This window comes from Chitinivorax tropicus (assembly GCF_014202905.1).
Classification (GTDB): domain Bacteria; phylum Pseudomonadota; class Gammaproteobacteria; order Burkholderiales; family SCOH01; genus Chitinivorax; species Chitinivorax tropicus.
In genome coordinates, this window is sequence record NZ_JACHHY010000011.1 from 1 (window position 1) to 57,671 (window position 57,671).

The 57,671-nt window shown below is 57.3% G+C and carries 41 protein-coding genes and 1 CRISPR repeat array (1 of these 42 running past the window's edge); of the genes, 12 read left to right on the forward strand and 29 right to left on the reverse strand.

The features are described from left to right. Positions 1-218 precede the first annotated feature (218 nt). Together HNQ59_RS09760 and HNQ59_RS09765 are read right to left on the reverse strand one after the other, a co-directional pair. Positions 219-1,709 (reverse strand): helix-turn-helix domain-containing protein, encoded by a 1,491-nt coding sequence (locus HNQ59_RS09760; protein ID WP_221320216.1) that lies wholly within the window; start codon positions 1,707-1,709, stop codon positions 219-221. Between the two features lie 648 nt (positions 1,710-2,357). Beyond that, the gene (locus HNQ59_RS09765; protein ID WP_184038437.1) at positions 2,358-2,948 is read right to left on the reverse strand and encodes an H-NS histone family protein; all 591 of its coding nucleotides are present in this window, start codon (positions 2,946-2,948) and stop codon (positions 2,358-2,360) included. 1,387 nt (positions 2,949-4,335) lie between these two features. On the opposite strand from HNQ59_RS09765, the gene HNQ59_RS09770 reads away from it, so the two are divergent. The 3 genes from HNQ59_RS09770 to HNQ59_RS09780 all read left to right on the forward strand — a co-directional run bounded on the left by HNQ59_RS09770 (position 4,336) and on the right by HNQ59_RS09780 (position 8,536). Beyond that, positions 4,336-4,971 carry a hypothetical protein gene (locus HNQ59_RS09770; RefSeq protein ID WP_184038439.1) on the forward strand — a complete coding sequence of 212 codons (636 nt, stop codon included), beginning with the start codon at positions 4,336-4,338 and terminating at the stop codon, positions 4,969-4,971. 320 nt (positions 4,972-5,291) lie between these two features. Next, the gene (locus HNQ59_RS09775; RefSeq protein ID WP_184038441.1) at positions 5,292-5,603 is read left to right on the forward strand and encodes a rhodanese-like domain-containing protein; all 312 of its coding nucleotides are present in this window, start codon (positions 5,292-5,294) and stop codon (positions 5,601-5,603) included. A gap of 248 nt (positions 5,604-5,851) precedes the next feature. Further along, on the forward strand, positions 5,852-8,536 hold the full coding sequence (locus HNQ59_RS09780) for a TonB-dependent receptor plug domain-containing protein (protein ID WP_184038443.1): 2,685 nt from the start codon (positions 5,852-5,854) through the stop codon (positions 8,534-8,536). A 177-nt stretch (positions 8,537-8,713) separates the two neighbouring features. Here the strand turns inward: HNQ59_RS09780 and HNQ59_RS09785 are convergent, their stop codons facing one another. The 4 genes from HNQ59_RS09785 to HNQ59_RS09800 all read right to left on the reverse strand — a co-directional run bounded on the left by HNQ59_RS09785 (position 8,714) and on the right by HNQ59_RS09800 (position 14,067). After that, positions 8,714-9,799 (reverse strand): type VI immunity family protein, encoded by a 1,086-nt coding sequence (locus tag HNQ59_RS09785; RefSeq protein ID WP_184038446.1) that lies wholly within the window; start codon positions 9,797-9,799, stop codon positions 8,714-8,716. Positions 9,800-9,810: 11 nt separating this feature from the next. After that, complete coding sequence (locus tag HNQ59_RS09790) at positions 9,811-10,401, reverse strand: VRR-NUC domain-containing protein (protein ID WP_246490943.1); 591 nt, start codon at positions 10,399-10,401, stop codon at positions 9,811-9,813. A gap of 118 nt (positions 10,402-10,519) precedes the next feature. After that, on the reverse strand, positions 10,520-11,104 hold the full coding sequence (locus tag HNQ59_RS09795; protein WP_184038449.1) for a PAAR domain-containing protein: 585 nt from the start codon (positions 11,102-11,104) through the stop codon (positions 10,520-10,522). 108 nt (positions 11,105-11,212) lie between these two features. Next, positions 11,213-12,815: direct repeats of the CRISPR family, unit length 37 nt; unit sequence GTTTCAATCCGCGCCCAGCGGTTAGGCTGGGCGATGC. Positions 12,816-13,251: 436 nt separating this feature from the next. After that, positions 13,252-14,067, reverse strand: a complete 816-nt coding sequence (locus HNQ59_RS09800) for a DUF1835 domain-containing protein (protein WP_184038452.1) — start codon at positions 14,065-14,067, stop codon at positions 13,252-13,254. 460 nt (positions 14,068-14,527) lie between these two features. On the opposite strand from HNQ59_RS09800, the gene HNQ59_RS09805 reads away from it, so the two are divergent. The 5 genes from HNQ59_RS09805 to HNQ59_RS09825 all read left to right on the forward strand — a co-directional run bounded on the left by HNQ59_RS09805 (position 14,528) and on the right by HNQ59_RS09825 (position 20,509). After that, entirely contained in the window at positions 14,528-15,496 is a 969-nt protein-coding gene (locus tag HNQ59_RS09805) for an ABC transporter substrate-binding protein (RefSeq protein ID WP_184038455.1), read from the forward strand. A 13-nt stretch (positions 15,497-15,509) separates the two neighbouring features. Next, positions 15,510-16,331 (forward strand): ABC transporter permease, encoded by an 822-nt coding sequence (locus HNQ59_RS09810; RefSeq protein ID WP_184038458.1) that lies wholly within the window; start codon positions 15,510-15,512, stop codon positions 16,329-16,331. 10 nt (positions 16,332-16,341) lie between these two features. Continuing rightward, the gene (locus HNQ59_RS09815) at positions 16,342-17,136 is read left to right on the forward strand and encodes an ABC transporter ATP-binding protein (RefSeq protein ID WP_184038460.1); all 795 of its coding nucleotides are present in this window, start codon (positions 16,342-16,344) and stop codon (positions 17,134-17,136) included. Positions 17,137-17,325: 189 nt separating this feature from the next. Then, positions 17,326-19,179 (forward strand): sensor histidine kinase, encoded by a 1,854-nt coding sequence (locus HNQ59_RS09820; protein WP_184038463.1) that lies wholly within the window; start codon positions 17,326-17,328, stop codon positions 19,177-19,179. Further along, positions 19,169-20,509 (forward strand): sigma-54-dependent transcriptional regulator, encoded by a 1,341-nt coding sequence (locus HNQ59_RS09825; protein ID WP_184038465.1) that lies wholly within the window; start codon positions 19,169-19,171, stop codon positions 20,507-20,509. The genes HNQ59_RS09820 and HNQ59_RS09825 overlap by 11 nt, the downstream gene beginning before the upstream one ends. Positions 20,510-20,583: 74 nt before the next feature. Here HNQ59_RS09825 and purL read toward each other — a convergent pair whose 3' ends face one another. Continuing rightward, positions 20,584-24,558 (reverse strand): phosphoribosylformylglycinamidine synthase, encoded by a 3,975-nt coding sequence (purL, locus tag HNQ59_RS09830; RefSeq protein ID WP_184038468.1) that lies wholly within the window; start codon positions 24,556-24,558, stop codon positions 20,584-20,586. A 264-nt stretch (positions 24,559-24,822) separates the two neighbouring features. On the opposite strand from purL, the gene cysG reads away from it, so the two are divergent. Continuing rightward, positions 24,823-26,232, forward strand: coding sequence for a siroheme synthase CysG (cysG, locus tag HNQ59_RS09835; protein WP_184038471.1), 1,410 nt, complete (start codon positions 24,823-24,825; stop codon positions 26,230-26,232). A gap of 38 nt (positions 26,233-26,270) precedes the next feature. Here the strand turns inward: cysG and HNQ59_RS09840 are convergent, their stop codons facing one another. Beyond that, a complete protein-coding gene (locus HNQ59_RS09840) occupies positions 26,271-26,696 on the reverse strand; it encodes a YbaY family lipoprotein (RefSeq protein WP_184038474.1) in 426 nt (141 codons plus the stop codon). Between the two features lie 260 nt (positions 26,697-26,956). Here HNQ59_RS09840 and HNQ59_RS09845 point away from each other — a divergent pair, with 260 nt between their 5' ends. Then, positions 26,957-27,784 (forward strand): hypothetical protein, encoded by an 828-nt coding sequence (locus HNQ59_RS09845; protein ID WP_184038476.1) that lies wholly within the window; start codon positions 26,957-26,959, stop codon positions 27,782-27,784. Positions 27,785-27,857: 73 nt separating this feature from the next. Here HNQ59_RS09845 and HNQ59_RS09850 read toward each other — a convergent pair whose 3' ends face one another. The 18 genes from HNQ59_RS09850 to ppsA all read right to left on the reverse strand — a co-directional run bounded on the left by HNQ59_RS09850 (position 27,858) and on the right by ppsA (position 49,319). Then, positions 27,858-28,301: a universal stress protein gene (locus HNQ59_RS09850; protein ID WP_184038723.1), complete on the reverse strand. Its 444-nt coding sequence runs from the start codon at positions 28,299-28,301 to the stop codon at positions 27,858-27,860. A gap of 155 nt (positions 28,302-28,456) precedes the next feature. Next, positions 28,457-29,767 carry a flagellar hook-associated protein FlgL gene (gene flgL, locus HNQ59_RS09855; protein WP_184038479.1) on the reverse strand — a complete coding sequence of 437 codons (1,311 nt, stop codon included), beginning with the start codon at positions 29,765-29,767 and terminating at the stop codon, positions 28,457-28,459. 12 nt (positions 29,768-29,779) lie between these two features. Then, positions 29,780-32,035 carry a flagellar hook-associated protein FlgK gene (gene flgK / locus HNQ59_RS09860; protein WP_184038482.1) on the reverse strand — a complete coding sequence of 752 codons (2,256 nt, stop codon included), beginning with the start codon at positions 32,033-32,035 and terminating at the stop codon, positions 29,780-29,782. 70 nt (positions 32,036-32,105) lie between these two features. Continuing rightward, positions 32,106-33,050, reverse strand: coding sequence for a flagellar assembly peptidoglycan hydrolase FlgJ (gene flgJ, locus HNQ59_RS09865; RefSeq protein ID WP_184038485.1), 945 nt, complete (start codon positions 33,048-33,050; stop codon positions 32,106-32,108). Between the two features lie 171 nt (positions 33,051-33,221). Beyond that, positions 33,222-34,319 (reverse strand): flagellar basal body P-ring protein FlgI, encoded by a 1,098-nt coding sequence (locus HNQ59_RS09870; RefSeq protein WP_184038487.1) that lies wholly within the window; start codon positions 34,317-34,319, stop codon positions 33,222-33,224. 1 nt (position 34,320) lies between these two features. Next, the gene (locus HNQ59_RS09875) at positions 34,321-34,989 is read right to left on the reverse strand and encodes a flagellar basal body L-ring protein FlgH (protein ID WP_184038490.1); all 669 of its coding nucleotides are present in this window, start codon (positions 34,987-34,989) and stop codon (positions 34,321-34,323) included. Positions 34,990-35,002: 13 nt separating this feature from the next. Next, positions 35,003-35,785: a flagellar basal-body rod protein FlgG gene (gene flgG, locus HNQ59_RS09880; protein ID WP_184038493.1), complete on the reverse strand. Its 783-nt coding sequence runs from the start codon at positions 35,783-35,785 to the stop codon at positions 35,003-35,005. Between the two features lie 51 nt (positions 35,786-35,836). After that, positions 35,837-36,574 carry a flagellar basal-body rod protein FlgF gene (gene flgF / locus HNQ59_RS09885; RefSeq protein WP_184038495.1) on the reverse strand — a complete coding sequence of 246 codons (738 nt, stop codon included), beginning with the start codon at positions 36,572-36,574 and terminating at the stop codon, positions 35,837-35,839. Between the two features lie 28 nt (positions 36,575-36,602). Then, the gene (flgE, locus tag HNQ59_RS09890; RefSeq protein ID WP_184038498.1) at positions 36,603-38,117 is read right to left on the reverse strand and encodes a flagellar hook protein FlgE; all 1,515 of its coding nucleotides are present in this window, start codon (positions 38,115-38,117) and stop codon (positions 36,603-36,605) included. A gap of 17 nt (positions 38,118-38,134) precedes the next feature. After that, positions 38,135-38,806 (reverse strand): flagellar hook assembly protein FlgD, encoded by a 672-nt coding sequence (locus tag HNQ59_RS09895; protein WP_184038500.1) that lies wholly within the window; start codon positions 38,804-38,806, stop codon positions 38,135-38,137. Between the two features lie 11 nt (positions 38,807-38,817). Further along, positions 38,818-39,222: a flagellar basal body rod protein FlgC gene (gene flgC / locus HNQ59_RS09900; protein ID WP_184038505.1), complete on the reverse strand. Its 405-nt coding sequence runs from the start codon at positions 39,220-39,222 to the stop codon at positions 38,818-38,820. A gap of 19 nt (positions 39,223-39,241) precedes the next feature. Continuing rightward, a complete protein-coding gene (gene flgB, locus HNQ59_RS09905; protein WP_184038508.1) occupies positions 39,242-39,643 on the reverse strand; it encodes a flagellar basal body rod protein FlgB in 402 nt (133 codons plus the stop codon). Between the two features lie 137 nt (positions 39,644-39,780). Next, on the reverse strand, positions 39,781-41,598 hold the full coding sequence (locus tag HNQ59_RS09910; protein ID WP_184038510.1) for a sensor domain-containing diguanylate cyclase: 1,818 nt from the start codon (positions 41,596-41,598) through the stop codon (positions 39,781-39,783). Between the two features lie 407 nt (positions 41,599-42,005). Beyond that, positions 42,006-42,329 carry a cell division protein FtsB gene (ftsB, locus tag HNQ59_RS09915; RefSeq protein WP_184038512.1) on the reverse strand — a complete coding sequence of 108 codons (324 nt, stop codon included), beginning with the start codon at positions 42,327-42,329 and terminating at the stop codon, positions 42,006-42,008. Between the two features lie 155 nt (positions 42,330-42,484). After that, the gene (eno, locus tag HNQ59_RS09920; protein ID WP_184038515.1) at positions 42,485-43,771 is read right to left on the reverse strand and encodes a phosphopyruvate hydratase; all 1,287 of its coding nucleotides are present in this window, start codon (positions 43,769-43,771) and stop codon (positions 42,485-42,487) included. Positions 43,772-44,018: 247 nt separating this feature from the next. Next, entirely contained in the window at positions 44,019-44,879 is an 861-nt protein-coding gene (gene kdsA / locus HNQ59_RS09925; RefSeq protein ID WP_184038518.1) for a 3-deoxy-8-phosphooctulonate synthase, read from the reverse strand. A 93-nt stretch (positions 44,880-44,972) separates the two neighbouring features. Beyond that, positions 44,973-46,625 (reverse strand): CTP synthase, encoded by a 1,653-nt coding sequence (gene pyrG / locus HNQ59_RS09930; RefSeq protein WP_184038520.1) that lies wholly within the window; start codon positions 46,623-46,625, stop codon positions 44,973-44,975. A gap of 309 nt (positions 46,626-46,934) precedes the next feature. Beyond that, entirely contained in the window at positions 46,935-49,319 is a 2,385-nt protein-coding gene (gene ppsA, locus HNQ59_RS09935) for a phosphoenolpyruvate synthase (RefSeq protein ID WP_184038522.1), read from the reverse strand. Positions 49,320-49,807: 488 nt separating this feature from the next. Here ppsA and ppsR point away from each other — a divergent pair, with 488 nt between their 5' ends. Next, positions 49,808-50,632, forward strand: a complete 825-nt coding sequence (ppsR, locus tag HNQ59_RS09940; protein WP_184038525.1) for a posphoenolpyruvate synthetase regulatory kinase/phosphorylase PpsR — start codon at positions 49,808-49,810, stop codon at positions 50,630-50,632. Positions 50,633-50,680: 48 nt separating this feature from the next. On the opposite strand, the gene HNQ59_RS09945 is transcribed toward ppsR, so the two are convergent. Next, positions 50,681-53,422 (reverse strand): diguanylate cyclase, encoded by a 2,742-nt coding sequence (locus HNQ59_RS09945; protein ID WP_184038528.1) that lies wholly within the window; start codon positions 53,420-53,422, stop codon positions 50,681-50,683. Positions 53,423-53,991: 569 nt separating this feature from the next. On the opposite strand from HNQ59_RS09945, the gene HNQ59_RS09950 reads away from it, so the two are divergent. Beyond that, a complete protein-coding gene (locus HNQ59_RS09950; protein WP_184038531.1) occupies positions 53,992-54,822 on the forward strand; it encodes a PP2C family protein-serine/threonine phosphatase in 831 nt (276 codons plus the stop codon). 71 nt (positions 54,823-54,893) lie between these two features. Here HNQ59_RS09950 and tagF read toward each other — a convergent pair whose 3' ends face one another. Both tagF and tssM read right to left on the reverse strand, forming a co-directional pair. Beyond that, complete coding sequence (gene tagF, locus HNQ59_RS09955; protein WP_184038534.1) at positions 54,894-55,520, reverse strand: type VI secretion system-associated protein TagF; 627 nt, start codon at positions 55,518-55,520, stop codon at positions 54,894-54,896. Positions 55,521-55,563: 43 nt separating this feature from the next. After that, positions 55,564-57,671, reverse strand: the 3' portion of a protein-coding gene (gene tssM, locus HNQ59_RS09960) for a type VI secretion system membrane subunit TssM (RefSeq protein WP_184038537.1). 1,408 nt of this gene lie beyond the right edge of the window; the window shows 2,108 of its 3,516 coding nt (coding positions 1,409-3,516); the start codon falls outside the window, past its right edge — the gene reads right to left on this strand; its stop codon occupies positions 55,564-55,566.

The following is a 57,671-nucleotide window of genomic DNA, read 5'->3' on the forward strand; positions in this document are numbered from 1 at the left end:
GGATATTTAACGCCGGAAGAATTCCGGCAGAAGTACCACCAACAGAGGACCCAGGTTGCTAATTAAAGACTGGGATACCTAACGGGGAAAGGTCAGGGAAAGGTCAAATCGCCACAACTGCTTGTTGTTTTCTTCCTCGACATGTTTGTCGCACCAAAGTTGGTACAGCACGTCCCCTCCCTTCTTTGTTTGCTGAGTTGTGCCAGAGGCACGGGTACTCAGGCTGCGGGCTTACCGCTAGACGTGTTTCTAGGTTGTAGAGTTATGCTCTGAATCACTTGGGTCTCCTTGCTGGCACTGTAATCCTGTTGACGCCACGAGGGCACAAATCCGTAATGACGGAATGTTTGCTTAAAGTCTTCTTCCTCGAAAAAACCAATCAAGTTGCTTTCATCATTCTCGGAAAATGGGAGAGCATAGACATACATGTAGCATCCCAATCGGAACTCGCATACCACATGCGGTAGTGTCGGATGGGGGGCCTTCCTAAGATATAAAGTAATTTGAGCTGATGGTTCCGGTGGGAGCATAACCACGGCAGTAGCAATGTTCGGTAAGGGCTTGTCACCGGCTTCTCCGTAGCGCACCCAATGCGCGGTTTTCGCTAGGGCAGGAAGTTCCTCTTCCGGGATTACAGACAGTGCGATTTTGCTTAGCGCTCGGTAGAAATTTTGCGGAATGATTGGCTTTCCTCTACCTAGTTGAGCAGTCAGTGCGCCGGAAGCGTCCTGGGAAATTTTCTCGGAGACGACGACCATCATTTCGTCGCCTTCTTGATTGCGGAACATCGAGCCACTGGGAAACTTAACGGTAGGTGATCCACTGCGAGCCTCAATGCCTAAGAACACTCGCTGGATGTTTAACAACTCGACAAGGGTCGGTTCGATTTCCTCTCCAAAATATTGATTGCATGTATCGCATTCGTCTGCGAGTTTTAGGTACTTGCTGCCCAAGGCGGCGGGTATCGCATGCGCTTCTTTATCAAATCTGGCTTTCGTTTTGGTCGTTCCACCGCAGAAGCGACAGATTCGGTCCGCCTTTCTAGAATTTCCGATGTCAAGGCGTTTGTCTGTTCGGGGGGTAAAAATGTCATACAACTCAAGTAACTGACCAAATACTTGGTTGTGCTCGTCTAATAGTTGGTCTTGAGGATGATTGAGTCGACGGAGAACTTCTCCGTAGCGGAACTCTTCTGCGCTTGAAGTGGGAGGGGCTTGTAGCAGCAGAAAAAACTCGCCATCAGACATGTCCGTGACTAGCTTGCGTAACCGAAACAGATGGGGTGCATTTTTCTGGTAGCGATCAACGAAGTCAGTCACTTTGTGTCTCAGCTCTGGCGTCACGCATTGAATAAACTTGAACGAAATCTTCGCAGGATCAACTTCGCCAAATATTGATGTCAATTCAAGAATGGACGCACTGGCTTCGGCCGTAAAGGTGATAGCCAAGGTGCTGATCCCACGCTCGGTCATGAAAGTCAATTCAAAGCCGTGGCTTACAGCCGTCTCAGTAAATCGGATGCCGACAGACTCCAAAACTTGCCGTATTGCCAGGGCATTGTTCGGAACGGGAATACGTTGCCCTCGCTCAAAGTCAGCTATTGTCGAGATCGCTACACCGGCCTTTGTCGCTAGGTCGGTCTGCGACCAGCCAAGCAGGCTGCGAGCTGCGCGGACTTGTTCCGGTCGAGGGGTAGTATAATGTGACACAAAAAGCACCTAGTCATATGAAAAATATGACTTCGATGATCACATCGGCTTCTGTGCTTGTCAAGGTCGAGCAGGCTAGGAAGTTGACTTGCCTGTGCAGCAGTCACCTTCAGGCCATCGAACCCAGAATGATTGGGGAGACTGGCTTGTATCCGCCATTGACATGATGCTTGGCCGATTGCAACCGTTTGAGCGGTCACAATGCCACTGAGGACGCCAGATTGATAGAGTCACATGGGCATGGTATTTTTCATGGCATTGAGTGGCCAGCAAATCGTAATATCATGTTTTTAAACATTTTTTGTTATTATTGATAACTGAGCGGGAGTGATGCCAACACCCACACCAATAAAAAGCCCGCAGCAATGCGGGCTTTTTATTGGGCGAATCGTAGGAAAAGTCTGGGGAGGCAGTAAACGACACCATGTTGCCATATGTTTAAGCGGGTGGTGACATCCGCCAGCAACAACCTCTTACGCTTGCAAATATAGATTGCATGGATTATCAGCAGAACAAACATTCACACCTATCATTTCAGATCTACAAATACCCACACAAGCAATCAAGCAATCTATTTCGAAGTCTGCAACGCCCTGGCGATTCAAAAAAAGGGAGCATTCGCTCCCTTTTTTACTAAGCCCGAAGCAATTATTTCATTGCCATCAAGCGAGCAACTGTTTTCGCTGCATCGTCTGCATATTCAGGGCTGGTAGGCTGAATCACCACCTTTTCTTTACGGGCAACACGATCCAACGCCCACAGCGGGGGGCGACCACGGCCAGTCCACACTTCTGAAGGGTTGGCGGGGTTACAGAATTTTACTGCCGCCTTGGCTTTGGTGCCTTTGTTACCACCACGCACCAATGCCTGTACGTCTTCAACAGTCAAGCCGAACTCATGGACGACTTCGCCCAGGAAGGTTTTCACTGTGCGCTGCAGGTTCTTTTGATGCTCGGCGATGCTCTTCTGAATCTCAACAGAACGCTGTTTCAATTCAGCCAGTGCAGCAGCATTGTCCTGCGTCAAAGTCTTCAGATTTGCGCGCAGACTATCGAGTGTATTACCTACCTCGCTGTCTTTGGAAGCAGGTACTGCCTTCTGGGTAGCCACAGCAGCTTTTGCCGCTGTCTTCTCTGCCTTGGCTGCTGGTTTAGCAGCAGGTGCCTTGGCGCTTTTGGCTGCTGCCTTTTTGGGGGTGGCAGCTTGATTTGCAGTATTGTTTTGGGCCTGTTCTGCCATTGCGTTCATCCTTTTCATTGATGAATTAATGCACTAATACATTCGACGAAGGGAAATCAGCGCCAGTTATTTAATTGAAATCACGGGAAGATTTCCACCAAACCAGACCTGGTTACCACCATCACTATGGGCTGATTCTAGCATCGTTTTCGAAATTTGCTGCTTTTTTTAATAGGAAACTTGTAAAAATTCTATTCACAGCTTCTTATCTCAATCGTCTGAGAAGTGTGTCGGCTTCTTTATCATACGAAGAAACCCCCAAAGAATCACAGTACCGCTCTGCGGTTTCAACGCATTATAGCGGCCAAGGCCAGCCTATGACATCTATAACTCTTACTATTTATCAGTCGCCATTTTACTGGAAAACCACCAAGAACAACGTTCCCACCAATCATGAAAATCTTTGATTTGTATCTGTTTCCTTCTGCTCACTCATGCCTGCCTCTTAGTTGAAAATTGATTATCAAAAACATGACCAGGCAGTAGATTTGTTAGATTGAAACCAATTGCAATCAGGGAAATCCAGATGATGCCATACATCACGGTAGCCAGGTCATTCAAGCACCATAGGGCACCGATTCAATTCCATAACCCCCACCAAATAACCTGAATTTTTTTACAGCCAACCTATCGATTCAGCCATTCTCACGAGCAGCGCAATCAATTCATCACCATGCGATTTGATGGAAAAATTATCATTAATTTATCAATAAGTTGTTTTTCTGCTCAATTGAACTCACAAAAATTGTCCCTTGTCTAACATATCAATCAAACAACCTTGAATGGCCTGACTATATATGCATGTGTTGGCTGGCATGCACTGACAATAACAACCGCGCACACCCATGATGCAATGAGCATGTTTTGATCGCTCTATTTTTTTGCAATACTTTTCAGACTTACCGAATTTAGATGATTGATATTCCAATGAATGGACGGACAAACTGAGCCGATCCCCAGCCAATCGGGCGCTCAATTGACCCCATTTTGATCGGCCCAACTTCGACAGACGGCATACATGACATGTATGCCATATATCATTACGCAGTACACTGAGCCCCGCCGGCGAGGTTTTGCGGTCATTTCATTTCACATGATCAAGACGTGCTGCGCCTACCGGCCCTGGCGTTGTTGTAAATATGTCAAGTAGGCCAACCAGCCCTGCTCGATCATTGGAAAAGACTTGCCAGCAACCCGCCTGACGCGGTTCAATGATGCCCTTTACTGACCAACGGATTTGCCTGCTTACTGGCGTGAATTGACTTCTTTTGGTTTTGTGGCGCTGTCGTACCGGTTTTCACCTTGATCCACCATCAGACAGGGCGCCCGCCCGATTTTGACCCACTCCAGCAGGCAGGCATGATTTGAACAACGAAGGAATGCAGTCATGATTCAACGTCTATCCGTCACGACTGCGGTGTTGTTGACCATCACCGCCTGCACCACGACTCAGCCACCCACTGCCAATGCGCCGACAACGAGCAACGCCGTGCCGACCAAGCAATCCGAGCCGCTTGCCGCGCCCGTCACGACACGGCCAGAGCCTACCCCCGCAGTGGCTGAGAAGCGCTCGATCTCTGAGGAGCTGAAAGCCATTACCTATACAAGGGGGAATCACTTGCCCACCCTGATTGGCGACGGGTGGCGGCCATTTTTCTCGATTACGCCGGCTACGCCAGTCAAGTTGGATTTCTGGGTGCTGGATAAGAAGGGCAGCAACTACCTGATCAGTGCACAGCAGGAAAACCGCCTGAGCAACGGGCAATACCGCTATAACGTGAAGGATGTATTGGCGGTGCCTGCCTTGACCGATACCATGCTATTCGGTCGCTGTGCCAGCCCGATCACGGCCCCGCAGACTGAGTTTGCATTGATCGACATGATGGGCGCGAAAAATATTCACTGGCTGGCCAGCATGGGTAAAGATGGCAGCCTGTCTGTTGTGCCCAAAAAACCTGGCCAACAGCATAAATGCACCTTCCTGATTGGTGAGAAACCCTGGACCAAGATCCTTAACTGGTAAGTCTGGGCGGCCTGGTCGCCCACCCAGACCAGGCTCTCTTTGCCCCACCCCAACCGCACCAATGACATGCATGCTTGCGCAACGGATCACATTGATGACCGTTCAGCGCAATCGGCGTATCGTGCTCACTCAGCTGCGGTATGCATGAGCACTCTGGCAGAAGATGTCACAACCAGCGCCCTACCCCGGCAGGCTGGTACCCAACAGGGGTATCGGGTCAGCCGGAAAAGGCACACCAAGCCTTGCTTGCCATATCGCCAGCCCGCTCATCAGCAAAGACGGACACATCTCAATCGATATTGCTTTTGCAAGGATCTGACATGGGTGATACCTCTGGTTTTGCAGGTCTAACTGGCTGTCCACTCCTCCCCGCCAACACTGTCTTGATCGATGTACGTGCCAGCTGTGAATATGAAGCAGGGCACCTGCCTAATGCAATCTCCCTACCCATTGACGATTTACGTGACCTGATCCGTGAACACTACCCGGATCGGAATACTCCGCTAGTGGTGTATTGCAGGTCCGGGCTGCGTGCCGCACGCGCAGAGCACATCTTGTTGTCCCTGGGCTATCACCAGGTGCGTAACGCTGGCGGCATCCTCGACCCAGCTTCATTGCCGGCTCAGGAGTAATAGACAGCTACAGGCCTGCCCCCCTGCTGCAACCTACGTATCAGATATTACCCCACAGCATAATAACAAATAAATATATAGAAATATAAATTTATAGTTTTTAGTAATAATAAATCACTGCTATTCTCCGCTGCATCCGCCCTGCCCTCGCCACCACTCGCGGCCTGGGCAGCGGGATGTGGCCGGGTTTGCCAACCCTGATACCCGGCTGTTCGTTCAATCGATGCATTGACCCCAAAGGCCATTCAATGAAAACTGAACAAGTCTGGAAACTGGGCATCCTGAGTCTTACCCTGACCACCCCGCCCCTATTGGCTGCGGATGAAACGCCCAAACCTGTGGAGCGCATCTCGGTGACTGGCTCGCGTATCCCCCGTGCGACCCAGGAGGGCCCAACCAGTGTGACGGTCATCACTGGCAAGGATCTGGAGGATCAAGGCTATAAGAATGTCTTCGACGCACTGAACCAACAAACCCAGAACACAGGCTTTACACAAGGCGCGGACTTCGGCAATACCTTCACCCCAGCGGCCAACACCATCAGCCTGCGCGGCCTTGGGCCCAATCACACACTGGTCTTGATCAATGGCCGGCGCGTGGCGGAATACCCGATTGCCTACGAGGGCAATGTCAACTTTGTGAACCTGGCCAACATTCCATCAGCCCTGATTGATCGTGTCGAAATCCTGAATGGCTCAGGCGCTGCCATCTATGGCTCGGATGCCATTGCCGGCGTGGTCAATATCATTCTGAAAAAACGTGCCAGCGGAGTCGATGTCAATCTGAAAGTCGGCGGCACCCAACGTGGTGGTGGCAGCAACGGGCGTGTGCAAGTCACTGGTGGCGCCAATGTTGGCGCGCTACGTGCCTTGTTTGGCATGGAGCTGTCGAAGACCAATGCCATCTGGTCGAAAGATCGCCCATTCATGGCCGCCAATAATATGAATGGTGAAAAACTGACACCGATCTGGTCGCGACAGAACCTCGCCAACAAGCGCTTCATCGGGCCCAGTGATGGCTGTGGTGCGCTGGCAGGCCTGTTCAACAACACCGTCGAGGCAGTTTCATCCCGCACCGGCACCACATGTGGCACCGGCCTGGCCCGCCCGACCTACTGGACTACCCAGACCCGCAACCAAAGCCAGAACTTCTACGCAGGCTTGAATTATGACCTGTCCGACGACACCACCTTGTTTGCCGATGCCTATTTCGGGCTGAACAATACCCAGAACAACACGCGTGGGCCGAGCTGGTCATCGGCGGCGGACAAGGGCGGTTACTTCTTGAACCAGCTCACCAATCGCTACGAGGTCTGGAAGCGCAGCTTTGCCCCCGAGGAAATAGGCGGCGTACAGCGCTACAACCGGGAATGGGATGATCAGGCGGCCAATCTGGCGTTTGGCGTCAAAGGCCGGCTAGGAAAAAGCAGCTGGCAATACGAAGCCGCATACAACGCCTCGGCCTATACCAGCTATGCCAGCTCGCCGTCCATCAAAAATCGCATCGATGAATTTTTCCTGGGCCCCCAGCTGGGCACCGACGTGGACGGCATCGCCATCTACGCTCCGGATGCCAGTCGCTTCGAGCAGCCCTTGACACCGCAGGCATTTGCCAGCCTTTATGCGCACACTGTCTCAAAAAATAACGCCTGGACGCAGAACCTGAGTTTCAGTGCCTATGGCGAGATCATCGAGCTGCCCGCAGGCCCCCTGTCTGCCGCCAGCGTCGTCGAATGGGGCAATCAAGGCTATAGCAACCGACCAGACAAACGCATCAATGAGCAACAGTTCTACAATCGCAGCACCGTGGTGGATGTCGGCGGCACCCGCTCCCGCTATGCATTGGCCAGTGAATTGAGCATACCGATCATCAAATCACTGAAAACCACCCTGGCTGGCCGTTACGATCACTACGACTTTGCCGACCATGCCGACAACAAATTCACCTACAGCGCTGGGCTGGAATTCAGACCGCTCGATACCCTGCTGTTCCGCAGCAACTATGCCACCAGCTTCCGCGCACCTGATATGAATTACATCTATCAGTCTGAGACCAAAGGCTACTACTCCTCCTCAACCGATTACTATCGCTGCCGCCTGGCAGGCCAGCCCCTGGCCACCTGTGATTACGCCCAGACCTCGCCCGGTGCAAATTACACCCAGTCTGGCAACAAAAACCTGAAATCGGAAAATGGCAAATCATTTGGCTTCGGCTTGGTCTGGTCACCTGTCAGCAGTTTTGACATCACGGCAGACTACTGGCAGATCCGCATCGACGACCTCGTCACCAGCCTGGATGGTGACCGCATCCTACGTGATGAAGCAGACTGCCGCACGGGCGTGCTGCCCATCGATTCCGCACTCTGCACCGACGCCATCAACCGCGTCCGGCGTAACCCATCCACCGCCATACAAGGGCCGGACGAAATCATTGCTGTGCTGATCAACCCAATCAACGCCGCCTCCGAGAAAACCAGCGGTTACGATCTGAGCGCCACCGTGCGTTGGAAGCTCGACCAATTGGGTCGTTGGAGCTGGAAAACCCAATACAGCAAGGTGCTGAGCCATAAATACAAACAGTTCGCCAATGATGAGGAGCAAGACCGCCTGAAATCACTCGACAATTCCGACTGGCCAGACAAACTGATCACCAACCTGAGCTGGTCGTTGAAAGACTGGAGCGCCACGCTGCAATTCACCCGTTATGGGCGCATCCCCAATGGCGACCAGACCACCCGGCTCACCCCCACTACGCTGACCAACCTCAGCACCCGCTACCAATTCAGCAAGCAAGGCAGCTTGTCGCTGATCGTCAACAACCTGTTCAATCAGATCAAAATCGACAACACCGGTGGCTGGCCCTACTACCCGGTGGGCAGCTACAGCTCACACGGAAGGACCGCCTGGCTGGAATTGGGTTACCACTTCAACTAAGCCCTTTCAGCCCAGACAAGGATATGGCCAATAGCACGGCCATATCCCACCATCGCCAAACAACTGCGCAAAGCCGCATCCCACCTGCGACTCAGCGGATGACTGGCCGCAGACACCGCATCGCACAGACCTCAGACAGCATGAAGGGCCATGGCCACCATGGCCCCGCGCGTCAGCTTACAGCCGCTCTGGCAGGGTCGTGGCAGGGGTCAGCTTAGGGGTATACAACAAGGCGGTCTTGTACTGCATCAGCGCCTCGTCAGGAACGTCGAAGCGGCGCAGCCACTCCTGCGTGGCGATACAGTCGAAGGCCATGTCATCGCCCCCAGCGTGAAAGGACTTGGCCAGTGGTGCGCGATAGGGTTGCAAGCAATGATTGACCAGCACATAGGCGGGGGGCTTGGGGTCAGTGGCCACAGGGGCAACCTCCGGGCGCGGCCCGGCCTGGATCACCATGCCCGCACCGTAGTCGTAGAAGGCATACCATAGCGGCGGCAACTCGCTACGCCAATTCATCAAGGTGCCGAATTCATCACGGATGGTTTGATTGACCACCGTCAGCCAGGAGACGGTTTTGATGCCATCGGGCAACTCACCCCACACACAGCCGACATCCAGCCCATTCATTTGTTGGGATAAGTAATATTCCATCCGCTGGTTTTCGTACCCCTTTGTTACTGAAACATTCAGCCCGAATCCCGCGTAGCCCGAAAACGGCTTGAGCTTGCGGCAGAAGCTCAGGAACAGTTGGATCATCAGCGTCGGCTGCTCATCCAGCGAGGTGATCGGCAGGCTGAATTCAAGAATATTGCTGCCCCAGCGGGGGTGTTGGGCGACTTGCCAAGCCCGCATGCCAATCACATTGAATGTATAAAATCCAGTGCTATCAGGCTCTTCCCCTGACCAGCAGTAATAGCCTAATTCATCATTCTTTCCCATCTTCTCCAATTTAGCCCTGAATGACTTCATTCGACGAAAATTTCGAGGAACATCTCCCTCATTTGCCCCCCATTTCAGGTGCTCACCAGCCACCGCCACATACTCTTCAAAACAATCCGCAATCGCCGCCCGCACCTCCGGCAGGTGCGCCCCGTGGAAATTGAGGGTAGCCTTCACGCAGACAGCCAGGCCAATGTAATCCTGCGGCCCATTGGGATATAGCAGCCGCCCTGGCAACAGCATCAGCTGGGCGTTTTCTTTCCAGTAGGCCGCCCAGTCCGCTGGTGGCTCATCTGGTATCACCGGCAGTTTCAGATCAACCATATCAAACCTCGTCAATAAGCAGGAACCGATGGGCAGGGGCCTCGGCCCCGGCTCATCACCCACATCAGCGCCGAGGCCAGCGCAGCCGTGCTGGACAGCGCCCCTTGCGGCAGGCCAGAGCCCTCTTCCCTGGGCTGGCTGCAATCACAGTCCTGTGGGCCGATGACCAATGCCCTGCTTGGATCGCCGGCGATTCGTTCATCTTTCCGCTTTTGATCTCTATCAGTTTCCTGCGGCGGAAACTTCATCTCCACCACCTGCTGGATATTATCCTGCGTCGGCGGCTTGGTCGGGTCTTTCACAATCACCACATCCGGTCGTCGGATATAGCCCTGCCCCGCCTCCCAAGCGGGCCGTTGCGCCTCCGGCTCATCCCAATACTTGGCCAGCCAGCCTGGCAACCAGCCATGTGGCTTGGTGGGCTGGCGTCGATCCATGATCGGCCTGGGCGGGTCTTGCGTCATGTCATAGCTGACCTCGGCCTTGTAGGGGCTGCGTCGCTGCAGGACCTGATCCAGCTCACTCAACCGCCCCGACACGCAAGCCTGCTTCAAATCCCGCCCGTCCCGGCCCTTGACCGGCTCGCCCTGGCACTTGCACATCGCACCACACAACACCCCTTGTCACGCTTGCTCAGCCGCTCCGCATCCCGCAGTGCAAGCGTGCGGGTATGGCCCTGCGGGCTGGGGTGGACCGAGCCACGCCCCATGGGCAGATCACTCATGCCCCCCTCGTCGTGAAATGCAGCGCCACCAGCTGAGCCGTCTCGACCCACGGGGTATAGCCATCATCATCAGTCTGCCCTTGGATCGGCTCACCCCCCGCATATGATACCGTGAACGGATGCCCCCCAATCGGCTCGCCCGTCGCGGCCTGCACCAGCCGGAACCGGCCACGGAACGGGCCGGATGCATTGGCAGGCTGGGCAGTGCTTGACTGCGCCGTATCATCCACCAGCGCAGCCCCCGCCCAGGGTTGATAGCTCACCATCGTCCCCCGGCCCGCACCACCCAGCACCCCCGCCGCCGCCCTGCTTGGCCCACTGGCACGGCGCCCGATCAAGGTCTGCGAGCTGATCAGCGATGCCCCACAAGTGGTCTTGCAGCCGTGGTAAGCCACCGGCTGGCCTTCATCCAACCAAGTCGTATCCCCCTCGGCAATGGCATACACCCCCATACAGGTCGGGCAGCCGACCAGATCCCCCACCCGGGCCATCGGCCTGCCTTCAGTCTCACTACCAGGCGAGGCAGACAGCACCACCCCACCGTGGTCAGTGGCATCACCCAAGACAATAACTGGCAGCATGAACGTCCTCCGCATCAAGATGAAATCACGATGGGCGGCAAGAATATGACATCCGGAAATACATCTGCAAATCTGCAAGCAGATAAAGGAAAAGCCGCAGAAGCGGCTTATTCAATAAGCGCCCAGCGGTTAGGCTGGGCGATGCCCTTGTCGAGCGATACCCCGACACGGCTCAACTTGTTTCAATCCGCGCCCAGCGGTTAGGCTGGGCGATGCTCATCGTGTTGTCGATCGACCATACTGGCGAGCAGTTTCAATCCGCGCCCAGCGGTTAGGCTGGGCGATGCCGCCAACGTAGTAGTGCAGTGCAGATAGCACGGCGTTTCAATCCGCGCCCAGCGGTTAGGCTGGGCGATGCACACCAACACCAAGACCAACACCAACCGAACCAAGTTTCAATCCGCGCCCAGCGGTTAGGCTGGGCGATGCAGAGGCAAAATCGCAAGCGGAGGCCGAACTGTTGGTTTCAATCCGCGCCCAGCGGTTAGGCTGGGCGATGCCCGGTACGCGGCACTTAACAAATTGGCGCGAAATGTTTCAATCCGCGCCCAGCGGTTAGGCTGGGCGATGCAAACCCCGCCCCGAGGCTCCAAGGTAGCTTGCCTGTTTCAATCCGCGCCCAGCGGTTAGGCTGGGCGATGCGCAGAGGCCGTTACCGCACCTGCCGTCTTCAAGTTGTTTCAATCCGCGCCCAGCGGTTAGGCTGGGCGATGCAGTCGTACCGCTCATGCTTTATAGACAAATAACGGTTTCAATCCGCGCCCAGCGGTTAGGCTGGGCGATGCGCTCGACGGTCGCACATGGGACGGAGTGCCAACATGTTTCAATCCGCGCCCAGCGGTTAGGCTGGGCGATGCTGATTGAGGCCAGCAAGGCCAAGAGTGACGATAAGTTTCAATCCGCGCCCAGCGGTTAGGCTGGGCGATGCTGCATACCTCTGGTTGATCCTCGGGATCGGCATAGTTTCAATCCGCGCCCAGCGGTTAGGCTGGGCGATGCAAAGCCGACATCACCATCCGACGAAGGATACAAGTTTCAATCCGCGCCCAGCGGTTAGGCTGGGCGATGCGTTGCCATCTCGCTATGCACCGTGACATCAGATGTTTCAATCCGCGCCCAGCGGTTAGGCTGGGCGATGCGGGTTGTTATCAGCTAATGTGGGCTCATTCTCACTGTTTCAATCCGCGCCCAGCGGTTAGGCTGGGCGATGCTCTGACGCCGCGCTGCTTGGGACATCATGAACTTGTTTCAATCCGCGCCCAGCGGTTAGGCTGGGCGATGCGCGAGCAAGCCCGCCAAGTGTTTTTGCCCGCGTTTGTTTCAATCCGCGCCCAGCGGTTAGGCTGGGCGATGCGCGCTCTGCGCGACTGTTGTTGCGAAGTAGATTGTTTCAATCCGCGCCCAGCGGTTAGGCTGGGCGATGCGGTAAATTCAAACATGGGAGAAAGCCAAGGGCTAGGTTTCAATCCGCGCCCAGCGGTTAGGCTGGGCGATGCGGACGCGAGGCTTGGCATGTTCAAAGAAACCAAAATGTTTCAATCCGCGCCCAGCGGTTAGGCTGGGCGATGCCCACCACTATTAGGGATGGTTTCCAGCAAGCGTGTTTCAATCCGCGCCCAGCGGTTAGGCTGGGCGATGCAGCCTGATACATCAATCGTTGTGATGAGCAACGAGGTTTCAATCCGCGCCCAGCGGTTAGGCTGGGCGATGCCCCGTTTTTCCATCTTTTTGATGAAACAGGCTTTTTCTGACCGCCTGCGCGAACCTGTTGCCATGTGGCAGCAGCGGGTGGGCACCTGGGGTAGTGGCCATGATTTTTCCCATTTCAATCAATTGGTTGGAAAAACGCGAACAGGGCTGGGTTTTGTCGGTTGCTGGGGGTTCGCGCTACACCACCAGCAGGCCGTCGAAATCCAGTGCTTTGAATTGTCCCTATTCTTTGATAGTCGGGTCAATAGGTTCGTGCAGGCAGTGACACCGCAGCCGGTTTGGGGTCTGGTCGATTTCGCGGTGCAGTTTGTTGTGTGGTTCTACGCCGGGTATTCGTGTGGCGGGCGCACCTGGCCAGGTGGCGCCGCCAGCGGGGGCCAGGGCTCGCTCTGCAATGCATGTCAGTCTGGCTGTTTTTTTTGCGGGCGGGGTCAGTTTCACCCATCCGGGTGCTCCGCCGTCAGCTGTACATCCGGGCCGAGCCAGGGGTCTCTCTCGACTGGGAGGTAGGCCACTTTGCCTGCATCCTGTAATAGGTGCAATCGCCAGATCAGGAAGCTGTCGGACAGTAGCCCTCGCTGCTCGTTCAGGACGATGCCGATCACCTCGCCAGCCGGGCAGCGGCCCATTTCAGCGATGGTGGCCAGTAGTTTGGTGTCGAGGTGATCCATGGGCAGATCGACCAGCTGGCCTGTTGCATCGATTTGCCGCCAGCCTTGGGCCGCTGTTTTCCAGTATGCCCATTGTTGCTGCAAGGTCTGTCGCTGCGCGGGGGGGATGGTGGCGGGTGTCAGGTGTTTCAGCGATTCCGGTGGGCACATGGCCACGGCGAATTGCCCCATATGGCTGTCATCCACTCGCCCGGTGATGTCCACCACGGATAAGGGTGTCTGTGGCAATGCCAGGCTGGCGATCATGGCCAGCATCAATTGATCGATCGCGGTGTTGCCGACCCAGACTACAATCGGGTCGGGGGTTGCCAGCGCTTGTAGCAGGTGATGATGCGTTTCCAGTGCGTGGTTGGTCAGGCTGGCCAGGTGTTGGTCGATATCGGGCCACCATTGGGCCTGGCAGATGGTCCGCAGCCATTGCAGGCGCACTGCGGGGTGGGGCTGATCGGCATCGATCAGCGGCCCGATGCGCAAGTCATCGTACATTTTGATGATCTGGCAGGGTTGCCCGCTTTGGCGGGCCATTTCCTTCAGACAGCCGGTGGCGCTGTCTCCGTGGACGACATAACGTGTCTGGCTCATGATGACTCTATACCCTGTTGTTCGACAGCTTGATCAGACCAGGCTCGGGTGACATGGTTTCACGACGGGGCGCCGAGCCTGGGCCGCCAGCGCTTGTAGCGATTTGATCACGCGCCGACGCCCGACCTCTCGTCGGCAGCCTTGCTCCCCATATCCCTTTCATTATCAGCACGATTTCAATATATGCCGCTCCCAGACTGATTCTGCGGCTTTCATCCTTTACACAAAGTGCGGCACTCGCCTTACAATGGCCAAGGTCGGTGGTTTGTCACATATCCCAGAATGCATTGCTTGTCGATTCTGGTTTTTCGCCACTCTGTGGATCTTTAGCCGAAATGAAGCCATTTTTTTCATATGGTTAGCCATCGCCTTTACTTGGCATTGCAATTGCAACCGTGATGTCATGATGTCCATTTGACATTCGGTTCATCAAATATTTCGTTCATAAGGGGTCTTTGAAATGAAACCTTGGTTTGCCAGCTTCGCCATTGCCGCTTTGTTTGCCGCCCTGCCCGCCCACGCGGAGGAAGTCATTCGCCTGGGCAATCTCAAGTTCGCTCATTATGGTGCAGTCTCCTACATCAAGGAGATCGCGCCCAAATGCGGGATCAAGGTGGAAGAGCGTATTTTTGCCAAGGGTCTGGATATCATGCCAGCCATCATTGCGGGTGAAATCGATGTGGCAGCCAGTGCTGCCGATGCTGCCGTGGCGGGTCGGGCCGGCGGGGCGCCTATCTATGCTGTGGCGGGCTTCGCCAAAGGCGGCATCCGGATTCTGGTGCGCCCGGATCTGCCTGCCAAGTCGATGGTGGATCTGAAGGGCAAGAAGGTGGGGGTCGCCCGAGGTGGCGCGCAGGAGCTGATTCTGGTGGCGGAATTGGCTAAGGCCGGGCTGACCTGGTCTGAGCAACCGGGTAAGGATGTGCAGATCGTCTATATGGCTTTTGCGGATCTGAATCAGGCTCTGATGTCGAAAAACATCGACGCCATGGCCCAATCCGAGCCCCAGTCATCCCAGGCGCTCAATAAGGGCTTTGGCAGAGAGCTGATCAACCCTTATGAAACCCCATTGGGCGAGCCGATCCGAACCTTGGTGATGAGTGAGAAATTCTATGGCACCCGCAAGGCTGAGGCGCAGAAGTTCATGAACTGCTTCATGCAGGCGACCAGGCTGTTTATCGACCACCCTGCTGTCGCTGAAAAGTATGTCCGCGAGAACATGTTCAAGAATCAGATCAGTAAGGAGGATTTCGATGATGCAATCGGCAATTCGCCGTATACCTATGATTTGAGCGTGGAGCACATCCAGACCACCACCGATATGATGATGCAGTACAAGGTGGGTAAGATGGTGAAGCCGCCCGTCGCCAAGGATTGGGTCAAACTCGACCTGCTGGAGCAGGCCAAAAAGGTCACGGAAGCCAAATAGGCAGGAGGTGATGATGTCTACCGGGTCTATCAAACGCAGGCTGACCGGGTTCATTGTCCCGGCTTGCCTGCTGGTCATCTGGCAGACCGCTGCGGGGCTGGGCTGGGTCAATCCTCAGATCCTGCCCTCGCCGCTGGCAGTGCTGGGTAAATGGTGGGCCTATTTGCTGCCCACCGAGGCGCATTCCCCTGAGACAGGCAGTTATCTGAAATGGCTGTTTTCCGGTGAATTGATCCATGATGCGATCAGCAGTCTGTACCGGGTACTACTGGGGTTTTTCATCGGCGGGGGGCTGGCCTTGCCATTGGGCTTGGCGATGGGGGCCAGCAATCGGGTATACAGCCTGATGAACCCGTTGGTCCAAGTGCTACGGCCCATTCCCCCGATTGCCTACATTCCGCTGTCGATCCTGTGGTTTGGCCTGGGAAACCCGCCTGCGGTGTTCCTGATTGCAATCGGTGCCTTCTTCCCGGTGCTGATGAATACCATCGCCGGGGTTCGACACGTTGATTCGATCTATATCCGTGCTGCCCGCAATTTGGGCGTGCGCAACCGTGACCTGTTTCTACGGGTGATGCTGCCAGCAGCCACGCCTTACATTCTGGCGGGGGCGCGCATCGGCATGGGTACCGCCTTCATCGTGGTGATCGTGTCGGAGATGATTGCAGTCAACAACGGGCTGGGTTTCCGCATTCTGGAGGCCCGCGAGTACTTCTGGTCTGACAAGATCATTGCAGGCATGCTCACCATTGGCCTGCTGGGTCTGCTGATCGACACAGGCATGAGCAAGCTGAATCATCACCTGCTGCGCTGGCACCGTGGCCTGGAAAGCTGAGGAGCACCCCATGAGCACCCATATCCAAATCCAAAATGTGCAAAAGGTATTCCAGACCACCGATCATCCTGTCGTCGCACTGAAAGACATCCAGCTCGATATTCCCCGTGGCCAGTTTGTCTGCCTGCTGGGGCCGTCTGGGTGTGGTAAATCCACCTTGCTGAATGCGGTGGCGGGTTTCAGCCTGCCCACCAGTGGCCGGATCAGGGTGGATGGGCAAGTGGTGAGCGAACCCGGCCCGGATCGGGGCATGGTGTTTCAGGAATACGCGCTCTTCCCGTGGATGACCGTGTCGCAGAACGTTGGATTCGGCTTGGAAATCAAAGGCATGAGCAAACCTGACATCCGCAGCCGTGTGGATGACTTGCTGGCCAAGCTGCATCTGAGCGACTTCCGGGATCGCTATCCCAAGGATTTGTCAGGTGGTATGCGGCAACGGGTGGCAATTGCCCGGGTGCTGGCGCTGGATTCTCCGATCATGCTGATGGACGAGCCATTTGGCGCGCTGGATGCCTTGACGCGGCGAACCTTGCAGGACGAGCTGTTGAAGATCTGGGGCGAGTTCGGTAAAACCATTCTGTTCGTGACCCACTCTATCGAGGAGTCGATCTATCTGGCTGATCGGATCGTGGTGATGACCTATCGCCCCGGTACCATCAAACGCGATGTCATGGTGTCATTGCCACGCCCACGCGACCCTAGCGGGGCGGCCTTCAACGACCTGAAGAAAGAGTTGTCCTGGCTGGTGATGGAAGAACAACAACGCCATCAGGCGGATGAATTGAAGGTGTTGACCACTGACTGAGGCCCGTCTGTCGCTCCACGCTGCATCGATCGACCCGGCGCAGGCCGGGCGATGACGCCCTGCTGGCGGATTCAGCCCCAGGAGATCAAGCCCGCCCGTTTGCTTGACGCGGGCGATGGCAGCCTGGGTCAAACCCAGGTCAAATCATGCTCTTCAAGAACACGCCTCATTGGCCCAATCAACAACATCATGCTCAACCTGATGATTCCGCCCCGCCACCGTCCGCTGGCTGGGTTGCTGATCTTGCTGTCATTGGCGGTACTGACCCTCACCATGCACTGGGCCGAGCAGGCTGAGCTATCGCGCTTGCGCGAGGCGGGTAACCATCGCCTGGAGATCTACGCGGGCAGTCTTCGCAGCACCATATCGCGCTACAGCTACCTGCCCCGCGTACTCGCGCTGAATCAGGACGTGCGTGACCTGCTGCTGCACCCGGCGGACACCCACTTGCAGCGGCGGGCCAACCGATATCTGGAGACAATCAACCAAGAGGCCGGATCGGCCACCCTGTTCGTGCTGGATTTGAATGGCACTGCGATCGCATCCAGCAATTGGTCTGCAGCTGGCTCCTACATTGGCAACAACTATGGGTTCCGTCCATACTTCCAGCAGGCCAGACAAAGCCGCCCTGGTCACTTCTATGCGATTGGCACCACCACCGGGCAGGCGGGGTATTTCCTGAGCTTGCCCATCTACCAGCAACGTAGCCTGTTGGGCATCGCTGTCGTCAAAATCAACCTGGAAACGCTGGAGAGCAGCTGGCGATCGAGCACCGAACAGGTGTTGGTGGCCGATGCCAACCATATCGTCTTCCTATCGAGCGCCCCACATCTGAAGATGCATGCGCTGCATCCGGTAACCGACCTGGCCGCCCAAAGCATTCTGCGCAGCCGCCAATACACCACGACACATTTTCCGCCTTTGCCAGTACAGCCCTCGCCGCAACGCGACAGCATCAGTCAACAATGGCGGCTGGTCGATGATCATGGGCGGACCCGACACTATCTGGCCCAGCGCCAGGCGCTGACAGACTTGGATTGGCAGATGTGGTTGCTGACTGATGCTGCATCCGCCCGACACGCACGCCAGCTGGCGCTGCTGGCCGGGGTGCCCAGCCTCGCCGCCCTGTATTTCGGGCTGTTTGCCTATCTGCAACGTCGATGCCGCATTCGCGACAATCTGGCGGCCAAGGCATTGCTGGAGCAAGCCAACAACGCCTTGGAGCAGAAAGTCATCGCCCGTACCCATGATCTGCAGCAGATGAATCACGCTCTATCCGCTGAGATCCGTGAACGGCAACACGCCGAGTCTGAATTGCGCGCCGCCCAACACGAGCTGGTGCAAGCAGCCAAGCTGGCAGCACTGGGACAGATGGCGGCGGGCATCACCCACGAGCTGAACCAGCCCTTGGCCGCTATGCGCACCCTGACTGACAATGCCCAGACCTTGCTGAGCCGCAATCAGATCGAGGCAGCACGAGGCAATCTGGGGCTGATTGCCAATCTGATCGATCGCATGGGGCGGATCACCAGTCAGCTGCGGTCTTTTGCCCGCCGGGGTGATGCACCGCAGCAGGTGTCGCTCTATGCAGCGCTATCTGGCGCGCTGTCATTGCTGGATCAGCGAATTCGCCAACAGCAGGTGACCATCGACATGGCACTGCCCGCTGATCGGTATGAGGTCTGGTTCGAGCCTATCAAACTCGAACAGATCCTGATCAATATCCTGCGCAATGCGCTGGATGCGCTGTACAACCAACTGGAATCCCACATCATCATTCGCGCCCAGCTGCAACATGACCAAATCACACTAACGATTCTGGATGATGGGCCGGGTATCCACCCCGACCACCTGCCCAGGCTGTTCGATCCTTTTTTCAGCACCAAGCGAGACCCCGACAGCATGGGGCTTGGCCTGGCGATCTCGCTAGCCACCGCCCGTGAATTCGGCGCAGACCTGTCCGCCCATAATCACCCAGCGGGTGGCGCCTGCTTTGTGTTGACCCTGAAAGCCGTGACCGAAAGCGTGACCCATGAAGCCTGATGCCCTGGAAGTGTGCTTTATCGATGACGAAGAATTGATCCGCCTGGCAACCGCACAGACGCTCGATCTGGCCGGGATCAGCAGCCGCACGTTCGAAACCGCCGAATCCGCATTGCGCGTGCTTCACGCCGACTTTGCCGGGGTCATCGTCACCGATGTCCGGCTGCCAGGAATGGATGGGCTGGCCTTGCTCAAAGAGGTCCAGTCGATCGACCCCACCCTGCCGGTGATTCTGATCACCGGTCACGGCGACATCAGCATGGCCGTCAACGCCATCCGTGATGGCGCCTATGACTTCATTGCCAAGCCCTACCCTGCCGATACCTTGCTGGACGCCATCCGCCGGGCGCAGGAAAAACGTGCATTGACGCTGGAAAATCGCCAGCTGCGGCAGGCACTGACCCAACAGTTGGGCATCGACAGCCTGTTGCTGGGAAACAGCATTCAGATGATCCAGATCCGACAGATGATCGAGGCCCTGGCGGATACCGATGCAGATATCCTGGTGCTTGGCGAAACCGGTACCGGCAAGGAAGTCGTCGCCCGTAGCCTGCATACGCATTCACAGCGCCGACACCGCCCATTCGTTGCACTCAATTGTGGTGCGCTACCGGAAAGTGTGTTCGAAAGCGAGATCTTTGGCCATGAGCCTGGAGCCTACACCGGCGCCCAAAAACGTCGGATCGGTAAGATCGAGCACGCCAGCGGAGGCACCTTGTTTCTGGACGAATTGGAAACCATGCCCCTGACGCTGCAGGTCAAGCTGTTGCGAGTCCTGCAGGAACGCACGCTGGAGCGGCTTGGCAGCAATGAGGCAATCACCGTGGACTGTCGTGTGGTTGCCGCCACCAAGGCTGATTTGCAGCAATTGGCCGAACAAGGCCGGTTCCGAGACGATTTGTATTACCGCCTGAATGTCATCACTCTGACGCTCCCGCCATTGCGTGAACGGCGCGAGGACATCCTGCTGTTATTCGAGCACTTCATCCGCCAGGCCGAGCTGCGTTACCGGCGGGAAGGCAAACCCCTGGATAGTGCTACCCGCGCCAGATTGCAGGCACACCACTGGCCGGGCAATGTGCGCGAATTGAAAAATGCCGCTGATCGACATGTGCTGGGGGTGCCACTGCATACCGACCAGCCATTGCCACTCAGGGCATTGCCGGATCTGGTGGATGAATACGAAAAAGCGTTGATCAACGACGCCATGAAACAAGCTCGTCAGCAGGTCAGCCTGGCAGCCGAGCATTTGGGCATTCCACGAAAAACGCTCTATGACAAACTGAAACGCCACGGCCTGAGCACAGACCCCGCCCTGCCCGGCAAATGACTGGCCACGGCCAAGGCGTGGCTCAATGAAAAACGCCAGCATCGCTGCTGGCGCTTTTCGTCATAGGGCTTGACTTAGCCCAGCCACCGCCGGGCATTACGGAACATGCGCATCCAACCGGAGTCTTCCTGCCACTCGGATGGATACCATGAACATTGCACCGCGCGATGTGCACGCTCAGGGTGCGGCATCATGATCGTGAACCGGCCATCTGCCGTGGTCACCCCGGTCACGCCTTTGGGCGAGCCGTTCGGGTTCAGCGGATAGGCCTCGGTTGGCTTGCCTTTGTGGTCAATGAACCGCAACGCCACCTGTGCCTGCTTCAGCGCACTGGCGCTGGCGAACTCGGCATAGCCCTCGCCATGGGACACCACGATCGGCAGCTTGCTGCCTGCCATGTCCTTGAAGAACAACGACGGGCTGTCTTGCACCTCCACCATCACGAAGCGGGCTTCGAACTGTTCGGACTGGTTGCGACCAAAATGCGGCCAATACTCAGCGCCAGGGATGATCTCCTTGAGGTTGCTCATCATCTGGCAGCCGTTGCATACCCCCAGCGCAAAGGTGTCCTGGCGCTGGAAGAAGGCTTCGAACTGCTCACGCGCACGCGCATTGAACAGAATCGACTTGGCCCAGCCCTCGCCCGCGCCGAGCACGTCACCATAGGAGAAGCCGCCACAAGCCGCCAGACCGGCGAATTCAGCCAAGGCGACCCGGCCAGCAATGATATCGCTCATGTGGACATCGAAAGCATCGAACCCTGCCTTGGTGAAGGCTGCGGCCATTTCGGCCTGGCTATTGACCCCTTGCTCCCGCAATACAGCGATACGTGGTCTGGCGCCCGTCGCAATCATCGGCGCGGCGATGTCTTCGTTCTGGTCGAAGGTCAGCTCGGCAAACAAGCCACGATCATGCTTGTCCAGAATCCGATCATATTCACTCTCGGCACAGCTCGGGTTGTCCCGCAGCAATTGCATGTGGTAGCTGGTCTCTGACCAAGCACGTTGCAGGCTGGTGCGTGTCTCGTGGAATACCGTCTTGTTGTTGCGCTTGATCTTGAGCTTGTCGTCAGATGACAGCGAACCGATCACATACAGCTCGCTACGGATGCCCGCGCTGAAGAATGCAGCCATGACCGCAGAGGTATCGGAACGGCGACATTGGATCACCGCACCCAGCTCTTCATTGAACAGCACCCCCATGATGCGACCATTTTCCGCCCGCAACACGTCTTCCGGGGTCAATTCGCCGTACTCACGCTCACTGCGGCGGCGCTCGAAGCACAGCTCGTCGATTTCTATGCTCAGGCCAACATGGCTGGCGAACATCATCTCGCACAAGGTGACGAACAAACCGCCGTCACCACGATCATGATAGGCCAGCAGCTTGTCTTCACGGTTGAGCTTCTGAATCACATTGAAGAATGCAACCAAGCGCTGAGCACTCACCACATCAGGGTTGAAATTGCCGATCTGCTTGTAGACCTGGGCCAGCGCCGATCCCCCCAGGCGGCATTTGCCCGCCCCCAGGTCGATCAGGATCAGGTCTGTATCACCCACATCGGTACGCAAGACAGGCGTCAAGGTACGGCGCACATCCTGCACCGGCGAGAAGGCCGACACGATCAGGCTGAGCGGTGCGGTGACCGCTTTCTGCTGGCCACCTTCCTGCCAGACGGTCTTCATCGACAGCGAATCCTTGCCCACCGGGATGCTGATGCCCAACGCCTTGGACAGATTCATGACCGCTTCGACTGTCTCGTACAGATTGGCATCCTCACCCGGATGTCCAGCTGGTGCCATCCAGTTGGCAGAAAGCTTGATATCGGTGATCTGATCGATGCTGGCGGCAGCGATATTGGTGATGGCTTCGCCAATCGACATACGCCCCGCAGCAGGGCCAGAAATCAAAGCCAGCGGCGTCCGCTCGCCCATCGCCATGGCTTCACCCCGATAAGTGTCGAAACCCATGGTGGTGACAGCGACGTTCGACACTGGTGTCTGCCATGGCCCGACCATCTGGTCGCGAGCAGTCATGCCACCGACAGTCCGGTCACCGATGGTGATCAGGAAGGTCTTGTCGGCAACGGCAGGTAGGCGCAACACGCGATAGGCCGCCTCATCCAGACTCAAGGTCGAGGAATCGAAACGAGGCAGATCCAGCACGCGGCGCGTCACATCGCGGGTCATCTTGGGGGGCTTGCCCAGCAGGACCTGCATGTCCATATCGACAGGTTTCGTATCGTCTTTGGCATCATGCACCACCAGCTGCCGCCGGGTTGTCGCATGGCCCAACACGGCGAATGGGCAACGCTCACGCTCACAGATCGCCTTGAATAACGGCAGATCGGCTTCGTTGATCGCCAACATGTAACGCTCTTGTGATTCGTTACACCAGATCTCCTTGGGCGACATGCCTTTTTCTTCGACCGGAATATCGCGCAGATTGACCCAGGCACCGCGATCCGAGCCATCCACCAGCTCTGGCAACGCGTTAGACAAACCACCCGCTCCGACATCATGAATCGACAGGATCGGGTTTTTCTCACCCAATTGCCAGCAGCGATCGATGACCTCTTGCGCACGGCGTTCAATCTCCGGGTTACCACGCTGCACCGAATCGAAATCCAGATCTGCAGCATTGGCGCCGGTATCCATCGATGAAGCCGCGCCCCCGCCCAGGCCGATCAACAAGCCGGGGCCACCCAATTGGATGATCAGTGCCCCTTCGGGCAGCTCATGTTTGCCAATGTGGTCGGCATCGATATTGCCAACCCCCCCGGCGATCATGATGGGCTTGTGATAGCCCCGCATCTCACCGGCGATCTGTTCTTCATAGGTCCGGAAATAGCCTGTCAGATTCGGGCGGCCAAACTCATTGTTGAACGCCGCGCCGCCGATCGGGCCATCCAGCATGATCTGCAATGGGCTGGCAATACGGTCTGGGCGGCCATACTGGCCATGCACGCCATCTTTGCCGGTGTACTCTTCCCAGGGCTGCACAAAGCTGGGAATATTGAGGTTGGAAACCGTAAAACCCGTCAAGCCAGCCTTGGGTTTCGAGCCACGACCAGTTGCCCCTTCATCGCGGATCTCTCCACCAGCACCAGTCGATGCACCGGGGAACGGCGAAATGGCCGTCGGATGATTGTGAGTCTCCACTTTCATCAGGATATGGGTGGGCCGATGTTGCCATGTCCATTTGCCGGTATCGGAATCCGGCTGCAGGCGATTGATCGCGGCACCTTCGATCACGGACGCATTGTCCGAATAGGCGACCACGGTGCCCTGCGGATGCGCCTTGTGCGTTTCGCGGATCATGCCGAACAACGACAACGGCTTGGCTTCGCCGTCAATCATGAAATCAGCATTAAATATCTTGTGGCGGCAGTGTTCAGAATTGGCCTGCGCAAACATCATCAATTCGACATCGGTCGGATTGCGCTGGATGCGCTGGAAATTCTCGACCAGGTACTCGACCTCGTCCGCACTCAGTGCCAAGCCCCAGCTCTTGTTTGCCGCATCCAGTGCTGCCTTGCCACCGGCCAGCAGATCGACCTTTTCCAATGGTTTGCTGTCGACATGGCGGAACAGCTGTCCAGCCGCATCGACCGACTCAAAGACCATTTCAGTCATGCGATCATGGATCAACGGCAGCAAAGCGCGTTTGTCGTTATCCGACAACTTGCCGCCCGATTTGGTGATATAGATCGCCATACCGCGCTCAACACGGCGGACAGCGCCGATCCCGGCGTTGTGGACGATATCCGTTGCCTTGGAGGACCACGGGGAGATCGTACCCAGGCGCGGGGTCACCAGGATCATTTCGCCAACAGTGGCGGCATTGATCGCCGGTGAGCCGTACTCCAACAGTTTTCCGAGGGTTGCCGCCTCATCCGGTGTCAGGTCGCGATCTACTTCCGCAAAGTGCCAGAATTCGGCATACACATGTTCAGCATTGATGCCGACCTGTGTCAGCCCCAGGCGTAATTTATTCAGTCGAAATGCAGACAGCGCAGCGCCGCCGCGCAGTTTGAGGATGTCAGACATGCGATTCTCGAAAAAACGGGGTGTGTTCGAAAAGACTTCGCATAATACCGCAAAAGGACGCTGCTTTCGAGGCTGAAATCGGCGAGCGTCCATGTTTTCACATAGAACTCAATCCTTTGATTGCCCATATCAAACCTCAAACCGGGCAACAAACATGACAACAACGCGGGATTGATCAACATCAACCACCCATTCACAAACGGATGCGGCCATGGGCATAGCTGCTAAACTGTGTTCCACACCGCAACAGAGCACAGCTTATCCATGGACCACTTCCCGATTTTCATGAATCTCAAAGGTCGCCCCTGCGTTGTTGTCGGCGGTGGCGATGTAGCCGCCCGCAAAGCCGGCCTGCTGGCCAAAGCCGGTGCCAACCTCACTCTTGTCTCCCCTACCCTGACAGCGGGTCTGGCAGAGGAAGCCCAAGCAGGGCGTCTGGCACACATTGCAGAGCCGTTTCATCCAAGCCATCTGGACGAAGCCATTCTGGCCATTGCCGCCACCGATGATATGCAGGTCAACAAAGCGGTGGCCGATGCCGCACAATCGCGCCGCATCCCTGTCAATGTAGTGGATCAGCCAGCCTTGTGCAGTTTTATTATGCCAGCCATCATCGACCGATCACCGGTGGTGATTGCCGTCTCCACCGGCGGTGGCGTGCCGGTGCTGGCCCGCTTGCTGCGCGCCAAGCTCGAAACCATGATTCCCGCCACCTATGGCGACCTGGCCAGGCTTGCCACCGAGTTTCGTGAGCGCGTCAAAAAACGGTTCACCAGCGTTTCGGCGCGACGGATATTCTGGGAAGACGTGCTGCAAGGCCATGTGGCCGAAAAGGTATTTGCCGGGAACCTCGATGCCGGTCGGCATCTGCTGGAGCAAGCCTTGACCAACATGGATCAGCCCGAGCAGCCAACGGGTACGGTGTACCTGATCGGTGGCGGGCCCGGCAACCCAGATCTACTGACCTTCCGCGCCCTGCGGTTGATGCAGCAAGCGGATGTCGTGCTCCATGATGCCCTGGTCGCGCCAGAGATCGTCGATCTTTGCCGGCGTGACGCTGAGCGGATCTATGTCGGCAAGCAGAGCAGCAATCATGCCCTGCCCCAGCACGAGATCAATCAACTACTGGTCCACCTCGCCCAGCAAGGCAAGCGGGTAGCGCGTCTGAAAGGCGGTGACCCGTTCATCTTTGGACGAGGCGGCGAGGAGATCGAAACCCTGGTCGAGCACAACATTCCTTTTGAAGTCGTGCCAGGCATCACCTCTGCGCAAGGCGCATCCAGCTACGCGGGCATTCCCCTGACCCACCGCGATCACGCTCAGTCCTGTACCTTTGTCACCGGGCACCGGCGCGATGGAACCGGCGCGGTCGATCTGGACTGGCCTTCACTGACGCGCCCCGAGCAGACCGTGGTGGTGTACATGGGGGTGGGACAGCTGCCGGACATCTGCCAGCAGATGATCACCCACGGCAGAGCGGCAGACACGCCTGCTGCCATCATCGAGCGGGCCACCACAGACAAGCAGCGGGTGATCATCGGCACGCTGGCCAACCTGCCCGACCACGCTGTGCAACAACGAGTCAAGGCACCAGCACTCATCGTGATCGGTGGTGTCGTCACGCTGCATGACAAGCTGAAGTGGTTCAAGACGGCCAGCCTGCAGGCTGAATGATGATCTGGCCCGTTTCGGGCCAGACCGCCGCAGCGGGCCTACTGTACTTTCTCAACCTCGATCGGGCTGGATGCAGGCGGCGACAACGGGTCCACCGGATGGCTGGTAGTGTTGATGAACAGCAGCTTGCCATCCACCTCGATACGCGCGGTCAACGCATATTGATTTCTGGCCTGCAGCTTTTTCTTGGCGTATTTCAGCGCAAAAGGGGTTGGCAACGACTTACCTTTGGTGTCGATGGTTTGTTGCGCAATGGTCACTGCAGGTGCATCCATCAGCGAAACATCATCCAGCCGGACCAAAATCTTCGCATTGGGTGGCAAGACCACTTGCTCCGGCGAAACAACCTCACCCTTCAGCTCAATCATCTTTCCCACCGGCTTGGCCTCCGCCGCCATGACGCCACCCGTCACACTGCTTGCCAGCATCGTCATTACCGCCCAACGCACCACTTGCTTCAACATATCACCTCCGTGAAAAACCAACCGACTATCTTTGGGATGGTAACGAATTTCCACTTGATATGACAACGGACTTATTGAGTCTACCTCCTCACGTGGCGGCTCCTTATACCTCATGTCGATCAACCATACCCCACCATCCACCGAACACCCTGATTCAACATGAGATAGGCTGCACGCAATGCCAGATAGTCGGTGATGGCGAACGCAAATGATTCTGTTATTGTGGCAACCAAGATCAAGCATTCTAGATGGAGCATTCCATGTCTGATGACATCACCTCGAAACGTGTCAAAACCATCGCCTTGTCGGCGGCCATCGTGGCATTGCTGGTGGGCGGGGGCAGCGCCCTGTTCGGTTCGTCCGGCAAGAAAGCTGATGGCAAGCACAATGGTGCCCATCAAGCTGCCGCAGACGCCCACCAAAGCGGCCAGGCCAGCGGCGGAGCAACCGAGGCAGCCCGTAAGAAGCTGGCTGCGGAAACCCTGAACAATCGCACCCCTGACAACCAAAACAATTTGACTGGCGCTGCGCTGGGCGGGGGCGCAATCCAGCTGGCGCAAGCCGGGCCCAACAGCAGCTCTGGTGACAGCACCAGCTATGGCGGCGGCGGGGGGGGCTCATCCAGTGCACTGCCGTTCAAAGATGGCGACCTGATTTCACTGCAATGCCAAGACAATGTCCCCGGGCCAAAGTGGCTGAATGGCTCGACCAAGGCACAGTATGTCGGGCTCTCGATGCAACAGGAAAATGCACCCGCCTCGACATGGTGGAAAGTCAATCTGGTCAAGCAAGGCATGCTGCTGGAAAGCCAGGATGGCAGCGCCGGGCAGTATCTCAGCGCGGATGGTGATAAGGGCCTGCTTTTGCAAGCCAATGCTGGCAGCCCGAATGCAGCTTGGCTGATCGAGAAGACCGAGCGTGGCTGGTCGCTCAAACATGAAACACCACAGGGTGGTCGCTTTGTGGACTGTGTCGCTGCGGACAAGCGAGTCTGGCTTGCTCCGACGCGGGATGGTCACCTGAATGGCACCAGCTGGAAGATCGTCAAGAAAGGCTCGGGTAGCGACACCTCTGCGCAACAAAGCTAACCCCAGCCATAGGTGGATAGCAAAAAGCCCCAGTAAACGCACTGGGGCTTTTTCATGCCTTGCTGACACGGTATCAGCGATAGACCAATACCGGTATTCTACTGTGCGTCAGCACCTTATTGGTTTCACTCCCCAGCAACAAGCCTTGCAGTCCACGACGACCATGAGAGGCCATCAGGATCAGATCGCAGCCATGGTGCTCTGCTGCGGCAATGATACATTGATACACAGAATCACCCGTGACCGCATCCGTGACGCATGGCACCTCACCCTCTTTGGCCAGGGCTTCCACTTTGCTGAGATACCGATCTGCCATGCCGCGTTGCTGACGCTGGAAATCCGCCACGGCAGGTGTGCTGACAGGTGCATATTCCAGCAAAGGGGTGACAGGGAACAGATCCATCACATAGATGGAGGTGATCTTGGCGCCAGTCTCTCCAGCCATCTGAACAGCCGCCTTCACGGCCATCTCTGACAAGGGGGAACCATCGGTAGGAACCAGGATATGCTTGAACATGGCGGGGTGCTCCTTCAGGAAATGGCCGCCGATCATCGAATTGACCGACATGACATACCCCTTACCTTAACCCCCACCTCCCCTTTGTCTCTTGACGGAGGTCAAGCTTTGATGCCGAGCCCACGGTGCAATCCAGTCAGATCACGCCATCAGGGTCAGATCTGCTCGAACAACGAAAGCTTTTGCGTCTGCAAAAAGGTCTTCTGCGCGGCCTCCAGAAAGGTCTGCGTCAGCGCAAAATCACTGATGGCTTGCGCGTAGTCGAGATCGCCCAGGTCGCGTTTCTGCGTAGCATATTGCAATTGCAGATCATCCAACGTGTCCCGAACGGATTCGACTTCCTTCTGCCGGGTACCGATATCGGCCTGTACGGACGTGATGTTGGTGATGGCATTCTCAACACTCTGCATGACCTGCCCAAGCTCGTTCTGGTAGAACGCCGCATTGGCGGGCGTATCTTTCTGTAACTTCAGCAGATTGGCAAACTGGGTCATGGTGTCGAAAATCTGCTTATCCTGCGACGCTTTGATGGTGAATTTGTCACCGGTTGCCGGTGCGCCATCGATGCTGGTCTGGATGCCCACATCGAATGCCACGGCACCAGGGTCACCAGGTAGCCGCTTGAAGTCGATAGCGGCATTGGGTTGGAATACCCGCGCAAACGCCCCGGCCACAGGGGGGGCGCCGGTGAACACCGAATTGCCGGTTGCTGTCTCAGTGATGTCATAACGTGTGACATTTGGTGTCACAGCGGTGTTGACTTCGAAAACGATGGTGTAATCCTTGACGGCTGCAGCCTGCCACTTGGCTAGGTCTTTGACCGTGCCCGGTGCAATGATGCCGTTACCGGTGTTGGTGTTCGGGGATGGTGCTTTGCCGACGAAAGTGCCATTACCCTCTTTGATGCGCTGATAGACATCACGTCCCGACTCACTGACGGGCAAGGCGCGCGATGGGCTAATCTGGATCTGCCGCTGTCCCTGATCCCCCAAATACACCACCTGCCCAGGGGCCACCTCGTCGAATGGCTTGGTATTGCCCTGATAGCCGGAATACAGATACTGCCCATTGCCATCTTGTGCATTGGCAAGGCCGAGCAGCTCCTTGTATCGCTCATCCAGCTCAGACAACAAGGCCGCACGATCAGACTGGGTCAGCGTCGGGTTGCCGGCATAGACAGCTTGGGTTTTGACATTTTGCAGCAAGGTCACCACGGATTGCAGATAGCCTTCGCTCAGCGACACTGCGGAGCGCGCATTCTGGCCGTTGATTTTGAATTGCTCATTGAGCGCCGACGCCTGATCCACCTGCAGGATCTGCGCCGATGCGACCGGGTCATCAGCGGGCGTCAACACCCGTCGCCCAGATGAGATCTGCTGCTGCAGTTTCACCAAGTCGGCTTGATTCTGCCGGACGCTATTGATGCCGAGATTGTAGATATTCAGCGTGCTGACGCGCATTGCCATGATACGACTTCCTTAAATATTCAGAATGCTCTTGAATGTTTCCTGAGCAATACTGATCACCTTGCTGGCGGCCAGATAGGCTTGCTGATATTTCAATAGATTGGCGGCCTCTTCATCCAGATTGACACCGGAAAACTCGCTTTTTTGTGAGTTGGCCTCCTTGACCAAGGTATCCTGCGCCTTGACCCCGATCTTGACCTCGCTCGCCTGATTCCCCACCGTGCTGACCATCTGACTGTACGCAGACTGGTAGGTGGCCGACCCATCACCCAACACATTGGCGGTCTGCAGCCCCGCCAGCGCAAGTGCATTGCGGCTGTCCGCCGATGCATTGGTATTGGGCCCGACTTTGAACACATCCCCTGCCACCGGCGCACCAGAGAGCTTGATGCTCCAGCCGTTGAAGCTGACGGCATTGGCAATGGCCGGGTTGTAATTGAGACCAGAGGCCAATGTCGTACCCGTGGTGTTGTCAACCACATTGAATTGCGTGGGGGAGGTGAATGTCACCGTCACATTGTTCCGCACCTTATCCAATTGTGGCAGAAATACTGATTGTGGTGGGTTCGGCACCGGTGCGCCAACGGGTCGGGCCGCTGGGTCGGGCACGACTTCACCGATGGTGCCGGTGCCAGTATTGACCGTGCCCTTGCTGGCCACAGTCTTGTCCACTACAAATTGATCGCCACTGGCTGGCACACCACTGATGGTGGTCTGCCAACCATTCACGGTCACTGTGGCATTGGCTGGATAGGCCCAGACATAGCTGGCATTCGTCAAGGGCACAGCCGCACCCGGACGGGCGATCGGCGCACCGGTCGTGGTGTCGGTCACTGTAAAGGTACCCGCACCGGTGAAATTGATCGTCACCTTATCATAAGGCGAATTACTGACCCCGCCATCTACCTTACCGGTGCCGACGTTGGTCAATGGCGCGTCGGTACGGAAGGGTGCCGCGGTGGCGATGCGGTTGGTGTCGGTAACCAGCATCTGGAAATCACGCGCCCCGCCTCGTGTGGGCTGGACCAGGAACGAGTCCCCCGCCAGCGGTGCGCCGGCGGTGAGCGTGAATGTCACGCCATCCATGGTGTAACCTGCAGCGATCTGGGCGGCAGTGGCATTCTGCTTGTAATTGTCAGACAAGCGGATGACATCATAGGTGCCAGCCTGCGTGAATACCACCCGATAGTCGCTATTGGTCAGCTCGCCCACTGACGACAGCTTGGCCTGGATATTGGCATTGCCGCCGTTGTTGGCATAATTGACCACGCGAGGCGTGGAGACCTGGAACAGATCCCCGCCCATGTTCCCGTCCAGGTCTTGCCCCAGACGGTGCTGTTCGTTCATGGTTCGACCAAGGCCGATAGCGACGCGACCCAACGCGTTCTGGGCCAGATTCAGGGTATTGGTACGGAAATTCAACAATGCGCCCAGTTTGCCACCCTGCAACAGGTTGTCGGGGATCGGCACATCGCTGAAGCCTTGCTTGAACGACACCGAAATCGATTCAGGATCGGTTGCCGACGGAATGGCTGAGAATTGGTTGGCGGTGCCACCCAACACCAGCATCTGCCCACTGCCGACTGCGACGTTGAGCGAGCCATCCGTCTGCTGCAAAGTGGTCACCTTGACCAGTTTGTTCAACTCTTGGATCACCGCATCCCGTTGATCCAACAGATCATTTGGATCACGCCCTGCGCCCGAGGTGCGGGCGGCGATTCCATTGTTGAGATCAGCAATCTTGGTCGCCAACGCATTGATCTGGCTGACTGTCGAGGTGATCTGCTCATTGACGCCAACTCGTACCTCCTGCAACCGGGAATCGATCTGCCGGAACCGGCTGGCCAGTGTGTTGGCCAAGCTGATCATCTGCTGGCGGGCCGGTGCCGAGGCGGGATTGGAAGCGGCGCTTTGCAGGCCTTTGAAGAAATCCTGAATCGATGGCGACAAACCAACTGTCGGGTCGGCCACGATGCCATCGATGATGTTGACCTGCTGCTCATACCCCTTCAGATAGCCCTGCGCCGACTCTGCCGACAAAACCGACTGCTGCAGGAAATCGCTATAGGCGCGGACCACATTGGTGACCTCAACCCCTCGCCCGAAGAAGCCTGCGCCGGTGAACAAGGGCTTGGAGGCCTCCTGGCGGATCTCCTGGCGGTTATACCCCGCCGTCCCTGCATTGGCGACGTTATGCGAAGTCGTCAGCAGCCCCGATTGAGCCGCATTCAACCCTGTCAACGCAACACCGAAAATCCCGCTAGCCATTGTTCAACCCCTGTCGTCGAATCGACGCATCATGCTTATTAACGGCGTCATCCGCCTAAAATTGAGTATTTCAAGCCCACTGCTGATAGGCGGCCAATGCTGCGCGCCGCATGATCTGGTGGCCCGCCACCTTGGTCAGCTTGTTGGCATATTGCGGATCAGTCGCATACCCGCCTTGCTGGAGCGCTTGCGCAAACCCGGCTGCATCCTGGCCTTGATTCAATACATCTTTGTACCGATCATTTTTCTGCAGCAACTGGGCATAGTCCTCAAATGCCGCCTGATAGGATGAGTACACGCGAAAACGCTCGACCCGTTTCTCCGGCTGGCCATTCACATATTCGGTAGTGGTAACCTCGGCCACCGGCCCCTGCCAGCTCTTACCAGCCTTGATACCGAACAGATTGTGGCTGTCCTGGCCATTTGCATCGCGAATCATGCGCTTGCCCCAGCCCGTTTCCAGTGCGGCATGCGAGGCGAGCAGATGTGGCGCCACCCCAAGCTGCTCGGCGGCGGGTTTAGCATGGCTCACCAGCTTGTCCACAAATTGTTGCATGGCGGTCTTGGTCAACGGAGCGGCCATTGGGTCTGGCCGGGTGGTGCCAGGCAAGGGTGCCACCTTGGGCTGGCGTGCCTCAAGCGGCAGCTGGGCAGGGCTGTAGACGTGGTCACGCGACAACTGCTTCATGATCATGTCCGCCAGGCCGATCCCGCCTTTGCCCGACATCTGCGTGGCGTACTGATCATCCAGCAAACCGGTGAACATCTTGGTTTCGCGGCTGCCGAACGGATCACCCTCATCCCCCATGCTGGCCGAGCGCATGGTTTTCAGCATCATCTGCAGGAACATCGACTCGAATTGCTGCGCCACGCCTTTCATGGCGCCCTTTTCATCGCGCTTGGCCTGAAGCTTTAACGCATCCAGGCTGTTGACATCCACACTCAGTCGATTGCTGAGATCGGGGCTTTGCGCCCTGCTGAGCAGAAGGGAAGGTGTCGAGTTCAAGGTCTGCATGATTCATCCGCCTGTAGGGTGGCCTGTCTTGAGGGCTACCCTCGGTGGCAGCCCCATTCATCTGATATCAAGCAAGATCTGGGCCAGTAGTATTGAGGCAGGTCAGATGAATGCGGCAGGTCGGTCGCTCAGCCGAGGCCATTCCCCCGGCACCGCTATCAACACGCGAAATCAGATGATTTCGAGATCGGCCTTCAGCGCGCCTGCCGCCTTCATGGCCTGCAAGATGGACAGCAGATCCTGCGGCGTGGCACCGATCGAGTTGAGCGCCTTGACCACATCAGACAACTTGGCGCTCTTTGCAAGTTGCATCACCCTACCCTGATCGGATTTGATGGCGATGTCGGCATTCTGGACCGGCGTGGTCTGGCCCCCCGATAAAGCGCCGGGCTGGCTCACGTCGTTCCTGGCACCGATGGAAACGGACAGATTGCCGTGCGACACGGCACATGGCTCGATGGTGACAGCTTGATTCATCACCACGGAACCGGTACGGGCATTGATCACGACACGGGCGGCATTCTCTGCCGGGTCAACGGCAAGATTTTCCAGCTGCGCCAGAAACTGCACCCGCTCATTGGAATCCACCGGCGCACGCACCTGGATCTGTCGGCCATCGATGGCCCGGGCGGTATCCAACCCGAATCGTCGATTGATCTCGTTGACCACACGGTTGGCCGTGGTGAAATCACTCTGCTGCAACTCGACATTGACAAAATCACCCTGACCCAGATTGGTGGGCACCGCCCGCTCGACTGTGGCGCCAGCAGGAATCCGCCCGGCATTGAGTTGATTGACCTGCGCACTGGAGCCCGCTGCCGAAGCCCCCGCCCCGCCCAGCAGGATATTGCCCTGGGCGATAGCGTAGATCTGCCCATCTGCCCCTCGCAGCGGGGTCATCAGCAGCGTACCGCCGCGTAGACTCTTGCTGCTGCCGATCGACGACACCGTCACATCGATCGGCTGGCCTGGGCGAGCAAATGCCGGCAAGGTTGCCGTCACCGATACCGGGGAAGTGTTTTTGGCCGACAGTGTTGTGCCGGGTGGAATCTGCACGCCCAGTTGAGTCAGCATGGCAGTCAGGCTTTGCGAGGTCAGCGGGGAGCTGTCACCGGAGCCATCCAGGCCCACCACCACGCCGTAGCCGACCAGCTGGTTGGTGCGCACGCCTTGGATGGAAGCCAGCTCTTTCAGCCGCTGTTGTGCCTGCGCTGGCATCACAGCCAGCCACGATGCGGCGCATAACAGGAGGATTGACAGGCGCCTCATGTCAGAACGGCAGCACGGTCAGAAAGAAGCGCTGCAGCCAACCTGGTTCCTGCACCGCACTGAGCGCCCCATTGGCGCGTTGTTCGATGCGGGCATCCGCCACCTTGGTGGAGGAAACGGTGTTGCCGACTTTGATATCAGCTGGGTTGACCACGCCGGAAAAGCGCAGGAATTCGTGCTCATTATGGATGGCGATCTGCTTTTCACCCGCCACGGCCAGATTGCCATTGGGCAACACTTCCGTCACGGTCACGGTGATGGTGCCGGTGAAGGTATTGGTGGCAGTCGCCTCGCCCTTGCCCTCATGGTTGTTGCCAGAGCTGGTCTTGATGCTCAGCTGCCCCAGTTTATCCACCACACCTGGCGCATAGGGGATGGAAAACGGGTTGGCGCTGGCGCTCATGCTGCCGGTGCGGTTGGCTTTGGTATCGGATTTGGTGCTGGCGGACAGCTTCTCCTGAATGGAGATCGTCAGGATATCGCCCACCCGCCGCGCCACACGATCTTCGAACAAACCTGTGCTGCCAGCCTGGAAAATCGCGCCGCTGCCGCCGGCCATGGGCGCTGTGGCGACGGGGCGGGCCGTGGTGGGGCCTTGCACAATGGTCTTGGGGGTGCTGGTGCACCCAACTAACGCAAGCATTGCAAAGATCAGCCAGACCTGTTTCATGACGCCTTCTCCATTACAACTGGGTAAGTTTCTGCAGCATCTGATCAGATGCCTGGATGGCTCGGGAGTTGATCTCGAATGCCCGTTGGGCCTGAATCATGTTGATCAGTTCCTCAGTCACGTTGACATTGGAATTTTCAACATAGGTATGCAATAGAATCCCCGTGCCATTCAGCCCGGGCGTGTTGACCTGCGGCGCGCCGGACGAGCCGGTTTCCAGATACAGATTCTCGCCCCGCGACTGAAGCCCTGCTGGGTTGATGAAATCTGCCAACTGGATCTGACCGATCTGGACTGGTGTGACATTGCCGGGCTGCACCACGGTCACGATACCATCCAGCCCTACCGTCACGCTCTGGGCATTGGCTGGCAAGGTAATGTTCGGCTGTAGCAGATACCCGCTGGAGGTCACCATCTGGCCTTGGCTGTTCAGCTCAAACGAGCCATCACGGGTATAGGCGGTGGTGCCATCCGGCAGCTGGATCTGGAAGAAGCCACGTCCATTGATGGCGATATCGAACGGATTGTCGGTCTTTTGCAACGTGCCTTCTGTATGAGTACGGGCTGTGGCCACCACGCGGGCACCCACGCCCAGCTGCAAGCCGGTCGGGATTTCATTGGTCTGCGTCGCCAGCGCACCTGGCTGGCGCAGGGTTTGATAGATCAAGTCCTCGAACACGGCCCGTTGCCGCTTGTAACCAGTGGTGTTGACGTTGGCCAGGTTGTGCGAGATCACATCGATATGTGTCTGCTGCGCATCCATGCCAGTTTTGGCTACCCAGAGTGCTCTGATCATATATGTTCCAATTCAATGTGTTGCACTGATTGCATCAGGACAGTTACGGCCTCAGCTCATATTGAGGATCTGGGCCGCCTGTCGTGCGTTCTGATCAGCGGTCTGCAACAGCTTGATCTGTGTTTCGTATTGTCGAGAGTGGCTGATCATGTTCACCAGCGATTCAACCGCATTGACATTGCTGGCCTCGACTGCCCCTGCATACAGGCGCACAGCGGGGTCTGCCTCAGCCTGTGCACCATCACGCGTGCGGAACAGGCCATCCGGCCCCTTGGCCAGATTGCGCTCAGGCGGGTTGACCAGCTTCAGGCGCCCCACTTCAGCCCGGTTTTGTGGATTGTTGATCGGGATGGCCACTACCACCCCATCGTCACCGATTTCAACCCGATTACTGGGTGGAATGGTGATTTCACCACCGTCCCCCACCACGGTCAGGCCATTGCGGGTACGCAGGATACCCTCGGCATCCACCTCGAAACTGCCATGGCGGGTATAAGCCTCACCCTGGGGCGTTTGCACAGCCAGCCAACCTTTATCGCGCACGGCCACATCCAGCTCACGACCTGTGTATTGGATTGGCCCTGGGGTCAGGTCAGCGCCTGCTGTCTGATCCACCACGAAGGTGCGTGTCGGCAGGGCCGGGCTGCCCACGACGCGCAGCGCCCGGAAAGCGTTCTCTTCAGCCTTGTAGCCCGGCGTATTGGCATTGGCGAGATTGTGGGCGGTTGACGCCTGCTGCAACAGCAGGTGCTTCGCGCCGTTCATCGCCACATAGATCAGTCGATCCAAGCTATCTCCTCACCCGTTGACCATCTCATCAACGCAGGCTGACCAGTGTCTGCAGTACTGAGTCCTGCGTCTTGATGGTCTGCGCATTGGCCTGGTAGCTGCGCTGGGCGGTGATCATATTCACCAGCTCAGCGGTCAAGTCCACGTTGGAGTCTTCCATCGCGCCGGATTGCAAGGTGCCGAACCCGGCATCGCCCGGCAGACCGACCTGCTCCTGTCCCGCCTGGAAGGTCTGCACCCATTGGTTGTTACCTGCCGGCTGCAAGCCTTGCACATTGGGGAAGCTCGCCATACGCACAAACCCCTCTGTACGGCTTTGACCATTGGTATAACGCACGGTGATCGCGCCGGTAGGCGAGATCGAGAAGCCTGCCAACTGGCCGGGCGCGAAACCATCTTGTTGTGATTTCACCGAAAACCCTGAGGCAAACTGGGTCGATCCTCTGAAATTCAATGGAAAATCCAGTGGCTTGAAAGGCGCGGCATTGCCAGCCGCACCGTAGGTCACCACGGTATTGATACCCTTGGTTTTGTTGATATTGGTCAGCTCGTCCGCAATCCCTTTCAGGTTGAGGCTGATATCGGGTGGCGTGGTGACCGGGTAGGCGTTGCCGGCGACTTTGTAACCCGTCAATTGGCCATTGGTATCAAACGTCAGGCGCAGGTCTGCCAAGCCAGCCAGCGGCAAGCCGGTGACCGGGTCATAAGCGGTGCCACCGGCATTCACCTGCGGCAGATAAGCCCCACCGCCCGGTGCGCGCACCCCCACATTGGCTGCACTGGCGCCATCCGCCACCATCATCACCGCCCATTCATTGGGCACCTCGGTCTTGATGTAGAACGTCGTCAGCGAATGGCCCAGGCCCTCGCTGTCATATACCGTCAACGAAGTCGCCGTGGTGTAGCTGGTGGCGTCGGGAATCGGGCTGCCCAACGGCCCGCCGACTGGGGTGGTCGAAGACTTGAAATTGTTCTTGTTGGTCGGCGTCGTATCCTTGGCATTGAGATTGACCTGGAACAACGCGCCCCGTTCCGCGCCCAGACTGGCACCAGTGGCTTGCGGCGCAGATTGGCCATTGGGGTCGATCCGCAGGTTGATCTCTTTACCCCGATCAGCCACATCGCGTGATACACCGGTCAATGGGTCTACCGCCTGTGTCACACCAAAGCCAGTCAGATAGCTGCCACGGTTGTCCACCAGGAACCCGAATTTATCCTGCTTGAACTGGCCATTGCGGGTGTAGCTGATGGCGCCCGCCGGGGATGCCATACGGAAGAAGCCGTTGTCGTTGATGGCCAGATCCAGCGGGTTGGACGATGAGGTGATATTACCCTGGGTGAACTGCTGCGCCACGCGGCTGACATAGGCACCAATCCCTGCTTGCGTGCCAGACAGGCCTACCAGGGTGGTGGCAAAGATATCGGCAAATTCGGTTCTGGAGTATTTGAAGCCCACGGTATTGGCGTTGGCCACGTTGTTGCCGATCACATCCAGATTCTTGGCTGATACATTCAGACCGGACAACCCTTGTTGGAAACCCATTTTCTTACTCCTGCCGATTACACGATTTGTTTCACGTCAGCAAAGGCAACACTGCCCAGCCTGCCGACATCCAGCTTCACCCCGTCATCCGCCAACAGCACGCTGTTGACACGGGCAAAGGCGTAGGGGGTTGCCTGGATCGCCTTGCCTTTATAGGCTGCGCTGACTTCAAAGCGATACGGCCCATCCGGCAGCTGCGTTCCTTTGTCATCCTTGCCATCCCACGCCAGACGCAGAACGCCCGCCGGTTGCTTGCCCAATTCCTGGCTGCTGACCAGCTTGCCTTCCTTGTTGAGAATGTTGACGGTGACACTATCGACATCATCAGCAAAATTCACGCCAGCTGCACCTTTACTGCCCGCCAGATCGATCAGATCCCCCGGCACCAACGCCTGGCGCCCGATCACGCTGGCTGCCTGCATGGCCTGCCCTGCCATCATGCTCTTGGACAAGGCGGCAATCGATTCATTGAGCTTGGTGATCCCCGCGACGGTATTGATCTGCGCCATCTGTGACGTGACTTGTGCGTTGTCCAATGGGTTCAAAGGGTCTTGATTACGCATCTGTGTGGTCAACAACTTGAGGAAGCGATCCTGCGCCTCCTCCATGCCGTTGGTCTTCTTGGCCGTTGTTGTCGCGCCATTGTTCTGGGCCGCACCCGCACCACTTACTTTATTCACATCAGCCATGACGGCTCTCCTTATTGACCCAGCTGCAGTGTTTTCAGCAGCATGGTCTTGGCGGTGTTCATCATGTCAGCATTGGTCTGATAGGAACGAGATGCCGAAATCATGTTGACCATCTCCTCCACCGCATTCACATTGGGGAAGGTCACATAGCCATTGCCGTCGGCAAAAGGGCTGGTGGGGTCGTACACCAATCGAGGGGGCGCCGTGTCCTCAACCACCTCGCGGACGCGCACCCCTGCCACATTACGTTGCGCCTTGCTCAGCGGTGTGGTCTCGAACACCACCTGTTTGGCCTTGTAGACCTGGCCATCGCTGGACGTGGCGCTGTCGATATTGGCCAGATTGCTGGCCACCACATTCAGACGCTGCGACTGGGCAGTCATGGCCGAGCCTGCGATATCGAATACCTTGAACATAGTCTGGATCTGCCTGTTATCAACGTGTCTGCATCGCGCTGGTCAGGCTGCGGATGCGGCTGTTCATGAAAGTCAGCTCGGCTTGGTAGCGGACGGCATTGTCGGTGAAGTTTGCCAGCTCAGTATCAGTATCGACAGTGTTGCCATCGATACTGGCCTGCTTTTCCAGCCGATAAAGCACCTGCGCGCCCATGGCGCTGCCCTCTGCCGGGCCGAGATGGCGGCGATGGGTGGTGGACAAGGCCAGATCGCCACGATTGCCGACGGCCCCACTGAGCGCATTGGCAAAGTCGATGTCTTTGGCTTTGTAGCCTGGGGTGTCGGCGTTGGCGATATTGGAGGCGATCAGCTCCTGACGGAATGTGCGAAGCTTGATGGCCTTTTCGAGAAAGGCGAATTCACGATCAATCTTGCCGAGCATGGCGTCCTCCAAAACAGAATCTAGCCATTCAGCAGCAAGATATGTGCCAGGAATACATTTCAGCAAAGAGATGCGGCATCCTGCCAGCAGCGCTGCCGGGGGCGGCAAGAATTGCCGCCGGAACCGGCAAGGCGGATCTATTCGGCGGCAAACACCTTGTTCTTGCCGGCCTTCTTGGCACGATACATGGCGTCATCAGCCCGGCCCACGACCGAGTCCTGATCCTCGCCCGGACGATAGCGCGCCACCCCCGCGCTGAAGGTGATCAGCAAGCGCTCGTTGTTGAACAGGAAGAAGCGCTTGGTCAACTCGCGCTGTAACCGCTCCATCACCCGCAATCCTTCGTCGATATCCGTGTTGACCAGCAACACCACGAACTCTTCGCCGCCATAACGCGCCACCACGTCGGTAGGCCGCAAGGTATCCCTCACCACCCCCGCCAGGTGCACCAACGCACCGTCGCCCGCACTATGCCCCAGGCGATCATTCAGCTGCTTGAAGTTATCGACATCCAGCAAGGCGACACACAGTGGCATGGCTTCACGCTCGACCCTGGAGACCTCGGCACTGAAGGCATCGTCCAGCCCCCGCCGGTTCAGAGCGCCGGTCAGGTGATCCTGCTTGACCTTTTCGCTGATGGCACGCAGCTCGTTTTCCAGGTTACGGATGCGCTCCTCCGCCTCATTCGCCTGTTGCCTGGCCAGCAGCATCTCATCACGAGAGCGGGCCATGTCGGACTGCACGCTACGGGTGTCATTCATCAGATCAGCCAGCAGCTGGTTGAGCTGTGCCATATCATCCGCTTGCTGAATCCGCTCTGCGTAACCCCTCACCTTATCGTGATAGCCGCCGGTACTGGTTGACATCACCCCCAGCCGATCGATGAAGGTAGCCACCATGTGCTTGAAGGTTTCCTTGGCCTCTTGCAAGCTATGCTTCAACGCCCCTTGTTTGAGCACCAGCTCTTTGAAGCTGGCCTCCGCAGCATAGATCTGGCGGGCGTTGAGCGGGTTGTCGATCATATCCCGCAACACCACCACCTGCCCTTCGATCCATTGATCGTCCACCACCAGCTCACCGATGTTGTCCACCAGCAGCTCCAACAAACGCAGCAAGCCGGTGAACAAACGCTCATCGTGATCGTTGTGCAATTCCAGTTTGACGCAGAATTTCTTCACCTGAATGGCGAACCGCTGCAAAGTGGCGTCATCACGCACCTCTCGCAATGCCACCAGCAACGCCTCCGCCTCTCCCTGCAAGTCCGGAAACGGCTTGAGACGCGCAACCAAGCCACTGTTGACAATCAGCGCGACCAGTTCCGACCAGGCCGACAAGCCGGACATACCCCCACCCTCTGCCGACACCGATGGCGCGGACTCCGCTGGGCGCTTGGGTGCAGCAACGGCAACAGAGGTGTCTTCGTCTGCGGTCTCCACGCCTGCTTCCGGGTCCCCGCCTTCAGACCAGCTCTTGAGCATGCCGGACAATTTTTCATTGAGCTGGGTCAGATCATTCCCGAAATTGATCAACACCCGCTCCAACGCCTCTTTTTTCTTGCTCGACGAGAAGCCGGGTCGATGCAGATCCCATTCCTTCAGCAATTCACGGATCAGCTCGGGCCAGGAGCGCTTGAAATGGCGGCTCGCCAAGCTATGCAGGATCTCGTCCTCATAACGCTCCAGAAACGACGACCATTCTGCTTTCTCTGCCAGCTGCTCCAGCTCCTTGATGGCTCGCATGCGGGCTGGGCTGCCCTTGGCCGCCTGCTGCACCGGCTTGAACAGCGCCTCCAGCAGCGCATCCACGCCAGCACCGCCACCAGGCTGGGTGTCGCTGATCCCCGCGATTTCGTTGTAGATTTTCCGGTAGTTTTCCGGATCAGGCATGACTTTTCGTTGCGCCATCAGCTTGAGCGTTTCGCGCGCAACGAGTGAAGGATTGACATTTTTTTCCATGGGGATTCCGAGCACCACAGCAACTTCAACCTGCCGCGGAGCAGGTCAACATATCCAAACGGCCCGGGCAGCCCGGGCCTCAGCACCACCCACCACACCATGAGGGTCGGCGGCAGTGTAGGCGCTGTTGACACGGATTCGACTCAGACAACGAAACCCTACCGACAGGCACCAAGTATCATTGTAGGCGCTTGCAGACGCGCTTTCACCTGTCCAGACATTGTTGGTGCGATTTCCTGTTCAGCACGGGTGTGGCTTCAGACATGAGCAAGGCATCAAGCAAGCCACATGACGATCCATACCTGCGTTGACGATGACCCCGTAGGCCACCCAAATGCGTCGTCCACAATCCGGCACCAGCAGAGAAGGTGTGTAGACCAAGCGCGGTCGACTGGGCAAATTTGAATTTACAAAGGCTGGTCAGGAATGTTGCTTGGCGGCGCGGCACGCGCTGGGACGTGGGACTCCAACACCTGAAAGAACACCTCATCGTGACGGATCATGCCCAGCTCATTGCGTGCACGCTCCTCGATGGCGTCGTAACCTTGTTTCAGGTCGTTGACTTCAGCCTCCAATGAGGCGTTGCGGGCCTGCAACTGCTCATTGATGCCTTTTTGCTTGACCAGCTCAGCGTCATTCTTCCAGACACTCAGCCAGCTGCCCTTGCCGACCCAGAGCGGGTACTGTAGCAAAGCAATCAATGCAACCAGAATCAGTGTCAGAAAACGCATAGTGAACCAGCAATTGCCAAGATTAATGCGAATGTTACAGTGGATTGGAATAGTTTCAAGCAAAATGACGGAGTGAGGCATCGCCCCGCCCACCCCGGCACGGTGGCGCAATACAGGCGGCGCCCTGAGATGGCGCCGCCAACCTGCGCGTCAGCTTACTTCAAATGATAGAACGCCTGGCGGCCTGGGTAATAGGCAGCGTCACCCAATTCTTCCTCGATGCGCAGCAACTGGTTGTATTTCGCCATGCGATCAGAGCGGCTGAGCGAGCCGGTCTTGATCTGCATGCAATTGGTAGCCACCGCGAGATCGGCAATCGTGCTGTCCTCAGTCTCACCCGAGCGATGTGACATGACCGAGGTATACAGATTGCGTTTAGCCAGATCAACGGCCTGCAGCGTCTCGCTGAGTGTGCCGATCTGGTTGATCTTGACCAGCAGCGAATTGCAGATGCCGGTTTCAATCCCCTTGGCCAGGATCTTCGGATTGGTCACGAATACGTCATCGCCCACCAGCTGCACCTTCTTACCCAGCTTCTCGGTCAGCAGTTTCCAACCATTCCAGTCATGTTCACTCATGCCGTCTTCGATGGAGATGATCGGATATTTGTCAGCCAGCGTTGCCAGGTAATCTGCAAATTGCTCGGATGTCAGCTTGAGGCCACCCTCGCCTTCCAATACATAATGACCATCTTTGTAGAATTCGGAGCTTGCGCAATCCAATGCAAACAGCACATCTTCACCTGGGGTGTAGCCAGCTGCCGTTACGGCCTCGCTGATCAGGGCCAGGGCTTCTTCGTTCGATTTCAGGTTTGGCGCAAAGCCCCCTTCGTCACCGACGGTGGTAGGCATGCCTTTGGCATCGATGATCTTCTTCAGGTGATGGAAGATCTCTGCACCACAACGCAATGCATCGCGGAAGGTCTTGGCGCCGACCGGCATGATCATGAATTCCTGGATGTCCAGGCTGTTATTGGCATGTGCGCCGCCATTGATGACATTCATCATCGGCACCGGTAGCGCCATCGGGCCAGCACCACCCAGGTAACGGTACAGGGGCAGGCCCGCCTCTTCGGCGGCTGCCTTGGCCACGGCCACCGACACCGCCAGGATCGCATTGGCGCCCAGCCGGCTCTTGTTGTCGGTTCCATCCAGCTCGATCAAGGTCTTGTCGATGAATGCCTGATCAGCTGCGTCCAGGCCGATGATGGCTTCGCAGATCTCTGTATTGACAGCCTCGACAGCCTTCAACACCCCCTTGCCCAGATAACGGGACTTGTCGCCATCACGAAGCTCGACGGCCTCCTTCTCACCCGTGGAGGCACCAGAAGGCACTGCTGCACGGCCCATGACGCCGGATTCCAGCAGCACATCGGCCTCAACAGTAGGATTTCCACGAGAGTCCAGAATCTCACGTGCAACGACTTCAACGATAGAGCTCATGTCTCAACCTTTGTTCAATCAGTGGATGAATGGATTCAGCACCGTCAACGTTCGCTTTACTGGCCCAATTGGCTGGCCATCTCAAGTAGATGTCGACGGTTGTTTGAGCCCGCTCAATCTGCCAGTGCAGTATTTGAACGGACAATCAACTGGCTGCCCGGCCCAGCAGGCCGGCGCCATGGACAGTGTGGGGGACTGCACACGCTAAAGCGCATCAGCCCTGCTGTCCATCAGGAAACACCCGGAATCATTGATCAAGCAATGCCTGCTCTGCAAAGCCTGTTTCCTTGACCAGCCTGTCAATGGCTTGCAGGGTCTTCAACAACGATTTGAGCTGACCCAGGGGCCAGGCATTGGGGCCATCTGACAGCGCCTCGCATGGGTTAGGGTGGGTTTCCATGAACAACCCGGCAATACCGGTTGCCACGGCAGCCCGTGCCAACACTGGCACGAATTCGCGCTGCCCGCCGGATGCCGTCCCTTGCCCACCGGGCAACTGCACCGAGTGGGTAGCATCGAACACCACAGGGCAGCCTGTCTCGCGCATGATGGCCAGACTACGCATATCGGACACGAGATTGTTGTATCCGAAGCTGACACCCCGCTCGCAGGCCATGAATTGATCATCAGGCAGCCCTACCTCACGAGCCGCATCCCGCGCTTTATCCATGACATTCTTCATATCATGTGGCGCCAGGAACTGACCCTTCTTGAAATTGACTGGTTTGCCAGACTGCGCGCAGGCACGGATGAAGTCAGTCTGACGGCACAGGAATGCCGGTGTCTGTAACACATCAACCACGTCCGCCACTGGTTTGATCTGCTCGATATCATGTACGTCCGTCAGCACCGGCACACCAATCTGCTCACGCACCTTGGCCAGGATGCGCAGACCCTCGTCCATGCCAAATCCCCGGAACGACTTGCCTGATGAGCGATTGGCCTTGTCGAAGCTCGATTTGTAAATGAATGGGATACCCAGCTCGGTAGCGATTTCCTTGAGCTGCCCGGCAGTATCCAGCGCAAACTGCTCGCCTTCGATCACGCAGGGACCGGCAATCAGAAAAAATGGGTGATTCAACCCAACGTCAACGCCACACAGTTTCATGGTCTTATCCTGACTGGCCAGCGATGCATTGCCACCGCTCACCATAAAAAACGACAAAAACAAGCCGGCTTCTAGCCGGCTTGTCCATTCAGATCAGCAGTGCAATCCCTCACGCCCGTTCTCATGGGCATAGGCAATCGCCGCCTCGACATACGCTTTGAACAATGGATGTCCATCACGCGGCGTCGATGTGAATTCGGGGTGAAATTGACAGCCGAAGAACCAACGATGGCCTGGCAGCTCAATGGTTTCACACAAGTGGTTCGGATCGGTGGAACGACCGCTGACCTTGAGGCCTGCAGCCTCCAATCGTGACAGGTAATGATTGTTGACCTCATACCGATGGCGATGGCGCTCGACGATGCGGTTCGCACCATAGATGCGCGCAGCCAGCGACCCGTCAGCCAGATCACAATCCTGACCACCCAGGCGCATGGTGCCGCCCAGATTGGAATTCTCATCACGGGTTTCGATCTTGCCATCGCGATTCACCCACTCGTCGATCAGCGCAACGACCGGGAATGGTGTATCGCGTACAAATTCGGTGGAGTTGGCACCCGCCATGCCGGCCATGTCCCGTGCGTATTCGATCAGCGCCAACTGCATGCCCAGACAGATACCCAGATAGGGTACGTTGTGCTCACGAGCATAGCGCACAGCACGGATCTTGCCTTCTACACCGCGTTTACCGAAACCACCCGGCACCAGAATCGCATCCATGTCCTTGAGCTCGTGCAGATCGCCGGTTTCCAGCTCTTCGGAATCCAGATAGTGGATCTTCACGTCGCTGCGCGTGTGGATACCAGCATGCTTCAACGCTTCGATCAACGATTTGTAGGATTCGGTGAGATCGACATATTTGCCGACCATCGCAATATTGACAGTCTGCTTGGGGTTCTCTACTGCTTCGACGATCCGATCCCACAGACTCAGGTCTGCTTTTGGCAGCGTCAGCTGCAGTTGCTTGCAGATGATGTCGTCAATGCCTTGATCAGACAACACACGCGGAATCTTGTAGATCGAGTCCATGTCCGGGCAAGACACCACCGCACGCTCGGTCACATTGGTGAACAATGCAATCTTCTTGCGCTCATCGTCTGGCACCATGCGATCCGCGCGACAGATCAACACATCGGGTTGAATGCCGATTTCACGCATTTCCTTAACGGAATGCTGCGTCGGCTTGGTCTTGATCTCACCCGCAGCGGCAATGTAGGGCACATACGACAGGTGGACGAAGCAAGTGTTCTCGCGACCCAGCTCGACACCCATCTGGCGGATGGCCTCCAGAAAAGGCAGCGATTCGATATCGCCCACGGTGCCACCGACCTCGACCACTGCCAGATCAGCCTCACCCGCACCTTGCTCGACAAACAACTTGATTTCGTCGGTGATATGCGGAATGACCTGGACCGTCTTGCCCAGATAATCGCCCCGACGTTCTTTCTTGATCACGGATTCGTAAATCTGGCCCGTGGTGAAGTTATTGCACTTGCGCATCTTGGCTTGAATGAAGCGCTCATAATGGCCCAGATCCAGATCTGTCTCGGCGCCATCTTCTGTCACGAAGACTTCGCCGTGTTGCATCGGGCTCATGGTGCCTGGATCCACATTGATATAGGGGTCCAGCTTCATCATGGTGACCTTGAGGCCACGGGATTCGAGGATTGCCGCAAGTGACGCGGCGGCGATGCCTTTACCTAAAGAGGAGACAACGCCGCCGGTAACGAAGATATATTTAGTCATGTTAATACTGGCTAAATTGAATTCCGTATTTTACAGGAAACGAACCATTTCCTCAATTCACTTGCCAGCCCGCCAGCGTATGATCTGACATAAACCATCGATCATTCATCGACTTGTCCAATCCTGATTTTTTTCATCACCCTGGCAACCAACCGGCCTGTTTTTCGGCCCGCCACCTACGCAGCCATCGCACCGCCTCAACAGTCATAACGAAATCAACCCTCTACGCCCAGTCTTGCTTGCCTCTATCAGCGCGTGAAACAAAAAAGCGCCCGAAGGCGCTTTTTGCAGAACAGATGACCCACCAACTCAACGGGCCACTTCTTTCGCGAGATAGATCCAGGTCTCTACGACCGTATCCGGGTTCAAGGAGACGGTTTCAATTCCCTCCTCCACCAGCCATTTCGCCAGATCAGGGTGATCTGACGGGCCTTGCCCACAGATCCCGATATATTTGCCCTGCTTACGGCAAGCCTTGATTGCCATGGACAACATCGCCTTGACCGCATCATTACGCTCGTCGAACAATGATGCAATCGGACCACCCGAATCACGATCAAGCGCCAGTGTGAGCTGGGTCATATCATTCGAGCCGATCGAGAAACCATCGAAATATTCGAGGAATTGCTCAGCCAGGATCGCATTGGATGGAATCTCACACATCATGATCAGACGCAGGCCATTGTCACCCCGCTTCAGGCCATTCTGCGCCAACAATTCGACCACTTGCTTGGCCTCGGTCACAGTACGCACGAATGGGATCATGACCTCGACATTGGTCAGCCCCATGATGTTGCGCACTTTCTTGATGGCGCGGCATTCCAGCTCAAAACAATCACGGAAGGTGTCGCTGACGTAGCGTGATGCACCACGGAAGCCGATCATCGGGTTTTCCTCGTGCGGCTCATACAGCTGGCCACCGATCAGGTTCGAATATTCATTCGACTTGAAGTCGGACATGCGCACGATGACTTTTTTGGGCGCAAAGGCTGCACCAATGGTGGCGATCCCTTCAACCAGCTTTTCCACATAGAAATCGACCGGGTTGGCATAGCCACCGATGCGATCTTCGATGATGTCCTTCACGTCACTGGGCAGATTCGGATAAGCCAGCAGGGCTTTCGGATGAATGCCGATCATACGGTTGATGATGAACTCCAGCCGCGCCAAACCCACGCCCTCATTCGGCAAATGGGCAAAGTCGAAGGCCAGCTCAGGGTTGCCGACGTTCATCATCAATTTGACGGGTGAGGCTGGCATCTTATCCAGTGCCAGGTCCATCACTTCGACATCCAACAGGCCATTGTAGATATTGCCGGTATCCCCTTCCGCGCAGGACACAGTCACCTCCATGCCGTCTTCCAGCACATCGGTCGCATCACCGCAACCAACGACAGCAGGCACGCCAAGCTCACGGGCAATGATGGCTGCGTGGCAGGTGCGGCCACCGCGGTTGGTGACGATCGCTGCGGCACGCTTCATGACAGGCTCCCAATCCGGATCGGTCATGTCGGTGACCAGGATGTCGCCCTCTTTGACGCGCTCCATCTCTGCCACATCACGGATCATGCGCACCACGCCTTGGCCGACCTTCTGACCAATGGCACGCCCTGACGCCAGAATCTCTGATTTGTTGTTCAGGCGGTAGCGACGCAGCGTCTCAACACGGTTTTCCTGGGATTTGACTGTCTCTGGGCGCGCCTGCAGGATATACAGCTTGCCATCCACGCCATCACGCCCCCACTCAATGTCCATCGGACGCTGGTAGTGCTTTTCAATGATCAGCGCATAACGGGCCAGCTCTTCCACTTCGGCATCTGTCACCGAGAATACACGGCGGTCCGCCACCGGCACTTCGATGGTCTTGACCGAACGCCCCGCCTCGCGTGATTCGGCAAACACCATCTTGATCAGCTTGGAGCCACGGGTACGGCGCAGAATCGCCGGACGACCTGCCGCCAGGGTCGGCTTGTGGACATAGAATTCATCGGGGTTGACTGCCCCTTGGACGACAGTTTCGCCCAGGCCATAGGAAGAGGTGATGAACACCACATCGTTGAAGCCCGATTCGGTATCGATGGTGAACAACACGCCAGAGGCCCCGGAATCCGAACGCACCATGCGCTGAATACCCGCCGACAGCGCGACTTCGCCATGGGTGAAGCCCTTGTGCACGCGGTAGGCGATGGCACGGTCGTTATACAGTGAGGCGAAGACGTGCTTGATGGCCGCCATGACATTCTGCAAGCCATGGATGTTCAGGAAGGTCTCCTGCTGACCGGCAAACGAAGCATCCGGCAAGTCTTCCGCCGTGGCGGAGGAGCGCACAGCAACGGAGATGTCGCTGCCGGACTGCGCCACCATGTGGTCGTAGGCTGCAGTGATTTCTTCTTCGAGTTTGGCAGGGAAAGGCGTATCGACAATCCATTGGCGCACTTGCGCGCCAACTTTGGCCAAGGTCGCCACATCATCGACATTCAAGGTGGACACGGCGTCTTCGATGCGCTGGGCCAAACCTTCGTGCTGTAGAAAATCGCGATACGCCTGGGCAGTGGTTGCAAAGCCGCCCGGAACACGGACGCCGCTTTCAGCAAGCTGGGAAATCATCTCGCCGAGCGATGCGTTTTTGCCACCGACCTTGTCCACATCGGTCATACGCAGCTTTTCGAACCAAATGACGTAATTCTCTGCCATTATCAAATTCCTGTAATGTGGGGAAATCTGTGAGAGCCGTCTTCGGCATCCGGGCTCAAATGGGTGAACCGCCAACTTCCGGTCTTCTAAGCCCGCATCCGGCGACAGATCCGTAGAAGCGCGATTTTAACTTTTTTATGCCGTTTTTGGCAGCATTTGTTGCATGGCCACGGGCCGCAGCACCCGGACATTGCCCGATATGCCGCATCAGGACAAGAGTCTTTTGCTGCATTGCAACGAGCAAAGCAGGTCGACCAAACCTAGGGAATACCCTAGCCCTGTTGTTTTTGACAGATCTGGTTGAACCGGTGTCAACGGAACCTGTGGCTTATTACAATATAGTTGTTGGCATCCGGATTGGGTTGCTTCTGATTGCAGTCTCAGGTCGCTGATCTGCATCATCGCCAGCAATACCTGAACCCGATACGCTTGCCGATCAGCGCAACTGGTTTGTGCTCATCATCAACCCCCACGAATTGAGATCCATCATGTCCCATCGCCGCACCGTCTTCGTTGTCTCCGACCGCACAGGTATCACCGCTGAGATGCTTGGCCATAGTCTGCTCAGCCAGTTTGAAGGATTGGAGTTCCGCCGGGTGACACTGCCCTTCATCGACTCGCCCGACAAGGCACAGCAAGCCGCGACGCAGATCCAGGCTGCTGCCGACAACGACCATGAGCGCCCCATCGTTTTCAGCAGCATGGTGAACGAAAACATCCGGAACATGTTGAAGCTGGATTGCGCACTGAATCTCGATTTCTTCGAAGCCTTCATCGCCCCGCTGGAAAGCGAACTGGGTCGAGCGTCCTCGCACACGGTGGGCAAAGCACACAGCGTATCGAATTTCAACGAATACAATGCGCGGATCGAGGCGGTGAATTTCTCGATGGCGCACGATGATGGCATCAAGCCACGCGATCTGGCTGAAGCGGATGTGATTCTGGTTGGCGTGTCGCGCTCTGGCAAGACGCCCACCTGCCTGTATATGGCCTTGCAATTTGGCATCAAGGCGGCGAATTATCCGCTGATTCCGGAAGACCTGGGGGAGATCAAGCTGCCTCAGGCGCTTGCTCCGTATCGTCATAAGCTGTTCGGGCTGACCATTGCGCCGGATCGGCTGGCGCAGATCCGTACTGAGCGCAAACCCAACAGCAAATATGCATCGCTGGACAACTGCAGGTTTGAAACCGCCGAGGTGGAGGCGATCTTCCGGCGCGAGGGTGTCCCCTACATCAATACCACCAGTAAGTCTGTCGAGGAGATTTCCAGTACGATTCTCCACCAGGCCAAGCTGGAGCGGAAGGTATTCTGAAGCGAGCGTAGCATCTGATCGACCCGGCCTGCTCGATGGCTGCCGGGTCTATGGTCGGCTGTCGGCCAGCTCGACCCGATTGCGTCCTAGGCGCTTTGCTCGATACAACGCCTCATCCGCCAGCGCCAACAACGCACTGACTGTCTCTGCCCTGGATTCAGGCACCCCTGCCACGCCAATGCTGACGGATACGGCCAGCTCGCGGCCATCTTCCAGCTGGCACGGGGTGTCTGCGATCAGCCTGCATAAAGCCATGGCCAGCGCCTTGGCGCTGGCGATATCGGTCTCGGGCAGCAGCAGGGTCAGCTCTTCGCCACCATAGCGGGCAGCAGTGTCTCCTTGGCGCGTCCGGCTTTGGATCAGCTTGGCGATCTGCACCAGCACCCGATCGCCGGCCTGATGACCATAGGTATCGTTGACAGCCTTGAATCGATCGACGTCGATCATCATCACCGCCAACGACGTGCGATGGCGCAAGGCCCGCGCCAAGGCAGATTCCAGCGTACTCATCAGATACCGCCGGTTGTAAAGCCCCGTCAGCGAATCCACGACGGACATCCGCATCAGCTCGGCATTGGCCTTCTGCAGGGCCTGCTCAGCTGCCTTGCGCTGGGTGATGTCCCGCAGCACCACTACGGTGCCATTTTCACCACGGAAACGGGTGACGCCGACGGATAGCTCTACCTCGATGCGACGCCCGCCAAACGTCACCAGCACGCTCTCATAGACCGCCTCGACCGGGCTGCCCTGCAAACGACTGGCGTAATGGCGGGCGATCTTGTCGCGCTCCTCTGGCGCCACCCGGTCCAGCATATCCAGGCCGACCAATTGATCCGGGCCGCGCGCCTCCAGCATGTCGGCCATGACCTGATTGGCCAAGGTGATATGGGCATCCATCACGACAATGACGCCGTCGTGGATGTTGTGCAGCAACAAGCTGTATCGGGACTCGGACTCCTGCAGATCCGTCAGTGCCCGGTTCCGCTCTTCGATCTCCAATGCCAGCAAGGTGTTGGCCTGTTTCAGCGCCTCGGTCCGCTGTTCGACGATGCGATCCAGGTTTTCCTTGTGCTGCCGCAGCTCGGCTTCGACGCGCTTGCGGACGGTGATGTCGGTACCAATACCGCCCAAGGCATAGGGTCGCCCTCGGTCGTCGCTCAGCAGGAATTTGCTGGTCAGGAAGATGCGTGGCTCGACACCCAGCGTGATGTTTTCCTCGAACTCACCGACTGTGCGATTGTTGATCACCAGCTGGTCGTGCCGGTGCAATTGCATGGCGACCATGGGTGGCAGCAGGTCGGCATCGGTCTTGCCCAGGATCTGTTGCTCGCCTCGCTCCAGCAGGCTTTGCAGCGGCTCGTTCGCCAACAGGTATCGTCCCTGCAGATCCTTCAGGAAGATCAGCGCCTGAGCATGGCTGACGATGGCTTTGAGGCGGCCTTCGCTCTCACGCAAGGCGTATTCCGCCATCTTGCGTTGTTGCGATTCACTCCGCAGGGCGAGATTGAGTGTTTCCAATTCAGTGACCGTTTCACGCAAGCGCTGGTTGGCCGTGCGCTCAGCATTTGTGGCAGCCACCACTTCCGAGACGGTCTGCCCGATCTTTTCCGACATCACATCAAAAGCATGGGCCAGGTGACGGAATTCCCCGCTGATCACGGCTGGCATGCGATAGGCGTAGTTACCGGCAGCCACCTGATTGGCGCCATCAATCAGCAGCTTGATTGGGCGGGTCATGCGCAGGATCAGCAGCACGCCCGCGATGCCGATGGGCAGCAACACGCCCAACGAGCCCAGCCAGATCAATTGAAGTGTGCGCCGCTGCCCCACCTCCAGCGCGGCATGCAAAGGGGCGGTGGCTGCCTCGGCAGCATCAGCCGGAACCACCATGACCAAACGCCAGGGCAGATAGCGCATTGGATGAAACGCCACATATCGTGGGGTGCCGCGTAGCGCGACCTGCACCACACCCACGTCACCGGCGGCGATCCGGCCCAACAATTCGTTGAAGGCGACATTGCCACTACCCGAAATGGTAGGTAGCTGATTCTGCATGGAGATCAGATCCAGCTGGCTGCGCCCGACGGGTGTAATGGCAACCACGCGCCGCCGCGCATCCAGCACAAAGCTGAAATGTCCGTTAAAACCATCATCGCGCCCGGAGTCGATCGCCAATTGCATCAGCGGGATTTCTGCCGCCACAAACCCCAGCACCCGCTTTCCATCGCTCACTGGCGACAATGCTGCAACGATCAGTCGATGATGCGACATCATGGCGGCCATGGCTTCTGTCCAGCGGATATCACCAGGTACGGTCAGGCCCGCCGTGGTGGACAGCAGATGTGAATGCAGGCCTTTATCCACTCGCCGCTGCATGCCACCGGTGCCGAACTCAGCCACCTCACCGGTGCTGCTTTCCAGAAAGTACACGCGCCCGGCCCAGGTGTCACGGGCCGCCAGGGCCGACAGCAGGCCCGACAGCGACTCCTGCAACGCGCCGCCACGCTGCAGGTGGCGGGACATGACCTTGGCACCATCACCGGCCACACTGGCGACCTGCTCCAACTGCGCATCCAGCAAGGCCGCACGGGTCGTGACCAGCCGTTCGATGAAGCCTGTGGCCTGGTCCGTCATGATCCGGTTGACATCACGCTCCATCTCGTTGGCCATGCTGTCCATGGTCCGCCAGACCAGATAGGCATAGCCGCCACTGAGGCCCAGAACCATCAACACCATCACGATCATCAACCGATGCGAGAACCGCAGTGACAACCGCATCGCGTTCAGCATCCCCACTCATTCCGCATCATGTCCAATCCGCCTTATTGATCAAACCGATTGAATAACAGAAGGCTCTACATCAGAGATATACAGGGTGGCCATGTGATGCTACCCGATGCCTACTGGGCTGCCAATGCCCCCCCGCAAGCCCAGTCGGCGCTGGCGGTCTCATTGTGCTGTTCGCTCAGCTGGGCGTGTTTAGGTACACTGCACAGGGGCCGGGGTCCTTTGCGTCAGGCGGCCCTGCATGATGATGCCACGAGGTGCCGGTGGTACGGCCCGTCAAGCCCCGTGCGGTGCCCGACCCTGCAGCAAGGTCACGCGCCACGCGGGGTGGATGGCCAGTCAGGTGTGGTGAGATGAAACGCTACCGACACCGTTGACGAACCAATCCATAAAAACGATATCTCAACTGACAGATCCCGAACCAGAACCTTCGGGTCGCATGCATCATATGGTGATCCATACAGACAATTCGCCAAAATGATGCAGGTCAATGCGAGCTATGAAACCGTGTCAACAGAACCTAGACTGACTATACGACCCTTTATCAGAAGATGCCCGAATCAAGGAACCCTATGGCCATTGTCCCGCCCGCCCAAGCCATCAACGTACCCAGATTGGGCAGTGCCTTCGGGATGTCGGACCGTGGGCAGGTAAGAACCAATAATGAAGACAACTTTCTGATCGACCCTGTGCTGTCGCTGATCGCAATCTGCGATGGCATGGGGGGGCATCACCATGGTGAAGTCGCGGCGGAACAGACGCTGGAGGAAATCCGCAATTTCCTGATGGCCTCCACCCAGGGGGTGCCGTTGCCCGGCCACCCTGGCCATGTGTTCGAGCCAGACCCCGACGCCACATGGCCCGATCAAGTGATGCCATCGATCGCCACGCTCTGGGATGCTGTCGAATACGCCAACGACCGTTTATACGAGCGTAATCTGAACAGTCAGAGCGGGCACCTGTATGGCATGGGCAGCACGGTGACCGGCGTCTGGCGCATGACTCAGGATAGCCCATTGATGTGCTTCCATGTGGGTGACAGCCGCCTGTACCGATTCCGTGAATATGAACTGACCCGCCTGACCAAGGATCACACCCTCTATCAACAAGCCATCGACGAGGGCCTGGTCGATACACTGCCCAATCGCAATCTGTTGTTGCAAGCCATTGGGCCATCTGCCAGTGTCCGGCCCGACATCAAGGCTGTCGATACCACGCCGGGTGATGTCTACCTGCTTTGCACCGACGGTCTGCACGGCATTGTGCCCGAATTGGAAATCGAGCGGTTGCTGAGGAACATCTGCTATCTGCCACTGGAAGCGCAATGCGAGCAATTGATTGCCTTGGCCAATGACTTTGGCGGATCGGACAATGTTACTGTCATGTTATTACAAATGGACTAACAGCTATTGACATGATTCCATGTCTGCTCAAGCTGCGTAAAAGTCTGATACGGTCGGCGGTGCAAGCCGATCTAGCCGCCAGCCATCATGCCTGCGAAGGCTTCAGGCGGCGGCAAGCCGACATAACCCTGCATCACCGCCGCCACATCTGCTGACCCCATGGTCCACCACAGGCTGTGCCGATCGAACAGCACCTGATTGACCGACTCCATGGGATGTGTCTGCACCAATGAGAGCATCAGCGGCCAACCGGGCGGCACATGGACAGCAGGGGGCGCCCACGGTGGCAATGCAAGCAGCGCCTGGTCAAAGCCTGCGAGATCGAAGTCCTCACTCAGCGCATGGAGCGCCCAGCCCTCCAGCCCATCGAACCAGGCACCCAGCCCGCACACATCCGGCCATTGGGCGGGCAAGGCAGTTGGCGCAGCCAGAGTCAGCGGGAAGTATCGCCCCACCTTGTCCACGCTGGGCACCAGGATGCCAGCCCAGTTGTCCGGCCCCAGCACGCCCCGCCCCAGCGCAAACCGCCAGATCGGCGCCACCAGATAGTGCGGCAGCCATTGCTCCTCCAGCGCCGTCTGGCTATGCATCATGGCCTGCTGCAGCCATTGATCCCAAGGCTCGGTGAACGAGGTCGGGAGCCGACGACACAGGAAATCACCATGACTGGGTACTTTGCCAAAAAAACCAACACTCATATCGACCTTTCCATCAAACAGGCAAACGCCTCGCTATTGTCGATCACAGCCGATCCAGACATCTGAATCGCTCCAACACATCGCGCCGGAAGGGGTTGATCACGCTGCTGGCTGTCAGCTCGAAGCTGGCCTTTTTACCCTCCAGGTCAAAGGTGACTTTGTAGCGTTCCGCCTGGGGTGTGGTTTCGACAGTGGCTTTGTCCAGCAAGCGGAACAAGGCCCAGGGGCCATCCGTATGCAATGAGCCTGCCCCGTTGGAGGGCGCATAATCCACCTTTGCCGCGCCCAGCCCTTTGCCACTGGGCACCTGGAAAGGCGTGGCCGATGCCAATGCGGTGGTGCTGAGCGTCATCACCGTGCCATCGATATCGATGGCCAGCTTGGTCAGGGCCGGGTCGATGCTGAGTGGCTTCAGTTGGAAGCGGAAGGATGGCTGATTACCGCCGAGCGCGAAGAAGGTGTCACGAATCCGCGCTGCCCGCTGGAATTCGGCCAAGGTGTCCGGCGGAATACCCAACGAGTCGCTTCCCGTACCACGTAGCCGCCAGGTCGGGCCGGACATATCGACATACTGTTGCAGATTTTTCTGGAAGAAATCATCGACCAGCCCAGCGGGCGCAAACAGGCGGCCAAAGTCATCTGGCGTGATCTCCTTGGCCTGGCCACGGCTGATTGGGTAGCGGCCCGCCACGGCTTGGCGGCAGAATGGCGCCACCTGCGCATTCCATAGCGCATTCAACCGCTCGCGCTCGCTGCCTTGTGTCAGCGCACTGCTCGCGCCATCCGCCGATTGCAGGATGGCGGACAGCGGTGCAGGTTTACCTTCGGCCTCCCGGCGTAGTTTCAGCAATGCATCGCCGGGCGGAGCGGGGCTGCCGGTCTTCTTGGCGGCATTGGTCGCATCGAGGAATGCCGATGCTTCCTTCATTGCCGCCAGCGAATGATCCAGCGCTGAAGGGGTGCCTGCAGGGGCGTTCGCCAGCTTGTGCAGGTCGTCGAAATGCACGTCCACCGGGTTTCCGGCATCCCCCCCGGCTGGCTGTGCGGTGCCGCCAAGGGCTTGCGTCAGGGTTTTCAGCTTTCCCTTCACCTTGTCGAGCACAGCGGCGTTCTGCGCTTCGACCGGTGCCAAGGTGGTCTCTTTCGCGGCGGCCACCAGAAACTTCTTCAAAGGCGAAGCCGCCCCACCTAACAGATTCAGCACCCTGGCCGCTTGGTCGAGATTGTTGAAATTGACCACGGTTACATCCGCCAGCAGGGCCTCCCACTGTTTGATGTAATCGTCGTAATACAGCTGCAAGACAGCAGCCTTCATATCGTCCAGCTGGCGCGGGTCGAGCGTGGTTTGTTGATCCAATATCCAATTGTCCTTGGCTGCATTCGCCAAGGCGCCATCCACCGACGACAGCAAACGTTTATAGCCCTCCACTGTATACAGCCCCGGCAGGGCTTGTGTCAGCGCCTGCCCGCTCTTGCGGGTCAATGCGCTGGCGGCGTCCTTACCCGCAGCCTGCACGATATCGAATGCGGGTGAGGGCGCATCCATCATCTCCCGCTTCAGTGCGCTATAAATGCGCTGCTCGGTAGGCATATTCGCCAGCACGGTGCGGGCTTGTGCAATCAGCGTGGAATCGGTCGGCACTGCAGTGCTGGTATCCAACGATTCAGCCCAGGCTGCGACATGGTCGATCAGTGCTGCCCTCTGCGCCGTGGTCGCGCCTTGTAAAGTCTGCACCCAGGCACTTCCCCAGCTTGCAACGGCCTTTGGGTCGAGGTGGGTGCGATCACCCAGCATCAGGTAGGTACGCAGGCTGTTGTACAGCTGATCGGCACTGACTGCTTCGCTGCGGCGCAGGTCATCTTCCAGCCGGTTGACGATCTGGGGCTGCAGTGCGTCAGTCAACAACCGCCGGTAGGTGGCCTGTGTCTGCTCTCCCAGATTGTCTCCTTGATACAGGCCGAACTGCAGACTGAGCGGCACGCTGGCAGCACGCTCGGCATAGCCGGTGGGCAAGGCCCGGGCCTGATCCAGCAAGGGCAGCGCATCCAGTGGGCCGTTGCGGCCCTGTAGCGACTTGGCGCTATGCTGCAAGGTGCCAGTGCTGGCGGCGACAGCCTGGATCAGCTGCTGATTGCGGACATAGCTGGTGA

Excerpts from the sequence above, each read along its gene's own strand:
- HNQ59_RS09765 (WP_184038437.1), bottom strand. The coding sequence starts at position 2,948 with ATGGCAGAACAGGCCCAAAACAATACTGCAAATCAAGCTGCCACCCCC.
- HNQ59_RS09770 (WP_184038439.1), top strand. The coding sequence starts at position 4,336 with ATGATTCAACGTCTATCCGTCACGACTGCGGTGTTGTTGACCATCACC.
- HNQ59_RS09775 (WP_184038441.1), top strand. The coding sequence starts at position 5,292 with ATGGGTGATACCTCTGGTTTTGCAGGTCTAACTGGCTGTCCACTCCTC.
- HNQ59_RS09780 (WP_184038443.1), top strand. The coding sequence starts at position 5,852 with ATGAAAACTGAACAAGTCTGGAAACTGGGCATCCTGAGTCTTACCCTG.
- HNQ59_RS09785 (WP_184038446.1), bottom strand. The coding sequence starts at position 9,799 with ATGGTTGATCTGAAACTGCCGGTGATACCAGATGAGCCACCAGCGGAC.
- HNQ59_RS09790 (WP_246490943.1), bottom strand. The coding sequence starts at position 10,401 with ATGTGCAAGTGCCAGGGCGAGCCGGTCAAGGGCCGGGACGGGCGGGAT.
- HNQ59_RS09795 (WP_184038449.1), bottom strand. The coding sequence starts at position 11,104 with ATGCTGCCAGTTATTGTCTTGGGTGATGCCACTGACCACGGTGGGGTG.
- HNQ59_RS09800 (WP_184038452.1), bottom strand. The coding sequence starts at position 14,067 with ATGAGCCAGACACGTTATGTCGTCCACGGAGACAGCGCCACCGGCTGT.
- HNQ59_RS09805 (WP_184038455.1), top strand. The coding sequence starts at position 14,528 with ATGAAACCTTGGTTTGCCAGCTTCGCCATTGCCGCTTTGTTTGCCGCC.
- HNQ59_RS09810 (WP_184038458.1), top strand. The coding sequence starts at position 15,510 with ATGTCTACCGGGTCTATCAAACGCAGGCTGACCGGGTTCATTGTCCCG.
- HNQ59_RS09815 (WP_184038460.1), top strand. The coding sequence starts at position 16,342 with ATGAGCACCCATATCCAAATCCAAAATGTGCAAAAGGTATTCCAGACC.
- HNQ59_RS09820 (WP_184038463.1), top strand. The coding sequence starts at position 17,326 with ATGCTCAACCTGATGATTCCGCCCCGCCACCGTCCGCTGGCTGGGTTG.
- HNQ59_RS09825 (WP_184038465.1), top strand. The coding sequence starts at position 19,169 with ATGAAGCCTGATGCCCTGGAAGTGTGCTTTATCGATGACGAAGAATTG.
- purL (WP_184038468.1), bottom strand. The coding sequence starts at position 24,558 with ATGTCTGACATCCTCAAACTGCGCGGCGGCGCTGCGCTGTCTGCATTT.
- cysG (WP_184038471.1), top strand. The coding sequence starts at position 24,823 with ATGGACCACTTCCCGATTTTCATGAATCTCAAAGGTCGCCCCTGCGTT.
- HNQ59_RS09840 (WP_184038474.1), bottom strand. The coding sequence starts at position 26,696 with ATGTTGAAGCAAGTGGTGCGTTGGGCGGTAATGACGATGCTGGCAAGC.
- HNQ59_RS09845 (WP_184038476.1), top strand. The coding sequence starts at position 26,957 with ATGTCTGATGACATCACCTCGAAACGTGTCAAAACCATCGCCTTGTCG.
- HNQ59_RS09850 (WP_184038723.1), bottom strand. The coding sequence starts at position 28,301 with ATGTTCAAGCATATCCTGGTTCCTACCGATGGTTCCCCCTTGTCAGAG.
- flgL (WP_184038479.1), bottom strand. The coding sequence starts at position 29,767 with ATGGCAATGCGCGTCAGCACGCTGAATATCTACAATCTCGGCATCAAT.
- flgK (WP_184038482.1), bottom strand. The coding sequence starts at position 32,035 with ATGGCTAGCGGGATTTTCGGTGTTGCGTTGACAGGGTTGAATGCGGCT.
- flgJ (WP_184038485.1), bottom strand. The coding sequence starts at position 33,050 with ATGCAGACCTTGAACTCGACACCTTCCCTTCTGCTCAGCAGGGCGCAA.
- HNQ59_RS09870 (WP_184038487.1), bottom strand. The coding sequence starts at position 34,319 with ATGAGGCGCCTGTCAATCCTCCTGTTATGCGCCGCATCGTGGCTGGCT.
- HNQ59_RS09875 (WP_184038490.1), bottom strand. The coding sequence starts at position 34,989 with ATGAAACAGGTCTGGCTGATCTTTGCAATGCTTGCGTTAGTTGGGTGC.
- flgG (WP_184038493.1), bottom strand. The coding sequence starts at position 35,785 with ATGATCAGAGCACTCTGGGTAGCCAAAACTGGCATGGATGCGCAGCAG.
- flgE (WP_184038498.1), bottom strand. The coding sequence starts at position 38,117 with ATGGGTTTCCAACAAGGGTTGTCCGGTCTGAATGTATCAGCCAAGAAT.
- HNQ59_RS09895 (WP_184038500.1), bottom strand. The coding sequence starts at position 38,806 with ATGGCTGATGTGAATAAAGTAAGTGGTGCGGGTGCGGCCCAGAACAAT.
- flgC (WP_184038505.1), bottom strand. The coding sequence starts at position 39,222 with ATGTTCAAGGTATTCGATATCGCAGGCTCGGCCATGACTGCCCAGTCG.
- flgB (WP_184038508.1), bottom strand. The coding sequence starts at position 39,643 with ATGCTCGGCAAGATTGATCGTGAATTCGCCTTTCTCGAAAAGGCCATC.
- HNQ59_RS09910 (WP_184038510.1), bottom strand. The coding sequence starts at position 41,598 with ATGGAAAAAAATGTCAATCCTTCACTCGTTGCGCGCGAAACGCTCAAG.
- ftsB (WP_184038512.1), bottom strand. The coding sequence starts at position 42,329 with ATGCGTTTTCTGACACTGATTCTGGTTGCATTGATTGCTTTGCTACAG.
- eno (WP_184038515.1), bottom strand. The coding sequence starts at position 43,771 with ATGAGCTCTATCGTTGAAGTCGTTGCACGTGAGATTCTGGACTCTCGT.
- kdsA (WP_184038518.1), bottom strand. The coding sequence starts at position 44,879 with ATGAAACTGTGTGGCGTTGACGTTGGGTTGAATCACCCATTTTTTCTG.
- pyrG (WP_184038520.1), bottom strand. The coding sequence starts at position 46,625 with ATGACTAAATATATCTTCGTTACCGGCGGCGTTGTCTCCTCTTTAGGT.
- ppsA (WP_184038522.1), bottom strand. The coding sequence starts at position 49,319 with ATGGCAGAGAATTACGTCATTTGGTTCGAAAAGCTGCGTATGACCGAT.
- ppsR (WP_184038525.1), top strand. The coding sequence starts at position 49,808 with ATGTCCCATCGCCGCACCGTCTTCGTTGTCTCCGACCGCACAGGTATC.
- HNQ59_RS09945 (WP_184038528.1), bottom strand. The coding sequence starts at position 53,422 with ATGCTGAACGCGATGCGGTTGTCACTGCGGTTCTCGCATCGGTTGATG.
- HNQ59_RS09950 (WP_184038531.1), top strand. The coding sequence starts at position 53,992 with ATGGCCATTGTCCCGCCCGCCCAAGCCATCAACGTACCCAGATTGGGC.
- tagF (WP_184038534.1), bottom strand. The coding sequence starts at position 55,520 with ATGAGTGTTGGTTTTTTTGGCAAAGTACCCAGTCATGGTGATTTCCTG.